We start from the raw sequence: 54,951 nt of genomic DNA, 5'->3' as shown, positions 1-54,951 counted from the left end.
CAGGACGCTGCCGCCCTTCTCCTCGCGGACCGCCGCCATCTTCTTGAGGGCGTCGGTGGGCAGGATGATGTCGTCCGGCAGCAGCACCGCGACGGCCTCGTCGTCGCCGGTCAGGTTGCCTTCAGCGCAGCCGACGGCGTGACCGAGGCCGAGCGCCTGCTCCTGGATGGCGGTCTCGGCCTTGATGAGCTGCGGCGCCCGCCGGATCTTCTCGACCAGGTCGGTCTTGCCCTTGTCGGCCAGCGACTGCTCGAGGTCGGGGTTCGCGTCGAAGTAGTTCGCGACCGAGGCCTTGGTCGGGCTCGTGACGATGACCAGCTTCTTCGCGCCCGCCTCCGCCGCTTCCCTGGCCACGTACTCGATGGCCGGGGTGTCGACCAGCGGCAGCAACTCCTTCGGCACGGCCTTGGTCGTGGGGAGGAAACGGGTGCCCAAGCCGGCCGCGGGCACGATAGCGGTGTGGAAGGCGCTGCTCATGGGCAGCGATGCTAACGACATACCGGGAGTTACCCACCATGACGTCCGATCTTCGTGACCGGAAGGCCACGCTGCGTTCAGAGTTGCTGGCCGCCCGGCGTGCGGTTTCCGCCGCGGACCGCGCTCTCGAGGCTGCCGCGTTGGCCGCCCACGTGGCCGCTCTCGACGTTCGTCCTGATCAGACGGTGTGCGCGTTCCTGCCGGTCGGGTCGGAGCCCGGCGACGCGTCGTGGCTCGACGGCCTGCGCTGCCGGGTGCTGCTACCGATCGTGACGGGCGACGCGCCGCTCGACTGGGCGGTGCACGACGGAGGGGTCGCACCGGCCGGGCTGGGGCTGCTCGAACCCGTCGGGCCGCGGCTCGGCGCCTCGGCCATCGCTGGAGCGTCGCTGGTGCTGGTACCGGCTTTGGCGGTGTCGGTGTCCGGGGTGCGGCTGGGGAAGGGTCGCGGTCATTACGATCGGTCGTTGCCGCTGGTCAAAGCCCCGTTGGTGGCTGTCGTGCGGGATTCCGAGGTGTTGGCTGACGTGCCTGCTGAGCCTCACGACGTGCTGATGAACGGCTTTTTGACCCCCTCGGTGGGCCTTCGGTGGTTGTGACATTGACCTGGGGTGTTTGCGCTCGGGGAAGGATCTGAGCGAAAATCGTGTTGGCACTCACAACGGTCGAGTGCCAGAGCTAGGAGCAGACCCAGTGCCTACGTACCAGTACGCCTGCACCGCGTGTGAGCACCGGTTCGAGGCTGTGCAGTCGTTCAGCGACGCCTCCCTCACCGAGTGCCCCGAGTGCTCGGGCAAGCTGCGCAAGCTCTTCGGCGCCGTCGGTGTCGTCTTCAAGGGCAGCGGTTTCTACCGCACGGACAGCCGGTCGGGCTCGTCCAAGAGCACGTCTTCTTCGACTTCCACCACGACTTCCACCTCCACTTCGGACAAGAAGTCGTCCTCGGACTCGAAGCCTTCGACGAGCGCTCCGGCGGCTGCCGCGTCCTGAAGATCGCGAGTTGTCCACAACTTGCGGCTGAGCCCGTTTTCCATGCCCCTGACGGCCCTACCGTCAGGGGCATGACTCTTTCCATCAGGCCCTTCGACCGGGTCCGCGCTCTTCTTCGCCGCCGTCCTTCTGTTGCGTGGCGCCGGTTTCTGGCTCTGGGCCTGGCCTTGCTAGCCGCTTTTGGAGCCTTCTGGCCTGACGTGGGGCATCCAGCCGTGGTCGCCTCGCGTGACCTTCCCGCCGGAGTGGCCTTGTCCGCCGCCGATGTCCGGCTGGCGTCTTTTCCCGCTCCTGTCACGGGTTCGTTCTCCGGCGTGGACGCGGTGGTGGGCCGATCTTTGAGCGGTGCGGCGCGTGCGGGCGTCCCGCTGACGGACTTCGATCTTTCTTCAGCTTCCCCGGACCTGGTCTCGGTCGCCGTCCGGGTGGCTGACCAGGGCCTGGCCGACGTGGTGCGGATGGGCGACCGGGTCGACGTGGTGTCACCGTCCGCCGAAGTGCTGGCGGAGAACGCATCCGTGCGTGAGACGAGAGGACAAGTCGTTGTCCTCACGTTGCCGAGACTTAATGCAACTCGCGTGGCCGCGATGTCACTGGATCACGCGTTAGCCGTTACTCTCCGCTGATGCTGAAGGGTTTCAAGGACTTTTTGATGCGCGGAAACGTCGTCGACCTGGCTGTGGCCGTGGTCATCGGCACGGCGTTCACCGCGATCGTCACCGCGTTCACCACGAGCATCATCAAGCCGCTGATCAACACCATGGGCGGCGCAGAGACCAAGGGCCTCGGCTTCTCGCTCAGGACCGGCACTCCTGAGCTCACCGAGAAGACGTTCATCGACCTCAGCACGCTGATCAACGCGGTCATCAACTTCGTGATCGTCGCGGCGGTCGTGTACTTCGTGCTGGTCCTGCCGATCAAGAAGATCCAGGAGCGCCGCAAGAAGGGCGAGGAGCCCGGCCCGGCCGAGCCGACCGACGTCGAGCTGCTCATCGAGATCCGCGACCTGCTCGCGGCTCAGCAGGGCGGCCAGCGCGCGTCGTCGACCGACGTGCGCGGCCCGAAGGTCTAGCCAGTCCCCGCCGGACAGAGCGCGCGGCTCGTCACAGCAAGACCCCGCGCGCTTCGTCCCGGCTCAACGGGGCAAGCCTCGGCGCGCCCGCACGCCAGCGCCGTCCCGGGAACCCGACGCGCGCTTCGAACACGAGCGCACACACCGGCTCGGCGGGCACACCTGGCTGCCGCACGCGGTCGCCAAAGGCCGCCCCCAGGTCCCAGCCGAACACCACTCAGCGCGTCCCGGAACCCCACGCGCACCCCACACTTGAGCGCGCACACCGGCCACAGCACAAGCCACCAGGCATCCACACACCCCGAAGACCCAACAGCGGCCACCAAACCCCGCTACAGCACCGCGCCGCGCGCCTTGTCCTGGCTCGGCGGGTACAGCCGCCACTTCGGGTCGATGCTGTTCAGGCAGAGCCCGCCATCCCGAGCCGCCGCCAGCGCGTGGTGCCCGACGCGGTAGCCGGGCGAGACCTGCTCCTGGCCGGTGCCTTCGAGCCACCGCACGAGGTAGTTGCTCGTGTGCGCCACGAACTCCCGCCAGACCGCGCTGATGAACGCGACCATCCGCGGGTCCATGTCGTCCCACACGACGACGCTGATCAGGCCGCTGGCGAGCACGCCGTCCGCGCGGAGGCTGCGCTTCCACACCACCACGCGGCCGGCCTGCGGGGAGCGCGCGGCGTAGCCGGTGAACCGCGGCGCGGGCAGGCGGGGATGGATCTCCGGGTCCCACAGGAAGGCCGTGCGCTCGACTTCGAGCACGGAGGAGCACACCGGCGGGCGGTTGGTGGTCTGCGCGCGCCACGGGGCGTGAGCGTCGATGAGTTGCGCCGAGGGCCAGGCGGCGACGATCGCCGACAGGATGGCGGTCTCGTCCTCCGGCAGCAGCAACACGGGTGCCAGCCGGTCCGACCTCTTCGGCTTGTAGAACCGCCCGTAACTGCGCATCACGAACTCCTACCCGCCGTGGTGCGGCGGCCGGTTCTCGCGGTACCAGGCATCGCGGTCGCCCTCAGGGGCGCCGCCGCGTTCGTCCGACGTGGTCTCGGGGAGCACCTCGCCGAACACCTCAGCCAACCGGCGACGACGCTGGCGAGCAGCGTCGTCGTCGGCCGGCTTGGGCGAATCACTCTTCGTCAAGACCGCTCAACTGCTCGATGACATAGGGCACCAACGCCGACAGCGTCGCCATGCCGTCGCGAACGGCGGACCGGGAGCCCGCGAGGTTCACGACGAGCGTGCTGCCGGAGACGCCCACGAGGCCGCGCGAGATGCCCGCGTCGACCGCGCCCGCGGCGAGACCGGAGGCGCGGAGTGCCTCGGCGATGCCGTGGATCGGACGGTCGAGCACGCCCTGCGTGGCGTCGGGGGTGACGTCGCGCGGGGACACTCCTGTGCCGCCCACGGTGACCACGAGGTCGACGCCACCGATGACGGCCGTGTTGAGCGCGGCCCGGATGTCGACCACCTCACCCTCGACCGCGACGGTGCCGTCGACGATGAAGCCGGCTTCTTCCAGAAGTTCGGTGACGAGAGGCCCGGAGTTGTCGTCCTGCTCGCCGTGCGCCACCCGGTCGTCCACGATCACGACCAAAGCGCGGCCAAGGCGCTGCGCGCTGCGTTCCATACCGATCACCGTAGCGGCAGTCGGACTTCGAAGCGGCAGCCAGGACCGTGGTTCTGGACGCCGATCGTCCCGTTGTGCGCGTCGACCAGCCCGCGCGCGATCGCCAGACCCAGTCCGGCACCCGAGGGATTGCGTGCCGTGGAACCGCGGAAGCCCACGTCGAACACCTGCGGCAGCACGTCATCGGGGATTCCGCCGCACGCGTCGTCCACGCGCACCACGGCTTCCGGTCCGTCCACATCGACCTGGACGGCCACCGCGCCACCCTCCGGTGTGTGTCGAATGGCGTTCGACACAAGGTTGCGCACGACACGCATCAGTTCCGGATCTGACCCGCGCACGACCGGCCACTCGCGAGCGTCCGCGCGCAGCTGCACACCGCGCAGCTGAGCCACCGGACGAGAAGCCGCGACCACGTCGCTCACGACGTCCGCGAGCCGCACGTCGTGCAACGTCAGGTTCAACGCGCCAGCGGTGATCCGGGAGAGCTGGAACAGGTCGTCCACCAGCTTCGACAGGTGGTCGGCCTCCTGCGCGATCTGCTTCGCGTAGACGGCGACCTCACCCGGCTCGGAGACGACCCCGTCCTCCAGCGCCTCGGTCATCGCCCGGATCCCGGCCAGCGGCGTCCGCAGGTCGTGGCTGATCCACGCGACCAACTGCCGCCGCGCCGCCTCCGCCTCGCGCTCCCACATGGTCCGCCGCGCGATCGCCCGGCCCAGCATGATCGAGAATGGCACCGTGATCACGCCGACCACCACGCACGCCATCAGGGCGGCGTTCAGCATCGGCGTGAACATGAACCCGCTGACCGCGAGAATTCCACCGATGGTCGCCACCACCGGCACGATGACCATGACGGTCATCACCGTGGTCAGCGAGAGGCGGCTCAGTCGATCGAACATCGGTCATACCTGTAGCCGACACCCCACACGGTGCTCAACCGCTGTGGTTTCGCCGGATCCTTCTCGATCTTCTCCCGCAACCGTCGCACGTGGACGGTCACGGTCGACTGGTCCCCGAACTGCCAGCCCCACACCCGCTCCAGCAGCTCGGCCCGCCCGAACGCCTTCCCGGCGTTGCCGATGAAGAACGCCAGCAGGTCGAACTCACGAGTCGTCAGCTGCAACGGCATCCCGTCCAACGTCGCGGTGTGCGCGGCGACGTCCAGCTCCAGATCGCCGTCCTTCACCACCCGCGGCTCGAAAGCCCGATTCGCCCGCCGCAGCACCGACGACACCCGCAACGCGAGCTCGCGCGGGCTGAACGGCTTCGTGACGTAGTCGTCCGCCCCGATCTGCAGCCCGGCGATGCGGTCTTCCTCCTCGCCCAGCGCCGTCAGCATCACGACCGGCGTGCTGCCGCGCTGCCGGATCCGGCGGCACACCTCGATGCCGTCGATGCCCGGCAGCATCAGGTCCAACACCACGATGTCCGGCTCGTGCGCGGACATCAGCCCCAACGCCGTCTCCCCGTCGCCGGCGAGCTCGACCTCGTAGCCGGCGTGTTCGAGGTAACGGCGCACCACGTCCCGCACCGTCGTGTCGTCGTCGACGACCAGCACCCGTTCCACCACGTCACCACGCTAAGCCACAACCACGGCCCCGGCTCACATCCGTAAGAAAACGAAAAGACCGGCTCTACGCGCGGGGCAGGTGCGCATAGAGCCGGTCTCCGGGTCACGCACGGCTCTGGCGGGCGGCGGATGCCAGAGCCGTGCCTCCCCCGACCTATCCCACCTCGACACCGTCGAGGGTGGCTTCCACGGTCTTGTTGTCGGACAAAGTGATGGTGACCTTGTCGCCGGGCGCCTTGGACCGCACCGCGGCCACCAGCGTGTCCGACTCGTCGATCCGCCGGTCGCCGAACTTGGTGATCACGTCACCGGCCTTGAGTCCGGCCTTCTCCGCCGCGCCACCAGGCGTGATCTCGGAGATCTTGGCGCCTTCCTCGGTCGACTCGACCTTCACGCCGAGCACGGTCTGCTTGGGCTTGCCGGACTTCACGATCTCGTCGACCGTGCGGCGCGCCTGGTCCATCGGGATCGCGAACCCGATGCCGACCGAGCCCGCCTGGCCGTTGGCCGAGCTCGGGCTGTAGATCGCGGAGTTGATGCCCACGACCTGGCCCTGCATGTTCACCAGCGGGCCGCCCGAGTTGCCGGGGTTGATCGCGGCGTCGGTCTGGATGGCGTTCAGGACGGTGGCCTGCGAGTTCTTGTTCTCGCCGCCGGCCGAGACCGGGCGGTTGAGCGAGGAGACGATGCCGGACGTGACGGTGCCGGACAGCTCGAACGGCGAGCCGATCGCGACGACGCCCTGGCCGATCTTCATGTCACCCGAGTTGCCCAGCGTGACCACGGGCAGGTTCGAGACGCCGTCGGCCTGGATGACCGCGATGTCCGAGCTCGGGTCGCGGCCGAGGATCTTGGCGGTGGCGGTCTTGCCGTCCTGGAAGACGACCTTGATCGAACCGCCGGCGGACGCGCCCTCGATGACGTGGTTGTTCGTCACGATCTGGCCGTTGCTCGAGATGATGAAGCCCGAGCCCTCGCCGGCGCCGGTCCGCGTCACGACCTGGATCTGGACGACGGACGGCAGCAGCTTGTTCGCGACCTCCTCGACCGAGCCCGCCGGGGCGTTGCTGGTCTGCGAGGCCGGACGCGGGGTGTCGAGGGAGCTGACGGAGGACGACTCGTTGGCGAAGGTGTAGCCCAGGTAGCCGCCCAGACCGCCGGAGAGGCCTCCGACGATCAGCACGAGGGCCGCGACGCCCGCCACGACCTTGCCGCGGCCCTTGGGGCGCTGGGGGACGGGCGGAGGCTGGTAGCCGGGCGGGAGGTAGTACTGGCCCGTCTGAGGGCCGGTAGGCGGTTCTGCGCCGAACTGGGCGGTGGTGGACCCCAGGCCGAGGGGGTGGCTCGGGGGAAGTTGGCCGGACCCGGATGGAGGTAGCTGCTGGCCGGGTCCGGACCCGCCGAGCTGCGCCTGGCCCGCGTCAGGTGAAGGCACCTGCGGCTGGGCCGAAGAAAAGGGTGAGGACACCTGCGGCTGTGCTGGGGCGAAGGAAGCGGGCACGTCGCCCAAACCCGCGGGAGCCCCCTGAGCCCCAGCCTGGCCGGATCCCCCCTGCAAAGGATCCGGCTGGCCGGGTTCCGGCAGCGACGGGCCCTGCTCCCGCGCGCCGGAGTCGCTCTGACCGGCGGTCGGCGGCACGGAGTGGGGCTGGTCCGGCTGCTGCGCTGGCTGGTTGCTCTCGGTCATGGGCATAGTCTCTCGGCCCGTCCTGAGAGAACCCTTAGACCAGCCTTGGCGTTCTGTGAGGGTTCCTAGACCGTGCGGAGACGGTCCGCGATCTGCTCCGGCGTGACGTCGTTGATCCACACGGCTTCACCGGACTCGGAGCCCGCGAGGTACTTGAGCTTGTCCGCGGTCCGCAGCACCGAGAACACCTGCAGGTGCAGCCACAGCTCGTCACGGCCGACGTTCACCGGCGCCTGGTGCCACGCCGCGATGTACGGCAACGGCCGGTTGTACAAGGCATCCAGCCGGTGCAACACCTTCAAATAAAGAGACGCGAAGTCGTCACGCTCCACAGAGGACAGACCGGCGAGATCCGCGACCTGACGGCGAGGGGCCAGCACGACCTCGACCGGCCACCGCGCGGCAGCGGGCACGAACGCCACCCAGTGCGGAGACTCCTCCACCACACGCGCGCCCGCGCGTAGCTCGGCCTCCAGCACGTCACCGAACAACGGCCTGCCGTGAGCCGCGTAGTACTCCAGCGCGGCTTCCAGCATCCGTTCGGTACGAGGCGTCACGAACGGGTACGCGTAGATCTGCCCGTGCGGGTGCGACAAAGTCACACCGATCTCTTCACCGCGGTTCTCGAACGGGAAGACCTGCTCGACGCCTGGCAACGATGACAGGAACTCGACGCGATCCGCCCACGCGTCGACGACGGTCCGCACGCGCTCTACGGAGAGCTCGCCGAACGACTTGTTGTGATCGGACGTGAAGCACACGACCTCACAACGCCCACGCCCCGGCGCCCGCACGAACAGCGGCTCGCCATCCACAGTGGACGGAACGTCGAGAACGTTCTGCGCCAGCGAGGGAAACCGGTTCTCGAAGACGACGACGTCGTAGTCGGCCTCGGGAATCTCGGTGGGACGACCCGGCGTGGACGGGCACAGCGGGCACAGGTCCGCCGGCGGTTTGTACGTTCGCGTCTGGCGATGAGCCGCCATTGCGACCCACTCGCGGGTCAACGGGTCCAGCCGGACTTCGGACATCGGCTGCGACTCGGGAAGATCCCGGGTGTCCACCGCGACTCTCGGTGGCGCCTCAGCACTGTCGTCGAAGTAGATGATCTCCCGGCCGTCCGCCAGCTTCCCCGCGGTACGCCTCACGCCAACTCCTCGCCGCTTCCTGGTACATGTGCCAGAACCAACTCACCGACCTGCTCGGTGAGGATCGCGCGTGCGTCGTCCGGCAGACCCTCGTCGGTCACCAGCACGTGCGCCTCGTCGAGGTCGGCGATCGTGGAAATGCCCACGGTGCCCCACTTCGTGTGGTCCGCGACCACGACCACACGCCCGGCGGCGTCGACGAGCGCGCGGTCCGTTTCACTCTCGTTCAGGTTCGGGGTGGTGAAGCCGGAGCGCTCGGCCATGCCGTGCACGCCCAGGAACACCACGTCCAGGTGCAGCGATCGCAACGCCTGCACGGCCACGGGGCCGACCAGCGCGTCGGACGGCGTGCGCACGCCACCGGTCAGCACGACCGTGCGGTCGGTGCGCCCGCTCTGCTGCAGCACGTCCGCGACGCGGATCGAGTTCGTCACCACGGTGAGGTCCGGGATGTCGTCGAGGAACCGCGCGAGCGTCCACGTCGTGGTGCCCGCGGACAGACCGATGGCCGTGCCGGGACGCACGAGTCCCGCAGCCAGAGCCGCGATCGCTTCCTTCTCGGGCAGCTGCCGCACCGACTTGGCCTCGAAACCGGGCTCGTCGGTCGAGCGCCCGACGACGGACGTCGCGCCGCCGTAGACCTTCTCCACCAGGCCGCGCGAGGCGAGCACGTCGAGGTCGCGGCGCACGGTCATGTCGGAGACGCCGAGCCGGACGACCAGGTCGCTCACGCGCACCGCGCCAGTCCGCTTGACCTCTTCCAGGATCACCGCTTGCCGTTGACGTGCCAGCACCTCACACCTCTTCCCTGAGGACGACGACGTCCCCGGCTCGCACGGTGAGGCGTCCGGAGACCTGCGTGCCGGACAACACGTCGACACCGGACGCCTCGATCTGCGCGTCGGTGTCGGTGTGGTTGACGGCGAAGAGCCACGATACGGCGCCCTTCCGCCTCACAAGCTCAACTCCGGGACGTGACACCGCAACGCCCGCACCGGAAAGCGCGTTTTCCACCGTTCGGCGGAGACCGCTCCCATCAAGATCGCACGCCACGTACCACGCGACACCGTTGCCAAATGCGTTGCGTGTCACCGCGGGCACGCCGGGCAACGGCCCGTCGGCATAGGAGGCAACGATGTCAGCGGTCCTGACGTGCAGGTGTTCCGTCCACAAGGAAACTGTTGAACCGTCATCCAGCGACGCGGTTTCGCCTTGCCGCAGCGGGAAGAACTCCTCCGACCACACGCCCAGGACGTCCTTGAACGCACCGGGGTAACCGCCCAGCCGGATGCGGGTGTGTTCGTCGGCAACACCAGACAAGTACGTGACCACGACATGACCGCCGCCTGCCACGTAGTCCGCGACCACGGCGGCGTGCGCGTCGGACACCGCGTAGAACGCCGGCACGACGACCATCGAGTACTTCGAGAGGTTCGTGCCCGGCGCCACGAAGTCGACCGTGACCCCGGCTTCCCACAGTGCCTTGTAGTAGCCGAAAACGTGCCGGAAGTAGTCGAAGTCCTGGGTCGGGTGCGCGGGCTGCTGCAGCGCCCAGTTCGACTGGAAGTCGTAGAGGACCGCCACGGACGCGTCCACAGTGGAGCCGACAACCCCGGTCAACTGCCCGAGCTCGGCACCGACCTGGCACACCTCGCGGTACACCTTCGTGTCCGTTCCGGCGTGCGGCACCATCGCCGAGTGGTAGCGCTCGCTGCCGCCGCGCGACTGCCGCCACTGGAAGAACAGGGCGCCGTCCGCACCGCGGGCGATGTGCTGCAACGAGTGCCGCCGCATCTCCCCCGGCAGCTTCGCGATGTTGCGCTGCTGCCAGTTCACCGCGGACGTCGAGTGCTCCATCAACAGCCACGGCTTGCCGCCCGCCAGCCCGCGCACGAGGTCCGCGGACATCGCGAGCTCGACGTGCCGGTCCGGTGACTGCGACTCGGTGTAGTGGTCGTTGGAGACGAAGTCGACCTCGCGCGCCCACTTCCAGTAGTCCAGCGCGCCGAAAGTCCAGTTGACCATGAAGTTCGTGGTGATCGGCACGTCCGGCGTGATCATCTTCAGCACGTCGCGCTCGGCCTTGTAGAGCTCCAGGATCGTGTCGTCCTGGAACCTGTCGTAGTCGAGCACGTGGCCGGGGTTCTGGAACGTCGGCGTCACGCGCGGCGGCAGGACCTGCGACCAGTCCGTGTAGCCCTGGCTCCAGAACGCCGTCGACCACGCGTCGTTCAGCTGATCGAGCGTGTAGCGCGATGACAGCCAGTCACGGAACGAGGCCGCGCACGTGTCGCAGTAGCAGCGCTTGATGTGGCACGCGTACTCGTTGCCGACGTGCCAGGCGGCCAGCGCGGGGTGGTCGCGGTAGTGCGAGGCCATCTCGGCGGCGAGCGCAGTTGCACGGTCGCGGTAGATGGGCGACGACGGGCAGTACGCCTGCCGTGAGCCGTGTGAGAGCCGCACGCCGTCCGCGCGGACGGGCAGCATCTCGGGGTAGGAGGTGGTGAGCCACGGAGGAGGCGCGGCGGTGGCCGTCGCGAGGTCGACGCGGATGCCGCCGGCGTGGAGCAAGTCGAGCACGCGGTCGAGCCAGTCGAACCGGTACTCACCCTTGCTGACCTCGATCTTCGCCCAGCTGAAGATCCCCACGCTGACCAGGTTCACCCCGGCCCTGCGCATGAGCTCGACGTCCTCCGCCCACACGTGCTCGGGCCACTGCTCGGGGTTGTAGTCAGCCCCCCAGCCGAGGCCCGGCATGTCAGTCGGCCAAGTCGTCACGGCCGCAAGAGTGGCCGACAAACCCCACAACGTCAACACAAGCAAACACAACTTCACGTTTGGGTCTGTTCGGCGGTTGACCGGTACAAGTACCGGGATCGTGCTAGAAACCGGCTGTGCATGGGTTTAACAGCTGAGTAACGGGACTTGACAGGATGTGTGCCTAGGACCACATTGTGCGCAACTTTGTTGGAGTCCTGTTCGGTTCGCACACGAGCGAGTGTCACCTGTAGGAGCGATGATGGTTCGGTACGCGTCTGGTTCCTCTCCGTTACCGCAACTCGACAGGCGGACCCTGTTGCGGATCATGCTGGCCGGTGCCGGCGTGGCCGCGACCGGTGGCCTCGCGGCATGCGGCGGTGGTTCGAGCTCCGGTGGTGACTCGAAGGTCGTCACCTTCGGCAACAACCTGTCCGACCAGGTGCCGAAGGACGCGATCACGGCCGCGGTCAAGGCGTTCGAGAAGAACTCGGGCGGCCTCTCGGTCACGATCAACACCAAGCAGCACGAGCAGTACCAGGAGCAGATCAACAACTACCTGCAGGGCAAGCCGGACGACGTGCTCGCCTGGTTCGCCGGCTACCGCATGCGGTTCTTCGCCGACCAGGGCCTCACGGGCGACCTGAGCGACCTGTGGGGCAAGGTCGGTGGCGGCTACTCCGACGCGCTCAAGCAGGCGTCCACGGGTACGGACGGCAAGCAGTACTTCATCCCGTTCACCCAGTACGCGTGGGGCATGTTCTACCGGAAGAGCGTCTGGCAGGAGAAGGGCTACACGGCCCCGAAGACGCTCGACGAGCTCGTCGCGCTCTGCACCAAGATGAAGACCGACGGCCTGATCCCGATCGCCTTCGCGCAGAAGCAGGGCTGGCCGGGCATGGGCACGTTCGACCAGCTCAACTTCCGCACCAACGGCTACCAGTTCCACGTGGACCTGTTGGCGGGCAAGGAAGACTGGCAGGACAAGCGGGTCAAGGACGTGTTCGACACCTGGAAGCGGCTGCTGCCGTTCCACCAGGAGAACGCCCTGGGCCGCGAGTGGCAGGAAGCCGCGCAGTCGTTGCAGCAGAAGAAGTCCGGCATGTACCTGCTCGGTGCGTTCGTCGGCCAGCAGTTCCCGGACAACGAGAAGGACGACCTCGACTTCTTCCCGTTCCCGGAGATCAACCCGACGCACGGCACCGACACGGTCGAGGCGCCGATCGACGGTTACATGCTGGCGAAGAAGCCGTCCAACCAGGACGGTGCGCTGAAACTGCTCGAGTACCTGTCCTCGGCCGAGCCGCAGCTCGCCTACCTGAAGGCCGACCCGACCGCGGTCGCGACCAACCAGAAGGCGGACCAGTCCGGCTACAGCGCGCTGCAGAAGAAGGTCGCGGACACCATCAAGAACGCGAAGCACATCACGCAGTTCCTCGACCGCGACACCGACCCCGGTTTCGCGAGCGAGGCGGCCACCAACGGCCTCATCGCGTTCATCAAGGACCCCAACAGCGTCGACTCCGTGCTCAAGGGCATGGCCGACCAGGCGAAGAACATCTTCAAGTGACCGCATTGCAGGAGAAGCCGAAGGCGGTGGCCCCCGAGGGGCCGCCGCCTCGTCGGCGTGGAAAGCGTGCCACCGCCCTCGCGGGCACGGACAAACTCGTTCTGGGGCTCATGCTCGGCATCCCCACGGTCGTGCACCTGCTGTTCGTGTGGATCCCGGCACTGGGCTCCGTCGCGCTGTCGTTCAGCAGGTGGAACGGCATCGGCGGGTTCGAGGACATCCAGTGGATCGGTGTCGACAACTACGTCGAGATCTTCACCGAGTACCCGAGGTTCTGGCCTGCCGTCCAGCACAACCTGATCTGGCTGGCGTTCCTGCTGATCGTGCCGACGTGCGCGGGCCTGCTGCTGGCCGTGCTGCTCGACCGGGAGATCAAGGGCAGCCGGATCTACCAGAGCGCGCTGTACATGCCGATGGTGCTGTCGCTCGCGCTGATCGGCTTCATCTGGCAGCTGATCTACACGCCCGACGGCGGTCTGCTGAACGCGGTGCTGGGGCTGAACGACAACCCGGTCGACTGGATCGGCGACTCGGACATCAACCTCTACGCCGTGCTCGTGGCGGCGGCGTGGCGGCACACCGGCTACATCATGCTGCTGTACTTGGCGGGCCTGAAGTCGGTGGACCCGGCATTGAAGGAAGCAGCCGCTCTGGACGGTGCTTCTGCCACGCAGACGTTCTTCCGCGTCACGTTCCCGGTGATGAAGCCGGTGAACATCGTCGTCGCGGTCGTGACGGTGATCGAGGCGCTGCGAGCGTTCGACATCGTCTACGTCATCAACAAGGGACGCAACGGACTCGAGCTGCTGTCGGTGCTGGTGACCGACAACATCATCGGCGAGGCCTCCCGCATCGGCCGCGGTTCGGCCGTCGCGGTGATCCTGCTGACGATCTCGCTCGGCGTCATCATCCCGTACCTGTACCAGACGTTCAGCAAGGAGAACCGGTCGTGACGGCCACGCTCTCACGGCCCTCTGCGCCGACTGTTCCCGTGAAGAAGCGGGTGGTGACCCCGGCTCGGGTCGCGTTGCACGTCTTCCTGATCCTGACTTGCTTCATGACGTTGGCGCCTCTTTTGTGGGCTGTCTACGCGTCGTTGCGGACATACGACGACACCTCGGTCAACGGGTACTTCTCCGTGGCGAAGTCCCTGACGTTCGAGAACTTCGCGAAGGCGTGGGAGATCGGGGATCTGCCGCACTTCTACTGGAACACGTTCCTGATCACCGTGCCGGCCCTCGTGATCACGCTGCTGCTGAGCTCGATGGTGGCGTTCGGGGTGTCGCGGTTCAGCTTCAAGTTCAACCTGCTGCTTCTGATGATCTTCACCGCTGGCAACCTGTTGCCGCAGCAGGTGATCGTGACGCCGTTGTGGCGGTTGTACCGGCTGATCGAGGTTCCCGAGTGGATCAGCGAGAGCGGGTCGCTGATCGACTCGCCGATCGGCGTGGTGCTGATCCACATCGCGTTCCAGTCCGGGTTCTGCACCTTCGTGTTGTCCAACTACATGAAGACGATCCCGTACGAGCTGACCGAGGCCGCTCGGGTGGACGGCGCTTCGGTGTTCCGGCAGTACTGGCAGTTGACGCTGCCGTTGTGCCGGCCGGTGCTGGCCGCGTTGGCGACTCTCGAGTTCACCTGGATCTACAACGACTTCCTGTGGGCGTTGGTGTTGATCCAGGACGGGGACAAGATGCCAGTCACTTCGGCGTTGCAGAACCTGAAGGGCACGTTCTTCACCGACAACAACCTGATCGCGGCTGGGTCGTTGCTGGTGGCTTTGCCCACTTTGGTGGTGTTCTTCGTGTTGCAGCGGCAGTTCGTGGGTGGGCTGACGCTGGGCTCCACGAAGGGCTGAGGTTTTGGGGCGGCGCGGGTCGGCTTGCGTTGGAGCGTTGCGTTCCAGCGGGGCAGTCCCGTGTCGCGCGTCATCTCACCTTGCGTAGGTGGTCGCGCGGGTATGGACGAGCTTGGGTTTCGTCATCGCCGCTTCGCGACGATCGCGATTGGGGCTTGACTTCGGGTCCCTTGCGAGGCGCTGGTTCGGGCGGAAAAGGCCGGATGCTCCGCACCCGCCCGATCCGGCGACGGTAGCACCTCGCACCCGAAGTCAAGCCCCAATCGCTTGCAGCGTGGGCACGTCCCGTTGTTGGGCGGCGGTCATCACCGGTTCCCGCGTTGGCAGTGCTCTCATTCGGCTCGGCTACGCCATCGCCGCTTGCCTTCGGCTTTGCGGGAGCGCCGCGCGTCCGCGCGGGACGTTGCCCGCTCCCGGCTCGGCTGACGATGTTCCCGCTGACGGTGCCCTGCCACCGCTCTCCTTCTTCGTTGTCCTGGCGGGTGCTTGGATCCCGGTTCCTCGTTCTGGAACGGCAAAGGGGCGAGGACCGACGTGGTCCTCGCCCCTTTCGCGTGCCTGCGACTACTTGCCGCCGGTCTGCGGGTTGTAGTCCGAGATCGAACCCCAACGCCCGACCGGAATCACGATCACGCGCGCCTTGCCCACCACGTTGGCGATCGGAATCGCACCGTCAGCCGGAGTCGGGTCGCCGTGCTTGCGCGAGTCGGACGAGTTGTTGCGGTTGTCGCCCATCACCCAGAGCTTGCCGGCGGGGACGGTGACCTTCTCGAACGAGTCCTGCTGCCGAGGCCCGCCACCGAAGTTCAGGTACGGCTCGTCCAGCGGCTTGCCGTCGACCAGGACGCGGCCCTGGTCGTCGCAGCACTCGACGGTCTGGCCGCCGACGGCGATGACGCGCTTGATGAAGTCCGTGCCGCTGGGCTCGGAGAGGTTCACCATCGAGCCGAGGTCCTGCAGGGTGCCGACGAAGAAGTTCGGGGGCTCCTTGCCGCCCGTCCAGTTCGGCGGGCCGCGGAAGACGATCACGTCGCCCGGCTGGGGGTCGCGGAACAGGTACGTGATCTTCTCGACCAGGACCTTGTCGTTCACGCAGCCCGTGCAGCCGTGCAGGGTCGTCTCCATCGAGGCCGACGGGATGACGAACACGCGCGCGACCAGCGTCTGGATGGTCACGGTCAGCAGCAGCGCCACGCCGAAGATGACCAGGACTTCTTTCCAGAACGGCTGCTTCTTCTTCGCCTTCTTCTTGGAGAACCTCGGCGCCGGGTCGTCCTCGTACGAAGACTCGTAGGAAGAGGACGAAGACCGCGAACCGGACGTCGAGAAGCGTGACGTCGGTTCTGCGGGGCCGTCTCCATTGGGAGGCGTTGTCTCCCAGGTCGACGAAGAATCGTCGTTCACGCGATGACTCACACGCCCCACCTTACGGACGTCCGGGTAGGCGCAACGTGAACAGGGCACCGCCCTCGGGCGCTCTGCCCGCGGTGGCCGTGCCGCCGTGCCGTTGTGCCACCTGCTTCACGATGGCGAGTCCCAGGCCGGAACCCGGCAGGGTCCGCGCCTCGGACGATCGGTAGAACCGCTCGAAAACGTGAGGTAGATCGGCATCCGCGATACCGGGGCCCGCGTCCGCCACCTCCACCACGGCGCTGCCGTCGCCCACCTGACGCAGGCTCAGGCGCACCGCTGAGCCCGAGGGACTGAACTTCACCGCGTTGTCGAGGAGGTTCAGCACCGCGCGCTCGAGTGCACTTGAATCACCCAGAAGTGTCCACGGTTGCAGCTGCACGTCGAACGTGACGTTCGAGGCGCGTCGGCGCGCGCGGTCCAGAGACCGTTCTACCACCTCGACGAGGTCCACGGGTTCGTGCACCACCTGAGGTGCGTCCTCGCGGGCGAGTTCGACCAGGTCACCGATCAACGTGGTGAGTTCGTCGATCTGGGCGCGCACGTCCGACTGGATTTCCGTTTTGTCCTCTTGGGACAACGTCGGGGAGTTCGGGCGTTCCGAGGCGAGCAGCAGTTCCAGGTTGGTGCGCATGGAGGTCAGCGGTGTGCGCAGTTCGTGGCCCGCGTCGGCGACGAGCCGGCGTTGGCGTTCCTGCGACTCCGCGACCGCGCCCAGCATCGCGTTGAAGCTGTGTGTCAGCCGTGCGAGCTCGTCGTCGCCGGACACCGGGATCGGTGTCAGGTCACCGGTGTTCGCCACGCGCTCGGTGGCTTCGGTGAGCCGTTGCACCGGACGCAGACCTGTTCGGGCGACCGCTGTGCCCGCGATGGCAGCCAGCAGGACGCCGGCACCGCCGATCAGCAGCAGCACCACGCTGAGTTTCGCCAACGTCGTGCGTTGCGGCAGCATCGACTGCGCGATGACGATCGCCTGCTCCGAGTCCGGAGGCCCGTAGCGGACGGCGATCACCCGCGTCTCGGTCTTGTGGTCGGTCCAGATGTACTCACCGCGCTCGCCCTGCGCGACCTCCCACGCCTCGTCGACGGTGGGCGGGGGCTCGCCGGTCTTCGGGTAGAGGATCTTGCCGCTGTTCGCCTGCAGCAGGCCCATCTTCACGTCGCCGGCCGCGAGGAAGGCCGCCGGGTAGTTCTGGACCTCGTCGGGCGTGGTGACCTTGAAGCCGGTCGACACGGTGTTGGCACGCTGACGCAGACCTTCGTCCAAAGCGTCGTACACGCTCTTGCGGACGATCATGTACGCGCCGAACGACACCAACGCCACGGCCCCGGCGACGCAGAACGCCGCGAGCCAGGTGACCCGAGCCCGCAGCGACGCCTTCTGCAGCCGTCCCTGGGGTTCGAAGATCACGGAGGGGTCTCCCGCAGGACGTAGCCCACCCCGCGCACCGTGTGGATCAGCCGCGGCTCCCCCTCCGCCTCCGTCTTCCTGCGCAGATACCCGACGTAGACCTCGAGTGCGTTGCCCGAGGTCGGGAAGTCGTATCCCCACACGTCCTCCAGGATGCGGCTGCGAGTCAGCACCTGGCGCGGGTGCGCCAGCAGGAGCTCGAGCAGCGCGAACTCGGTGCGGGTGAGGCTGATGGAGCGTTCGCCGCGGCGGACGTCCCTGGTGGACGGGTCCAGCTCCAGGTCGGCGAACTTGAGGACGGCCGCGGTCTGCTGGGACGCGGCGTCGTCCTGGGCGGCACGGCGCAGCAACGCGCGCAGTCGTGCCAGCAGTTCCTCCAGCGCGAACGGCTTGGGCAGGTAGTCGTCGGCCCCGGCGTCGAGCCCGGACACGCGGTCGCTCACGGCGTCCCGCGCGGTCAGCACGAGGATCGGCAGGTCGTCACCGGTGCTGCGAAGGCGCCGGCACACCTCCAGCCCGTCCAGCCGCGGCATCATCACGTCGAGCACCATGGCGTCCGGCCTGGCGGCAGTCACCGACTCCAGGGCCTGCATGCCGTCGCCGGCAGTCTCGACCTGGTAGCCGTTGAACTGGAGCGAGCGGCGGAGTGACTCCCTGACCGCCCGATCGTCATCGACAACGAGGATGCGCATAGGGGCAGTGTTGCTGAGGGATCTGAGAGGCGCCTGAGAAGGTCCCTAACAGCGGGTGTGAGTTGCGTGTTAACCCTCGAGGCCCCGCGCGACGGGTGCGTTCCACTTCCGCCAGAGCGCAATCAGCCTGATGGTGATGATTATTGACGCACCAGTCAGCGCGACCAGGTCTTTCGGCAACCTCGCCCACTCGCCCAGCGCGACGACGACCGCGCCCGCCAAAGCCGCCACCGCGTAGATCTCTCTCCTCAGGACCAGAGGAATCTCACGGAGGAGAAGATCACGCACGGCGCCACCGCCGATGCCCGTCGTCATGCCGATGAGGCACGCGGCATAGGGCGTGGCGCCGAGAGCCAACGCGGTGGTGGTGCCGGACGTGACGAACAGACCGAGTCCCACGGCGTCCAGCAGCAGCACGGACCGCCGAAGCTTCGCGACCTGCGGGTGGAACCAGAAGACGATCAACCCGGTACCGCCCGCGACCAGCAGGTACGGCCAGTTCCGCAGGCTCGTCGGCGGGTGCACGCCCAGCAGCACGTCGCGGATGATGCCGCCGCCCAACGCGGTGGTGAGCGCCAGGACGATCACGCCGAACACGTCGAGCCGCGCCCGCACCGCCGCCACCGCACCGGACGCGGCGAAGACGGCGATCCCGATCAGTTCCAGGACGATGAGCAGCACGAACAGGAAGGATACGGATCTACCGAGGCGTCGCTTCCCGGCGGTAACCGGCCTCCAGCCGCCCACCCGCGGACACCAGCACGTGCTCCACGACCTCGATGAACCAGTCGGCGCCCTCGCCTCGGGCCAACGCGCGGTAGGCGTCGACGAGCTCGTCGGCCTTCGCTTCCTTCAGCCGCCTGAGCAGCCACTTCCCGTGCCCGAGCCACTTGTTCTGCACGACCAGCGCCAACTCCCCCGCGCAGGTCAGCAGCCGTGCCGCGACGAACAGCCGCTCGTCGTCGTCCCGTGCCCCGATGAGGTCTTCCAGCAGGTCGGTGCAGCCGTAGCGGCGGTCTTCCAGCTCAGTGGCCGTGGGAATCGGAGGACCGACGTCGAGCAGAGCGCGCGCCTCGGCTCGCATGCGCTGGCCCGTGCCGTCGGCATCGAGCATGAGGAAACCCTCGGCGCACATGTGCAGCAACGGCGGCCGTCGGTCCTGGGTGTCCCGGGCGACGAAGTCCTGGAACGACTCGATCGTGTGGCAGAACAGCTCGACCGGCCAGCCGCGGTGCTCCAGCGTCTCCCGGAACGCGTTGGGCAGGTCGTCGACGATCACGACGATGTCCAGGTCCGAGTTCGCCGTGTAGTTGCCGGCCGCGACGCTGCCGCCGAGGAACGCCGCCGTGGCGAGCGGGAAGCGTTCGTCGATCAGGTCACGCGCGACCTGGACGGGATCCTTGTCCCAGTCCAGCGGATACCCGGTGACGTAGTAGTCCTGCTCGGAGTCGAGCGGCCCGAGCACCTGCTCGACGCGCGGCCAGATCTCGGGACTCACCTCGTTGAGGCCGACGAGCCACGGGTTGTCCTCCGCGTCGAACAACGGCCGGATCTCCAGGAACTGCTCACGGGAAATCTCGCGCACGCTGACCGGTGACCCGCTGCGTCGTTTGGCATAGCCCTTCAGGCGCCAACCCATGTTGTCGCCGTAGGCGTGCCTGACCTCGTCGTCCCCAGTCACCCGTCCATTCTTACTTGGCCGGCGCGCGCGGACGAATTCAGACTCTCGCGACAGCCAGCAAATATCCGAGCGACGGCTGGATCGCGAGCGGGGAAAGTATCTGGTCGAGATACTTCCGCGCTTCTTCGCCGTGTGCCGCAACGAGAGCGTCGTAGTGCGCACGAGCACCGGCCTGCATGCGCGGCACCGACTTGCGCGTCTCGGCGCTCAGATCGATCAGCTCGACCACCTGCAGGCCCGCGGAGGCCAGCAGCTTCGGATAGCCGGCGAACGTCGGCAGCTCGTCGATGTCGTAGGTGCTCAGGATCGGCTCGATGTCGTCCAGCAACCCCTGCGACACCGGCTTGCGCTGCACGAAGTCGGACACCACGACCACACCGCACGGCTTGACCACCCGTGCCAGCTCGCGCAGCACCCCGACCCGATTTCCCAGATGTGGCAACGTCTCCACGGCCCACGCCGCGTCGAACGTGTTCGTGGGGAACGGCATCGCGTGCGGGTCGCTGTGCACGAACCGCACCTGGTCGTCGATGAACAACGCCTCCGCGCGGGCGGTGGCGCGACGGACGAACTCGGCGCCGGGAGACACCGACACGACGTCGGCGTGCGAGGCCTCGGCCAGCCGGAACGCCGACGTGCCGACCCGGCGGCCCAGGTCCAGCACGCGCCAGCCGTGTCGCGCGCCGAGCTTGTCGATGTGCAGGGCGGTCATGCGTTCGGCGGCGACGCGGTTGGGCGACTCGTCCTCGTCCGACGTCCACAGCCCGAAGTGCAGGTTGTGGTCCCAGATCGTGCGCATGACCTCGTGGTAGACGTCTGTCATCAGAAGAAGTCCGCCAGCCGCGGGATGCCGGACGAGCCGACGAGCTGATCGAGCACGGCCGCGCCGGCCGGGTCGCCTTCGAGCAAACCCGCTCGCCGCAACGCATGCGTGTTCTGGAACCCGGTGAACCACGGACCGAGCGCCCGCGCGTGCATCCGGACCGCGCCGGTGCCGCCGGGCTCGACGCGCACCACGCCGTCCTCGACGACGATGCGCTGCGGACCCGCGTGCCACGGCGCGTGCTCGTCGATGATCTCCAGGTCCACGGCGGTGTTGGCCAGGCGCGTCCAGCCCCGTGCGGCCACGGCGGCGGGCAGGTCGACGACGCGCAGCATCCAGGTCGACGTCCACACCGAGTACCGCATCGGCGTCGCGGCGAGCAGGTTGAGCGTGGCGGGGTCGGTGATGCGCAGTTCGATCGCTTCGAGGGTGCCCGCCCACGACTTCAGCGACGCGAGGAGGTTCAGCTGGGCCTCGACGTCGACGCCGATGAGGTCGTAGACCTTGAGCGTGCCCATGTCGCGGCTGCTGGGCTCGCGCCCGGCCGTCAGATAGCCGCGCAGACCGTCCGGGCCGGGCAACACGCTCACCAGGTCCATCTCGAGCACCTTCTCGAGGTCCATCCTCGGCGGGCGGCGGTCGGCCATGCCGTCGATCGTCCGCGCCACCTGGAGGTAGCAGTCGTGCAGCGCGGTGAGATCGCTCTCATCCATTGGGCGCGAAGGTATCAGCTCGGTGGGGTTCGGAACTGTCAGCAACCTGTCCATCGGCAGCTCGACCCACTCGAAGAGCCCGGCGCGCTCCCAGCCGAACTTCCGGTACAGGGTCGGCACGGTCGCGTAGAGCACCGAGATCGGCTGGCCGTGCTCGCGCATCGCCTCCAGTGACGCGTCGAGCAGCGCGCCCGCCACACCGCGGCCGCGGATGGCGGCGTCCACGGCGACGCCGCCGACTCCGCCCATCGGCACCGCGGCGCCACCGTAGAACTGCGCGTACTCGCCGATGCCGAGCACACCCGCGACCCGGCCGTCGATCTCGGCGAGCAGTCCGTGCGAACCCGGCCTCAGCAACGGGCCGGACGGCTTGCCCCCGTTGAACGCGACCTTGCGCAGCCGGAACACGGCGTCGCGGTCGTCCTCGGTGAACTCTCGGATGTGCACGGACATCTATCTACCAGGAAAAGAAGCCCTGACCCGTCTTCTTTCCCAGCTCATTACGAGCGACTTTGTCCCGCAACAACTGCGGTGGCTCGAACCTGGCCCCCAGCTGGCTCGCCAGGTGTTCGGCGATGGCCAGCCGGACGTCGAGTCCGACCAGGTCAGTGAGCTCCAGCGGGCCCATCGGCCAGCGGTAACCGAGCTTCATCCCGGTGTCGATGTCGGCGGGTGAGGCGACGCCCTCCTCGACCATCCGAATCGCTTCCATGCCAACGGCGACGCCCAGTCGTGAGGTCGCGAAGCCGGGAGAGTCCCGAACTTCGATGACGGTTTTCCCCATTTCTTCGGCCCAAGTTCGTGCTTTGGCCACGTTCGCGGGGTCGACGCCGTCGTGGTGCACGAGCTCGACGAGCTGCTGGACCGGGACGGGGTTGAAGAAGTGCATGCCCAGCACGCGTTCGCCGGGCAGTCCGGCGGCGATGTCGGCGATCGACAACGACGACGTGTTGGAGGCCAGGATCGCGTTCGGACACTTCGCGGCCGCGTCGCCGAGCACCTTCTGCTTCAGCGGAACGTTCTCGGGCACGGCCTCGACGACCAGCTCGGCGTCCTCTGGCAGCTCACCGGTGCTCAGGTTGGCGAAGACCGCCCCGGAGTCGGCGAGCTTGCCCTTCTCCTGCGCCTTGTCCAGCGAGCGCTTGACGGCGAGCCTGCCCTGCTCCACGCGTTCGGCGTCGGCTTCCGACAGCGTGACCTCGTGGCCGCCCGCGAGCAGGACGTGCACGATGCCCGCGCCCATCGTGCCGCCGCCGATGACAACGGCCTTCACGCCACTACCTCGGCGCTGAACATCGCGACGAGCTCCATGCCACCGATCTCGGTCAGGTTCGCACCCGACGAAGCCCACTCGGGCGTCTTGAAGGCGGCCTTCATCGATTCGGCGGACTCGAAGTACAGCTCGGCGATCAGGTACGGCTCGGTGTCGCCGAGGAACCCCGCCAGGAACACCCGCTGCACCTTGGCGACCTCGGCGCGCACGAGGCCCGGCACCGAGTCCGCGATCGGCATGTGCGTGCCGAAGTACTTCTCGTCGAAGTCCTCGGGGTTCGCGGGCTTCTTGTACAGCGCGATGTACTTGATCATGTGACGGTTTCCTCCTCGACTCGCCCAGCACTGTAACGCCCGGGGTACCCGCGCGGCTGAGGCACGATGGAGGAGTGCGGATCATCCTGTTGCGCCACGGGCAGAGCCTCGGCAACGTCGACGAGCTCGCCTACTGCCGCATTCCCGACCACGCCCTGCCGCTCACGGACCTGGGCGAACAGCAGGCCCGCGCGGCCGGAGCCACGATCAAGGAACTGGTCGGCGACGGCCCGGTCGCGGCCTACGTGTCGCCGTACAAGCGCACGCGCAGGACGTTCGACCTGCTGGGCATCGACGCCGAACGGATCGTCACCGAACCTCGTGTGCGCGAGCAGGACTGGGGCAACCTCCAGGACCCCGGCGAGCAGGAGATGCTCAAGCACCAGCGCCACGCGTTCGGGCACTTCTTCTTCCGGCTGCCCAACGGCGAGTCCGGCGCCGACGTCGACGACAGGGTGGCGGCGTTCCTGGACGGTCTGACGGTCAGGATGCACAAGGACGAGACGCACCCGAAGACCGTGCTGATCGTGTCGCACGGGCTGACGATCAGGTTGCTGTGCCGCCGGTTGTTCGACTGGAGCATCGAGCTGTTCGAGTCGCTGTCCAACGTGGACACGTGCGAGAACCGCGTGCTCGACCACGACGGCACGGGGTGGAAGCTGGACCGCCCCTTCGACCAGTGGCGCGACTCACCGGACGGGACGGTCCAGCATTCCTAGAGCAGTCCCCGCTTGTAAGCGGCGACCAGTCGGCGTGGCACGAGAAGCTCCTTGCCGTCCAGCGTCCTGACGCGCACCAGGTCCGGCGCGGTGGCCTTCCACTGGGACCTGCGGTGCCGGGTGTTGGAGCGACTCGTCTTCCGCTTCGGGACGGCCATCAGCGCTCTCGCTTTCCGTAGCGGCGGTTGAACTTCTCGACGCGGCCCGCGGTGTCGACGAGCCGCTGCGTGCCCGTCCAGAACGGGTGCGAGTCGGCGGTGATGTCGACGATCAGCAGCGGGTAGGAGTTGCCGTCCTCCCACTCGATCGTCCTCGTGGACGTTGCCGTCGAGCGGGTCAGGAACGACTTGCCGGTCGACGCGTCCTGGAAGACCACCGGGTGGTAGTCGGGGTGGATGCCTGACTTCATATTTCCAGCTTTCGGATCGAGTCCACGAAGGACAGTTCGTCGTCGGTGAGCAGTGCGCCCTCGAACGCCTGCGTGATGTCGTCGGGCTCGCCGACCGTGATCGCCACGATCTGCGTGGTCCTGCCCTCACGCGGCCCGCCGGCGCCGACGTGCAGCCCGCCGCCCGCGGATTCCAGGTGCAGAGCCAGATCCGGCTCGTCCGCGACCCACAGCCGGCCCCTCGATCGCACCACCGTGCCGTCGAGCAACGAGTCGAGCGCGTCGTTCAGCCGCACCGGGTGGAACGGCCGGTCCGCCGTGAAAACCGCTGTCGAGACACCGCATTCGGGCGTGAGCGGGACCATCCGCGGCCTGGCACAACGCTGGACGACGACGCACTCCGGCGTGCACCGGTGCGCGCCGGGAGCGAGCCGGTCGAGCACGGCCAGCGTCCGTTCGTCCGCATCTCCCTGCAGCACAAGGACATCCGCCGCTTCCGCCTGAGCGACGACGACCTGCGCGACAGTGCGCTGATCGCTGACCATCGAGGCGTCGCCCAACGCGTCGTCCAGCCAGCTCTCCGCGTCGATCACGGTGATCACGCACTCGACGTCGACGCCGAGGTTGCGGCGCACGGCGTCCGGTTCGAGCAACGGGTCCAGGTGCAGCACGACCGTGTGGCCCGCGAAGTCCTTCAACAGGTCCCGCAGGTCCTCGCGCACAGTGCACGACACGCAGTTGTGCAGCAGGTCGACGTCGGTCGCGATGCCGTCGACCCAGCGCCGCACGCACGTCTCGGCCGCAACGTGCCTGATCAGCACCGAACCGGGCCGGTCGCGCCACACCCGCACGGCGACGTCGTGGTCCACCAGCCCCGCCACCATAACGACAACGGTTTCCATGTGAGGTACCGTAGTTGAAAACGAATGTCGTTTCAAACAGGAAGGCCTCACATGCGCTGCCAGCTGACCGGCCGCGAGCCGGGCTTCGGCAACCGCGTCTCGCACTCCCAACGCAAGACGCGCCGCCGGTGGAACCCGAACGTCCAGCGCAAGCGGTACTTCGTGCCGTCGCTGAACCGGTTCGTGACGCTGACGCTGTCCACGAAGGCGATCAAGACCGTCGACAAGCTCGGCATCGAGGCCGTTGTCGCGAGGCTCAGGCGGGATGGGGTGAAGGTCTGATGGCCAAGGGGAACGACGTCCGGCCGATCATCAAGATGAGGTCGACCGCCGGCACCGGCTACACGTACGTGACCAGGAAGAACCGCCGCAACGACCCGGACCGGCTGGTGCTGCGCAAGTACGACCCCGTGGCGCGCAAGCACGTCGACTTCCGCGAGGAGCGCTGATGGCCAAGAAGTCGAAGATCGCCGCGGACAAGCGCCGTCGCGAGGTCGTGGCCAGGTACGCGGAACGGCGTGCGGAGCTCAAGGAGATGCTGCGCCACCCGGAGACGCGCGAGGAGGCGCTGCGCGGCCTGCAGAAGCTGCCGCGGGACGCGTCGCCGACCCGGCTGCGGAACCGGGACGTGGTCGACGGCAGGCCGCGCGCCTACAACCGCAAGTTCGGGCTCAGCCGCGTGCGGCTGCGGGAGATGGCCCACAGGGGCGAACTTCCCGGCGTGTCGAAGGCGAGCTGGTGATGAAGCCACCGAGGCCGTTGAAGCGCAGACAGAACCTGCTCGCGAAGGAAGGCGTGACGGTCGTCGACTGGAAGGACGTCACGCTGCTGCGAAAGTTCATCTCGGACCGGGGCAAGATCCGGTCCCGCCGGGTGACCGGCCTGACGCCGCAGCAGCAGCGTCAGGTCGCCACGGCTGTCAAGAACGCACGGGAGATGGCCCTGCTGCCGTACCCGTCACAAGGGCGATGACGCGGACCGCCGTGCTGGCCAGGAATGCCAGCACGGCGAGCTGCACCAGCAACGCGAGCGCCCAGGTCGTGTGTTCGTCGACCGTCAGATCGCCACGAACACCCACCAAGAAGGTCGCGTAGAGGCCCCAGCACTGCAGTGCGGCCAGCCCTGCGCCGAAGATCGTCGTGCGCAACGACACGACCACCACGACGGCGGCGAGCAGGATGAGGGCGAGCAGCGGCCAGGCACCGGTGAACGTGGTCACGCCGACTCCGCCGCCGAATCCGAGCGCGGAGCCGTAACCACCTTTCATTCTTCGCATCCGATCGGTGTATCGCCTCCGATGAGATCAGCGCCACCTCTCCAGCGTGAAGTTGGTGCTTTCGAGTGAGGCACGATCGCACGAATGAACCTGTACGAAGTAGTGCACCGACGCAGGGACACGCGCGCCGAGTTCACCGGTGAGGAAATCCCGCCGGACGTGCTGCGACGGGTGTTGACCGCAGCTCACGCCGCTCCGAGCGTCGGGCTTTCCCAGCCGTGGGACTTCGTGCTGGTGCGCGATGAATCGATTCGGCGCGCATTCCGCGACCACGTCCAGGCCGAGCGCACGGTCTTCGCGGCTCAGCTCGATCATGAACGAGCGGAGACCTTCGCTCGTATCAAGGTCGAAGGCGTCATGGAGTCGTCACTCGGCATCGTCGTCACCTACGACCCCGACCGGGGCTCGCCGGCGGTGCTGGGCAGGCACGCGATCTCGGACGCGGGTTTGTACTCCGTGTGTCTGGCGATCCAGAACCTGTGGCTCGCGGCGACGGAAGAGGGACTCGGTGTCGGGTGGGTGAGCTTCTACCGAGAAGATGTGCTGCGCCGTCTGCTGGACATCCCCACGAGGGTCCGTCCGGTTGCATGGCTGTGCGTCGGACCGGTTCAATCCCTGCCCGATACGCCCGATCTGGAACGTCACGGTTGGCGCAACCGACTACCCCTTGATGACGTCCTGCACCACGATCGGTACGGGGCGCGACCGTCCCGGTAGCCTGTGCAGGCCGCTCGGCGAGTCGGAACGGAGTCGATGAACGAGTGGAGCAGCGTGATCCGCTGGTAGCGGGCCAGATTCCGCGGCTGGACCGAGAGGTCCGCGCGTTGCTCAACGCTGGCCGTTTGCCGGAGGCGAACAGTCTTTTCGACGAGGTGGTCACCAAGGTGTCACCCGGCGCCGACCGCTGGGTGCGTTCGGCCGTGCTGGTGAACCGCGCCGTCATGGCGTGGCGGCTCGGCCGCATTCCTCTCGCCTTGGAATTGGCCGCCGAAGGGTGGACGGACCTCGACGCCGAGCGCGCGGACAGCCCCGCCGTCGCCCAGACGATGGGCTCGCTCGGCTACCTCATGGAGGGCATCGGCAACCGGCGTGCCGCTCTGGACATGCTGCGGCTGTCGGTGCAGGTGGCTCGCCGTGCGGGCAACACCGACACGTTGGCGCACTGTCTGCAGCGCCTCGGCGGGTCGCTGAACTTCCGCGCCTGCTCAGGGCCTCCCGCGGCCGCTCCGGCGATCTTCGAGGAGGCGCTGGCGTACCTCGACGAAGGCCTGGGCCTGGTCAAGGAGGAGGTCATGCGCCGGGCGCTGATGGGTGCCTACGCGCGGTCCTTGGCCGGCGTCGGTCAGCTGGAGAAGGCAGAGGAGACCGGCGCCGAGACTCTGCGACTGTCGCTGGACGCGAACGACCTCTGGGGCATCTCGGTCGGCAACTGGGTGCTGGCCGTCGTGCGTCGCGAACAGGGCGATTTCGACGAGGCGCGCACACTCGCGTCGCGTGCGGTGTCGAACGCCGAACGCATCAACGACACGTCGCTGCTGCTGCGGTTCTCCACGGAGCTCGCGGACATCTGCCACGCGCTCGGCGACTCGGTCGGTGAGGCCGAGGCGTTGCGGCGCTCGATGCAGGCTTCGCGCACGGCCACGGAGACGTTGCAGGAAGGCCTGGGCCAGGCGCTGGAGCAGCGCCGGGTGGCCGTTCAGGCACAACGGCTCGCGGTCGCGGCACAGGAAGCAGCGGCGCGGGACCCGTTGACGGGCCTGGCGAACCGGCTCGGGCTGGAACGCGCGGCGCAGGCGTTGCTGGAGTCGACGGCGGCGCGTGGGCGGGTGCCGTGGCTGGTCCTGGTGGACGTGGACTGGTTCAAGGGCGTGAACGACGACGCGGGCCACGCGGCGGGCGACGCGGCGTTGCGCGAGATCGCGGCGTTGCTGCGGCGCGAGTGCCGGGCCGACGACCTGGTGGCGCGCTGGGCCGGTGACGAGTTCGTGGTGCTGCTGGGCGACACCGGGCCGAACCTGGACGTGGGCCCGAACGTGGCCGAGCGGATCCGGGCGGCCGTCGACGGGCACGACTGGACGATGGTGCTCGGCTCGGTCCGCCGCCCGACGGTGAGCATCGGGGTCGCGGCGGGGCCGGCCAAGCTGGACCAGCTGTTCGCGGCCGCGGACATGGCGCTCTACCGCGCCAAGCGCCACGGCCGGAACAGGGTCGAGGTCGAGCCTTCGGTGGACGAGGTCCCGGAGATCGTCTCCGGGAACTAGGCGATCAGGCCGCCGCGGTAGGCCACAAGTGCGGCCTGCACGCGGTTGACCGCGCCGATCTTGCCGAGCACGGACGAGACGTAGCCCTTCACCGTCGCCTCCGACAGGTGCAGGGTGCCGCCGATCTCCGCGTTCGACATGCCCTGGCCGATCAGCACGAGCACCTCGCGCTCGCGTTCGGACAAGCTCGCCAGAAGCCTGCGTGCCGGCTCGGCCATCCGCTCGCCGTCCGCCACGGCCGCGAGAACCCTTGCCGCCACACCGGGGTCGAGAACCGCACCACCGCGCGCGAGATCGCGCACGGCCTTGACGAGCTGTTCCGGTTCGGTGTCTTTGAGGAGGAAGCCGGACGCACCGAGTCTCAAGGCTTCCGAAACGTATTCGTCGACGTCGAACGTGGTCAGGATGCAGACCCGTGGCTGGTCGGGCAGAGTCCGCAGCCTCCGCAGTGCCGCGAGCCCGTCCGAGGTGCGCATCCGGATGTCGAGCAGGACCACGTGAGGACGGTGCTGGCGTGCCAGGTCGGCTACCAGGTGCCCGTCATCGCATTCCGCGACGACCTCGATGTCGCCGACGCTGCTCAGGATCATGCGAAGGCCAGAACGGACGAGGTCCTCGTCGTCGGCCAGCAGAACCTTGATCACGACGCCTCCCGCATTGGCGTTCCGTGCTCCCACATGTTCGTGATCTTCGCGTACGCACGCCGAAGGTCACGTTAATTCTCAGTTATCTCATCATGTGGTAACGGTTTTTCGAGATGACGGGCCGCGTTCACAGTTACCGGAATTGAACGCCGACTTCGCTGCGTAGGCATGCCACCAGGCGTTAGCCGGTTCTGTCGAGACCCTGAGTAACCAAACCCGAAAATCTCACTTAGTGGAATGTGCGCCCAGAATCACAGATACGGGCGGACGAATCTGATTGCGGTTTTCGTTTCTGCCCATACGTGGCATTGATGCTGTACTGAACCGATACAGGTGTCATGTTGCGGTCACGAAAACGTGAAGGCCTTTCGCGATGTACCTACTCGAAAGTAACGTACGTCACAGCAGACCCTGTCCCTGCCCTGTTCGGAGAGGAGCTTCGCGCCATGCGGAGAGCCAATCCGGTGACGTCCCTGTTGGCGACCGCCGCCGTCACCGCCTCCTTCTTGATCGTTCCGTCCGCTCAGGCCGAGGAGCGTGCGTCGGCGTTCGCTGCCGACGACTACTGCCTCGGCCAGTGCGGCGACATCGTGCCGCCGGGCAACAACGGCAACGCGACGCTGGCCGAGATCCTGACGCACAAGGCGTTCAAGACGATGCCCGCGCACTCCAACGACCAGCTCGGCAAGTACGACGCGCTGGTCAACGGGTACAGCACGCTGACGAACGCCCAGCTGACGAACTTCTTCAACGACGCGTCGTTCGGGGTGCCGGCCGATCAGGTCGAGAGCACTGTGAAGCCCCGCGCCGACGTGACGATCGTGCGCGACAAGAAGATCGGCATGCCGCACATCACCGGCACCACGCGGTCCGGGACGATGTACGGCGCCGGTTACGCGGCCGCGCAGGACCGGTTGTGGCTGATGGACCTGTTCCGCCACCTCGGCCGCGGCCAGCTGTCGGGCTTCGCCGGTGGCGCCCCTTCGAACCGGGTGCTGGAGCAGAGCTTCTACAACCAGATCCCGTACACCGAGGCGGACCTGCAGAAGCAGATCGACACGGCGGCTGTCCGGGGTGGTGCGCGCGGGCAGCAGGCGGTGGCCGACGTCAACGACTACATCGCCGGGATCAACGCGTACGTGGCCCAGTCCGTTTCCGCGCGGAACTTCCCCGGTGAGTACGTGCTGACCGGGCACGCCGACGCGATCACGAACTGGAACGACATGACGCCGTTCAAGCCGACGGACATGGTGGCGATCGCCTCCGTGGTCGGTGGCCTGTTCGGTGCCGGTGGTGGCGGCGAGGTGCAGTCCGCCCTGGTTCGGCTGGCCGCGCAGAACAAGTACGGTGCTGCCGTCGGTGAGCAGGTCTGGCAGGCGTTCCGGGCGCAGAACGACCCCGAGGCCGTGCTGACCCTCCACAACGGACAGTCGTTCCCGTACTCCGCTTCTCCCGCTTCTCCGCAGGGTGTGGCTCTGCCGGACGCCGGCAGCATCACGCCGGAGCGGATGGTCTACGACGAGGTGGGCGGTACCGGAGCTGCTGTGTCGGTTCCTGCTGCCGAGGACGTGGCTAAGGCTCGGGGCATCTTCGCGGATGGTGTGCTGCCTGCCGATCTGCTGAACAAGAAGCACGGCATGTCCAACGCTCTGGCGGTGTCCGGTGCTCACACGGACTCCGGGAACCCGATCGCCGTGTGGGGTCCGCAGACCGGTTACTTCGCGCCGCAGCTGCTGATGCTGCAGGAGCTCAACGGTCCTGGCGTTCGTTCGCGCGGTGTGTCGTTCGCCGGTGTGTCGATGTACGTGCAGCTCGGCCGTGGTGTCGACTACTCGTGGAGCGCGACTTCTTCCGCGCAGGACATCATCGACACGTACGCCGTGGAGCTGTGCAACGCGGACGGTTCCCCTGCCACGAAGGCTTCGACTTCTTACGTGTTCCACGGTGCCTGCGTGCCGATGGAACGCCTGGAGCGCAAGAACGCCTGGAAGCCGACCGTTGCGGACGGCACGCCGGCGGGTTCGTACACGTTGGTGATGTGGCGGACCAAGTACGGGCTGGTTACGAGTCGTGCCACCGTGGGCGGCAAAGTGGTGGCGTACGCGACGTTGCGTTCGACGTACATGCACGAGGTCGACTCGATCATCGGCTTCCAGGAGCTCAACGATCCTGGCGCTATCCGTTCGGCGTCCGACTTCCAGCAGGCGGCCAACAAGATCGGGTACGCGTTCAACTGGTTCTACGCGGACTCCCGTGACGTGGCGTACTTCAACTCGGGCCTGAACCCGGTTCGTCGCTCCACTGTGGACCCGAATCTGCCTACGTGGGGCCGCGCCGAGTACGAGTGGGTGAACTGGGACGGCACCGAGAACGTGTCCGCGGTGATGCCGTTCGCCGGGCACCCGAACTCGATCAACCAGGACTACTACATCTCGTGGAACAACAAGCAGGCCAAGGACTTCACGTTCGGCGGGTTCGGGCACAGCGCCGTGCACCGCGGAGACCTGCTGGACGTTCGTGTCAAGGCCTTGATCGCATCCGGGCAGAAAGTTACGCGTGCGTCGTTGACTCGCGCGATGGCCGAAGCCGCTGTGGCGGACTTGCGGGCCCAGGAGGTGCTGCCCGAACTGCTGCGCGTGCTGGAGTCGGCGCCGCTGGATGCGACTTTGGCCCCAGTTGTGCAGAAGCTGAAGGACTGGCAGCGCTCCGGCTCGTTGCGCAAGGAGACCGCGAAGGGCAGTAAGACCTACGCACATGCCGATGCGATCAGGGTTCTTGATGCGTGGTGGCCGCTTCTGGTGCAGGCGGAGTTCAAGCCGTCCCTGGGCGACCCGCTGTACGACGCGATCGTCGGTGCTGCGCAGATCGACGAATCACCGTCGGACGCCCACGGTGCCGCACCGCACAAGGGTTCCTCGTTCCAGTACGGCTGGTGGGGCTATGTGGACAAGGACCTGCGCAAGGTCCTGGGCGACCCCGTGCAGGGCGCCTTCCCGCAGACCTACTGCGGCGGCGGCACTTTGTCCGGTTGCCGCACGGCGATGGTCGACTCCCTGAAGGCGGCGGTCGCCAAGCCCGCCAACCAGGTCTACCCCGGTGACGCCGACTGCGCCGCCGGTGACCAGTGGTGCGCCGACACGATCATCCACCGCGCCATGGGCGGCATCACCCAGGAGAAGATCCACTGGCAGAACCGCCCGACGTTCCAACAGGTCGTGCAGTTCCCGTCCCGTCGCGGCCAGAACATCGCGAACGTGGCTTCCACTGGAACCGCTTCCGCGTCGTCCCACGAGACGGGAGCCAACAACCTCCCGCCGCGGCAAGTGCTGGACGGCAACCTGACGTCCCGCTGGGCCAGCGACTGGAGCGACAACCAATGGATCCAGGTGGACCTTGGCTCTGTGCAACAAGTTGGTCGCGCAGTGTTGCACTGGGAGTCGGCCTACGGCAGTGGCTACCGCATCGACGTTTCCAATGACGGCACGACTTGGCGGAACGTTTTCTCCACAAGTAGTGGCGACGGAGGCGAGGATGTCGTAGCGTTTGCAGCACAGGACGCGAGATACCTCCGAATGACGGGTACCCAACGGGCCACGCGTTACGGATACTCCCTGTACGAGCTTGAGGTCTACAGCTTGTAGGCCTTCGAGATGAGGCCGCCGATCCACCCCCAGGGGTCGGCGGCCTCTACTTATTTCAGGCCCTGAACAGGTAGTTCCTCGCCTTGTCACCGATCTTGCCGGTCGGCACCCACCTGTTGGCCTGCCACGTGCTCATCCGGTATCCGCGCTCCGTCAGGAAGTCCGCGACGTCCTGAGCCCGATACCCGAAGCGTTCGACGTGCCGTTCCTCGATCTCCAGCAACAGCGCCGGCTTGAACCGCTCGATCGTCTTCGCGCCACCCTCGAGCACCCGCAGCTCGGCCCCCTCGACATCAGCCTTGACGAAGTCGAGCCTCGTGATCTTCTGCTCCTCGACGAAGTGGTCCAACGTGTCCGTCTTCACCACGACGTCCAGGTGCTCCTCGAACTCCTCGTTGGACCCGAGCCCCTTGGCCCCCACCGTGAGGAACGACCTCCCGGTGACCGGACTCCCGTGCCTCACAGGAACACTCATGACCTCGCGCCCCTGCCCGTTGCCGAGCGCGACCGAGTGGCGCCTGATGTTCCGCCCCTCCCGCGGCCTGAGCACGTAGGACAGCGCCGGATGCGCGAACACCAACGGCTCGACACTGTGCACAGTCCCTTGTGGACCAACCAGTCTCGACAAAGTCACCGTGTAGAGCCCAAGCGCGGCCCCGACGTCCACACAGACGTCGCCAGGCCTGACGACTTTCCGGAGCCCGATCAGCTCCGGTTCGGCATAGGGCGTGAGCCGGGCAAGCGCCCGCAACCCGGCAACCACCGCGGCACTGCGAAGTTCGGTCAGCACCCGAACCACCCTAGACGTGTCCGTTCGTGTGCTGCCCGTTCGCATGCTGTTCGCCCGCAGGCAACCCGATCTGGTCAGCGAACTCAGCAGCCACCCGCGACCCGCCGTACACGCTCAAAGCCTTGACCAGGTGATTCTTGAGGTCCTTCCGATGCGCGTCCTCGAGTTCCGGGAGAGCCCTCTCCACGCTGCTCACCAACGCCTCGGCCCAATGCGTGGCCGGCTGCTGCTGCGCGATCTTGACCAGCTCAGCGAGGTGCGTCGAGAGTTTCACAGCCTCCTCGACCTGGTACCCGTTGCGCTGCAACCACCAGATCGTCGCCGTGCCAACGTCCGTCAGCACCTCGTCCCTCAAATACCGGATCTCAGCGCGCTCGACATCCCGCTCAGCGCGCCGGAGAGTCGAGTTCCTGAGCAGCGCAATGTGCTTGCGAGCCATCTCAAGGTCATCCTCGTCCGCACTGACCTTGACAGCCTCAGCCCGAGCCCAGATGTGCGTCCCAGGCACCTGCCGCTCAACAGCGAGCTCGTCCCCCAACTGATGCTGCAACGCCGCATGGTGCACCAACATGGCCTTGCCGCTGATCTCCTTGGCCCGCTGCAGAACGTGGTGGATGGCAGCACTCCGCGGAGCGTTGTGCCGAAGCCCGGTGGCCAGATCAAGCCGCCACACGATCGTCAACTTCAACTGGAAGTCCAACCCGTACACCGCACTGGGCAACGGAGTCTCGAACTCCTGCTGATGACTGCTGACCGGCGGCGCGAACGTGATGTCCTCAGCACGCCTCGGCACCCGCCGACGCCACCAAGCCTTGAAGGCGCCAAGCGGTCCAGGACGGAAGTCGGGCCAGGGTCTGCTCACGCCCTCTCCCTACCTGACGTTTCTCCCGCTTAGAAGGTGGTCTGCCTCACTTCCCTCCAACGGCCGCAGGCACCTCGACCGCCCCCTCACAGCGCGTGAGCACCCATACGTGGGGGCACTGGTCAACTAGGTGGCGCCACCCCGCTAGACTGCTACCGCCAGCCCTAGTAGCTCAGGGGATAGAGCATCGGTTTCCTAAACCGTGTGTCGCAGGTTCGAATCCTGCCTGGGGCACCACCTTTCGCCGGGTGAAATCAAGCTCTGACCAGCGGCAACGCGGTCGGAGCTTGATCTTTTTCAGCCCTGCGACTCGCGGACGTCCGTGCCCAGCTCCGCGAACGCCTTGAAGTCCTGCATGTGTTGGAGCGACTGCTTGCGGAACGCACCGGGCATCAGGAGCCCCACCAGCCGCATCAGCACGCCGTCGAAGCGGTACTCGTTCTCGCTGACCCAGAGCGTCGTGTCCGGGCCGGCTTCGGTGAACTGCTCGCGTGCGGCGCTCCACATGCCCTTGCCGACGATCTCGCGCTCGAAGTGAACGACGCTCGCCGCTGGGATCTCGTGCAGGTCCGCTGGTTCGCGGCGGGTGATGGTTTCGGTGGCCTCGAACTTCTGCTGGCCCGTCTGCATCACGACGCGCGACTTGGTGCCGAGCTGCCCGTGCACTCCATCCAGTGGCTCGTGCAGCACCAGGCCTCGTAGCCACATCGGCATCTGAGCCGGGTCGGCTAGCAGCTGCACCACCTGCTCCCGTGGCAGAGCGATCTCGATCGACACGGTGTACTTCATGACGCTCCAGAGGTCAGGCGCCTGAGCGGACGAAGGCGATGTAGGGCTCGTAGGCCGAGAGGTCGCGGGAGGGTTCGTAGGTGCTCAGGTAGTAGTAGTCGGCCACGATGTTGGCTTGTTGCTCGGTGTTGAAGTCGGCGAACGACTTGCCGCGCAGGCCTTCGGCGCCGCCGTAGTCGTAGAGGCTCTTGTTGAAGAAGCCGGCGAAAGCGGTTGGCAACAGACTCCACACACTGCGGCCGTGTTGGTACTGGTAGGCGTGGGTCAGTTCGTGGACGAGCCAGCGTTCGTAGCGCGCCTGGTTTTGGGGCGTCGTCAGGACTCCCTTGGGGAAGGTGACCAGGCGCGGGAGGGTTCGGGCCACGCCGAACGCACCTAGCAGGCCGCCTTCAGCCAGGCGTAGCAGCGTGATGTCGAGGGCGTCGCCGAAGACCGAGCGGGCTATGTCGGCTTCGCGGGACTCCAGGTTGCGGCGGAACACCATGGCGGCTCCCTACTCCGGAACCACCTGATGATAGGCGTTGCCCCAACGGTCATTGACTTCAGGGAACAAGGTTTCCTATTTTCCGTTGGTATGGGTGAGACTCCACGTCGGCAGGACGGTCCGCGGCTTCAGGAGTTGTACGAGGATCGGTTCTCGCGGCGCGGCTTTCTCAAGGTCGGGGCTGCTGGAGTGGCTGCGGCCGGCCTGGTCACGGGTACGGCTAACGCCAGCGGCTACGAGGCCCCCGCCATCCACATCCAGGGCGACACCCCTGGTCAGACGCAAAGGCCGTTTGGGCGGCATTTGGCGTTCGGGGCGGATCCCACCACGCAGGTCGTGGTGTCTTGGCAGGTGCCGGCCAACGTCAAAGGGCCGTATATAAGGGTCGGGACGAAAGCTGGGGAGTACGGCCAACGACTCGAGGCTGAGACGCGGGCGCTCACCAGTGACTTGGCGTGGCAGGAGAAGGGCGCGCTCTTCACGCTTTCGCCGCACGTTGGCAGGGCTGTTACGCAGTACTACCAGCACGTGCGGCTCAACGGCCTGGTGCCGAACACGACGTACTACTACGTGGTGGGGCATCAAGGGTTTGAGCCCACGGAGTTCGGCACGTTCAGGACGGCGCCGACGACCAGCCAAGCGTTCAGCTTCACGGCCTTCGGGGACCAAGGGGTCGGGTACAACGCGTTGGCCACCAACAGTCTCATCCAAGATCTCAAGCCGCAGTTCCACCTGGCGATGGGCGATTTGAGCTACGCCAACGACGGGGAGGGCGGGCGGCCGGACGACGCGTTCGACGCGCGGAAGTGGGACTCGTTCTTCGCGCAGAACGACCAAATTGCGGCGACTACGCCGTGGATGGTGGCACTCGGCAACCACGAGATGGAGAGCTGGTACGACAAAAACGGGTACGGCGGGATGAAGCAGCGGTTCACCATGCCCGACAACGCCTGGGACGGGTCGACCTGCATCTACTCGTGGCGGTACCTGAACGTCGGGCTGATCAGCTTGGACGGCAACGACATCTGCTACAACAGCGACGCCAACCTCGACTACACCGAAGGCAAGCAGCAGGTGTGGCTGAAGGCGCAGCTCGAGAAGTTCCGCAACGATCCCAAGATCGACTTCATCGTCGTCTACTGCCACCAGTGCACGTACTCGACGTCCGGCAACAACGGGTCCGAGGTCGGCGCGCAGAAGCGGTGGGCACCGTTGTTCGACCAGTACCAGGTGGACCTGGTTCTCAACGGGCACAACCACGTCTACGAGCGGACGGATCCGATCAAGGCCGGCAAGGGCACGAAGAAGGCGGAGATCAAGAGCACCGTCAACCCGGTCAAGGACGGCACCACGTACATCACCGCGGGTGGCGGCGGCGAGAGCATCAACAGCTGGCAGGACGAGAAGGCCGGCGACTCGTACTTCGGCAACGTCAAGGACGCCACGGCCACCATGCGCGTCGACCAGGAGGACGGCGGGGAGAAGCTCGTCAAGGTCACCTGGTCGCGGGTGCGGTATCGCGGGTACGGCCTGGTTGTCGTGGACGTCAAACCGAAGACCACGACGGCACCCGCCGAGATGAAAGTCAGGGCGCTCACCGAGACGGGCGCGCTGGTCGACGAGCTCACGATCCGGCGCGGCTGAGGAAGGCTGAGATGACTGACACCACGCGGCGGTCGTTGTTCAAGGTGCTCGCTGCGGCAACGGCACCAGCGGAGAAGCCGCAGAAGAACAGGCCCGTCGGGAGGCACCTCGCGTTCGGCGCGGATCCGTCCAAGCAGGTCGTGATCTCCTGGCAGCAACTGGAGAAGGTCAACGGGCCGTACGTGCGGATCGCCACCGACAAAAGCAACTTCGGCCCACCGATCAGCGCCGAGCTTCGCACTCTCAAAAGCGAGATCAAGTGGCAGGAAGGCGACCACAGCTTCCCGCCGCACGGGCCGGACCCTATGTACCAGCACTACCTGCACGTGAAGCTCGACGACCTCACGCCCAACACGACGTACTTCTACGTTGTGGGGCACCAGGACTACGAGCAGACCGACGTCGCGACGTTCCGCACCGCGCCGACGACGAACACCGGCTTCACCTTCACCGCGTTCGGCGACCAGGGGTACGGCTACAACGCGCGCAAGCTCAACAGCCTCGCCAAGGACCAGAACCCCGCCTTCCACCTCGCGCTCGGCAACCTGAGCTACGCGATCCACGGCGGCACGAAGAACGCCGAGGGCGGCCACCCCGACACCGACAAGTACGACGCCGCAAGGTGGAACTCGCTGTTCGCACAGAACGAACCCCTAGCGGCAAACACGCCGTGGATGATCACGCTCGGCAACCGCGAGATGGAGGAGTGGTACTCCCCCAACGGCTACGGCGGCGCGAAAGCACGCTTCACCATGCCGGACAACGCGTGGAGCGGATCGACGGGCATCTACGCGTGGCGGTACCAGAACGTCGGGCTGATCAGCCTGGACGGCAACGACATCTGCAACCGCAACGCCGCGAACCTTGACTACACCAAGGGAAAGCAGCTGACCTGGCTGAACAGGCAGCTGGCCGACTTCCGAGGTGACCCGAAGATCGACTTCATCGTCGTCTACCTGCACCACTCCACGTACTCGACGGGAGAGGGCGGCGCGGAGAGCATCGCGCAGCAGAAGTGGGCGCCGGTGTTCGACAAGTACCAGGTCGACCTCGTCCTCAGCGCGCACAACCGCGTGTACGAACGCACCGACCCGATCAAGGCGGGCAAGCCCGCGACGAAAGGCACCACCTACATCACCGCGGGCGGTGGCGGTCAGGCGCTCGACAAGTTCTACAAGGACGTGCCGACCATGCGGTGCTTCAAGAAGAACAGCGACAAGTCCACCGACACCAAGGTCACCTGGTCACGGATGCGCTACCGCGGCTACGGCATCACCGTCGTCGACGTCGCGGCAAAAACGATGAAGATCCGCGCGCTCGACGAGGACGGCGGGCTGATCGACGAGATCACCCTGCAGCGCTGACGATCAGGCCTTGCCCGGCACGGAACCGGGCAAGGCCTGACGTGTCAGCAGTAGACCTGGAACGGCTCGCCCGACTGCAGCCGGTACTCGTCATAGCCCAGGCCGAACGGCGGCTGCACGTGCCTGACGAACGTGGCACCCGCCGGAGCCTTCTCCGGACACGACGGTCCGACACCGGCCGAAGCGGGCACGGCCGGGAGCAGTACAGCCGCGAGAACAGCCGCCGCCAACATCGTCTTCCTCATGTGTTCCCCCAGGTGTTCGTGTTGCGTACCAGTCATTCCTAACTGGACGAAGACACCTTCGGCGTTGTCCGGCAGGCACGTCGGACAACCGCCGGAAAACCGATCAACACCGCCGTCACGGCCGCCCCGATCAGCGCCGCGCGGACCAGCGGCCACCCGTCGGGCTCCACCGCGACGCGGTCGAGCGCGTGCCACCTGGCCGTCCACTCGCCGACATCGCCGTCGCAGGCGCGCACGAACGCGACCACCACGTCGAGCGACGGTTTGCGGAGGCCGCGAGCCGCGTCGGCGAGCGTGCTGGTCGAGTAGTGGGTGCGCTGAGCCAGTTCCCGGTAGGACGGCGTGCCCGCGGCTGCTCGGAGCCCGCGCAGGTCGAAGGCGAACTGGTGCAGCGGCCCGTCGTGAGGGTCCAGCCGCAGTTCTGGGCTGGCCACGAGAGCTCCTTTCGGGCCATGTCAACCTCACCTTGACAGCGAAATCTGTCAAGGCTAGCTTGACAAAGGTGGATTTGGCCGGGCTGATCAGGCACAACGCCGAGCTCGTCGCGCGGGCGCTGGAGGGCGAAGGCCCCGCGCGGGAGGCGTTGGTGGGCGCTTTGTCCCTGTCGGCGCTGACCGAGGACGCCACGCGGGCACTGGTGGGACTGGCTCGCGACGGGGGTGCGACGTGGGCCGAGATCGGCGATCTGCTGCACGTGAGCAGGCAGGCCGCCCAACAACGCTTCGGGGGTGCGGAGATGACCGAGTCCACTGTGGCCGGTGTGCGGCAGGCCGAGCAGGTGGTGACGCACTTGCGCAACGGCGAGTTCGCCGCCGTGCACGCCATGTTCGACGCGCTGATGAGCTCGAAGCTCGGCGTCGACGAACTCGGGGCGGTGTGGCAGCAGCTCGTGAGCAACCTCGGCGAGGTGCAGAGCACTCGCACAGCCGCGCCCACCAAGAAGGGCGGGTACACGATCGTCGACATCCCGCTGACGTTCGCCGAAGCGGAGATGAAAGCCCGCGTCACCTTCAACACCGACGGCTCGATCGGCGGGCTGTACATCCTCAACCTGGAGTGATCCCATGCAGAACTCCACGACCTACGACGACGGCCTCCTCGCCTGCCAGGACACCGAACTGGTGATCCGGCGCTACTACTTCCCGTTCGGGCTGGCGAAGCGCGTGCGGTACAACCGGATCCGCTCCATCAGGCGGTACGCCCTCACCGGCATGACCGGCAAGTACCGCGCCTGGGGCAGCGGAAACCTCACCCAGTGGTTCAACCTGGACTTCCGCCGGCACCGCAAGTCCGTGGGCCTCGTGCTCGACCTCGGCGGCAAGATGCAACCGGTGATCACGCCGGTCGACGCCGACCGGTTCCTCGCGGTGCTGGCCGAGCACGGGGTGCGCGGCTGAGTCCCACCGCCACGAGCGCGCCGGTCGCGACGAGCGTCACCGCGACCGCGCGCCAGTGGTCGGACGGCACGGAAGTGCCTGCTACCAACGACAACGCCGACCCCGGCAGGTCCGGTGGCAGGTACTTGCCGATCGAGCGCACACCGGTCAGCAACGGCAGCACCACCAGCAACAGCGCGGTCGCCGCGAAGCCGGCGGGCACCGCGGTCCGGGTGAACGAGGCGATCGCCAACGTCAGCGCGACCGCGAAAGCCAGGTACAGCAACGTGAATCCGGCGGTCGCCAGCATCGCGACCACACCGGGCCCACCGAGCAGCACCGCAGTTTCGTACCAGGCGCCCAGCAAACCGGCGAGGTAGCACGCCCACGCGGCCGAAGTGACCACGACCAGGCCCGGCAGGACGTGATCACGCCGGCGCGTGATCCTCGTGCGCAGGAACACCTCCGCCTTGCCGCGAAACGTTGCCGCGGCGACGAAAGCGAGCAGCACCGCACCCAGTTGCTGGACGTTCTTCTGGTACGAGGCGATGCCGTCGGCCGGGGTGGGATCGGGTGCCACGATCTTGATGCCACCGGCGGGTGTGCTCGCTGCCAGCACCTCGGACAGATAGCGCGTCAGCAGCGGCGATCCGAGTCCGAACAACACGAACACCGCGGCCAGCGCGAGCAGCCGTCGCGTGCGGCTCAGGCGCAGCCATTCCAGTCGCCACAAGCTCATTCTTCAGCCACCCACCAGCGAGTCGAAGACATCTTCCAGGCCACGATCGCGCGGCCGCAGCGATACCAGGCCGAACCCGGTGAGCGCCGCCGCGAGCCCGGTGTGACCCGCCGAAGGGGTCACCGCCGTCACGCTCACCCTGGTCTGCCCGACGGCCGAGGCACGCTCCACCCACGGCAGCTCGAGAAGTTCCGAGGCCAGCCGCGAGGCCTCGTCGACCACGTCGATGTCCCACGTGCGTTCGGAAGAGGCCCCGAGAATGCCGGCCGTCTCCCCTTGCGCCACAACAACTCCGTCGCGCAGCACCGCGATCCGGTCGCACACGCGTTCCACGTCGGCGAGGATGTGACTGGAGAACACGGTGGTCATCTCACCGCGCAGGCTCTCCACGAGGTCCAGCATCATGGCCCGGCCGTCCGGGTCGAGACCGGACGTCGGCTCGTCCAGCAGCACGAGCGGACGACCGGCGCTCAACGCGGCGCCGACGCCGAGCCGTTGACGCATGCCTCGCGAGAAACCACCGACCCGCCGGCGAGCGGAACCCGCCAACCCGACCCGCAGAAGCACCGAGTCCCGCACCGACCGAGCGTCCGCCGGCGACAGCTCGGGACGGGTGAGGTGGATGCCCAGGTCGAGCACCTCCTCGGCGGTGAGCCAGGGTTCGAAGTCCGGCACGTCGGTGCACAACGCCACCTCCGCCGACCCGAACCCGATCTCACCGGAGTCCGGTGTGGACAATCCGGACAGCATGGACAGCAACGTCGTCTTGCCCGCGCCGTTCGGACCGACGAGCCCGAACACCGAGCCGACCGGGATCTCCAGGTCGACGCCGAGCACGCCCACACCGCCGAAGTCCTTGCGCAGCCCGGTCGCGGTGTAAGTGTCAACGGTCACGGGAAACCCTGCCCAGCAACAGGTAGAGCACACCGCCCATGGGGATCGAAATCAGGCAGATCACCAACCACGCCCACTTCGGCAGGTGCTTCGTCCGCTCGGCTCTGAGCACGTCGGTCACGCAGTAGATCGCGAAGCCGACGAAGATGACGATCACCGGCACCAACGCCGCGATCAGCGAGTTCTTGTCCACGTACGCCCTTTCGCACTGAGTTCACGCACCGGGACGAGCCGGCCCGTGGCAGCGGGCCGGCTCTGATCCTGTCAGCTCACGAGCGTCGCCAGGTTGAGCGCCGCCTTGTCGCGTTCCAGCCGGGTGTTCTCCGTCATGGCCGCGGCCGGCACCACCCAGAAGATCCAGATCGCACCGGCGGCCGCCACCGCGACCAGGAGGAGCACGCAGTCGGGGCTGATCAACCGCTCAGCGCCCTCACCGTTGCCCGCCAACGACTTCAGCCGCCCGGCTGCGGTGTCCATCGCCGTCGTGACAGCGGCCGGTGACCCCGTCGCGATGGCGTCGTACACGGACTGGAGCGTGCCGGGGTAGGCCGCCTCGACCTTGGTGGTCAGCTCCTCGGCAGCCGCGACCACGTCCGGCGTACTCGACGGCAGCTTGTCGTAGACGACCTTCGCGATCGGACCCTGACCGAACATCGCGCCGAGGAACACCGTCCTGGCGTCCGTGCTCAGCCCGCGCTTGCTCTGCGACACAACGGATGCGTGCCCGGCCGGCGCGGGATCGGCGGCAGCGACACCGCCGAGCACGACGACCGGCGCGATCAACGCCGCGACGAGCGCTGTCCGTTTTGTGATTCGATGGTTCATCTTGCCTCCACAGCAACGAGTTCGTGGTCCCCCAGGACCTCGGAAGCCGACGCGGTGCCGGAACGCCGTCCGAGCAACGGGACACGCGCGTCGTGATAAGCGAGAAGGTCGGCCGCGATCATCGTCAGAGCGAAGCTGACGAGCCCCATCATCAGCGCGATGCCGAGGTGGAACACGACCGACGCGTAGAGGAACGGCTTGCGGTGGCGCCACGGCACGAGCACGCCGAACGCCAGCGCGACCTCGCCGAACAGCACCACCCAGGTGAACAGGGTGACCGTGATGCCGGTCGTGAGAATCGGCCGGAACAGCCATTGCTGCCACTGCGGCGCACCGAAGGTGGGATCGCCCATCCAGTAGTACATCGCGGAGCCGTCGGCCCACTCGCGCGTGCCGAGCTTCGCGATGCCGGCGTCGAAGTAGAGCACCGCGACCTGGAGCTGGACCAGCACGAGGGAGACCTGCGCGACCAGCCGCCTGCCGTAGGCGACGCCCGGCACGTCCTCCTCGTTCCGCCAGTGCGACCGCCTCGTGTCGACCAGGCACAACGGGATCAGCAACAACGTGACGACGGCGGCCAGCTGATCTCCTCCGTCGACGACCGTCGCGTTGACCTGGTAGCTGAACGCCACGTACCAGTGCGGGATGCACGTCCACTGTGGACGGAATCCCGCGATCACGGCGACCAGCACCGCGATCGCCGACCACCGCACGACCTCCAGCGGCACGCCGAGGCAGAAGGCACCCAAGGCCCCCACCCCGTCGCACGTCGGTTGCACGCCACCACCGCTGTGCAGACCGACGAACAGCGAGTCGGTCGAGTCGAACAGCAGCGTGGTCAGCGTGGCCACCGCGAGCAACGCCCTGCCCAGGCCGACCACGTTGGTGAACGGCGTGCGGTCGGTGAGCCTGGTGAGCTGAAGACCCAGACGCGTCAGCACCGGACCTCCAGCCTCAGCACCTTCACCGGCATGCTGTGGGCGTCGTACTGCTTCGCCCACGCCCACGGCAGCGGTTCCTGCTGGCTGATCCCGATGGTTCCGCACAGGGTCCTGGGCACGACCGTGTTGCGGACCTGCAATCTCAACGACGAACTTTCCAGACAACGCGGAACGTCATCGGACGAACAGGTCGTCCATTCCGGGCGCTGACTGGTGGCCTGCTCGTAGAGGAGACCCAGCTCGACGTCCTGGGTGCGCACCCAGCGCGCCGCGCCGAACAGGTTCCGCGCCGACGAGTTGGCGCCCATCTTCGCTTTCTGCCAGGCGCCGTCGGATTCGCGTCGCCATTCCATCTGTCGTGGTTCCCGAGGACTGCGCGTGAAAAAGGCCCAGCCCTCGGGAACCGTTCTGTTGAATTCCACCGCGCCGGGTGGCCTGCCCGCGGCCGATGACGGAACCGAGGCGAACACCGCGTACGCGAGGAAGAGCACGAGCGGGACCGCGGCCACGACGGCCGCCCGTCCACGCGCCCGGTACACCTCGGTGCCGGTCATCCACCGCGTCCCGTCAGGCCGTCTGGAACGCGTGGATCAGGTCCGCGACGAAGCGCTCCTGGTCCACGGTGTCGGCCTTGGCAGCGCTGCTCACCGCGGCTTCCACGGTCCAGACCTCAGCGAGGTAGTAGACGAACCCGAACACCAGCGCGATCAGGAACGCGGCGCAGTCCGGCGTGATCAGCCGCTGTGCGTCGGAGTTGGTCTTCGCCACCTCACCGAGCTCGTGCGCGACGACCTTGATCGCGTCCTTCACCTGGACCGGAGAGCCGGCCTGGAACGCGTCCTTGAGCAGCTGCGTGGTGCCGGGCGCCTTCTTGTCGATCTCGGCGACCAGCTCGTCGATCACCGCACGCTGGTCCGGCGTGATCGCGGGCACGGTGCTGTAGTACTGCTTCGGCAACACCGGGACGACCGGCCCGTCGTAGAAGAAGACGCCCTTCACGATGTCCGCCGACGACCACGGCAGCACCTGCCCCTGCGTCTGCGAGGCGGACAGAGCCGGTACCGGCGCCGCCGCGGCAGCGCTCACGACGGTGCCCGCCACAGCCACGGCGGGCACGAGTGCCCACGCGACCATGCTCTTGCGAAGTTTCATTGCCTGGCCCTTCTCATCGCAATGAACAGCGGAAGGGCCAAAAATGCATGCCAAACAGAAGAAGTCACGCGATAGCCCCCCAGCTATTGCACGTACCCCCAGGTCCGTGCCGCACCAGAAGATCACGCGCCAACGAAACGAGATACCTCCAAAAGGAGGAAAATCTCGTGTTCAACTGTTTCTAGCTGCGACGGTAACGAACTTCTTTAACAATGGCAGACCCGAACTCTTCCGTGCGGGTCATGTCATCCAAAACAAATCCCAAGCGTTCGTAAAAACGGCGAGCACGCGGGTTGTCGTCCAAAACCCACAGAACGACGTCGCCCATTTCGGACAAAGCAGCCTCGGCCAACGGCTCCGCCAGTCCGGATCCCCACGCCGACGGCAGCAGGTAGATCGCGTACAGCTCGGACGAGGCGTCGTCGTCACGCGAAGGGCCCGCGGCAGCGAAGCCGACGACCTCGGTGCCGTCCAGCGCCACCCACACCCCGCCGGACGGGATCAGCCGTTCCCACATCGACGTGCGCTGCTCCACGGACAGGTTGTCGAGCAGGTCGTCCGGCATGTGGCCGCGGTAGACGACCTGCCAGGTGCTCACGTGCACGAACGCAACGTCAGCGGCGTCTGAAAGTTCAGCGAGACGAACGGTCATGGCTTCCCCCGGTGGCATGATCGAGTGCATGCGGATCATCGTCGACGCGGACCCCGGCATCGATGATGCCCTCGCTTTGTACTACCTGCGCGCGCAGCCGAACACCGAAATTGTCGCCATCGGCACGGTGCACGGAAATGTGCCGGTCGAGCAGTCCACCGCCAACGCCTTGAGGCTCACCGAACGCCTCGGGATCAAAGCCCCCGTGGCGAAAGGCGCCGCCCGGCCGCTCGCCCAGCCCCTCATGACCGCGGAGGACGTGCACGGCGAGGACGGACTCGGCGGCCACGCCGGAGAAGACCCGAAAACCATCCACACCGCGGAAAGCGCCGCCGAGCAGCTCGCACGACTCGCCAGGGCGAACCCCGGAGAGCTGAGCCTGCTCGCCATCGGCCCGCTCACCAACATCGCACTGGCGCTGCAGATCGAGCCACAACTCCCCCAGCTCCTCGACAAAGTCGCGATCATGGGCGGCGCGCTCAACGTGCCCGGCAACATCACGAGCTACGCCGAGGCCAACTTCTGGCACGACCCGGAAGCCGCGGATCTCGTGCTGCAGGCGGGTTTCGAGGACCTGACGATCGTCGGCCTCGACGTCACGATGGCGAGCCACGCGCCCGGCGAGTGGTTGGAAGCGCTCCCACATGACAGCTACGCCAAGCGGATCCTCGGCTTCTACGCGGACTTCTACGGCAGCTTCCTCGGCAAGACCGGCTTCGTCCCGCACGACCCGCTCGCCGCGGCGATCCTGCTCGACCCCAGCCTCGCGACGTACGTGGAAGACCGGTTCGCGATCGAGCTCACCGGCCGCTACACCCGCGGCGCGCTCGTGGCGGACCAGCGGTTCCTCGCCGAGGGCAGTCCGTTCGGCCGCGACATCGGCACCGGGCGCACGAAGGCGAAGTACGCCATCACGGCCGAGACCAAGATCTTTCTCGACCAGCTGAAACACGCTGTGACACAACCATGACGAACCACCGACGGGATCCGGACAAACAACCGGGACCGTCGAGAGCATGAACGTCCACTTGAAACGATGGCTCGCGGTCTCGGGGGCCGCCGTGGTCATCACGGCGGGCGTCGTGGTCGGGGGTTCCTACTGGAAGCTTGAGAGCAATCTCAAGACAGTCGATCTCGCCAAGGAGATCACCCACCCCAGGCCTCCGTCGACGCCTGGCCGCCCGCTCAACATCCTCCTCATCGGCAAGGACGACGGGCGGTCCGACACCGCCATGGTCGTGCAGCTCAACGCGGCAGGCGACCAGGCGCGCGTCGTCAGCATCCCGCGCGACACGATGGTGCCGCGGCCGCAGTGCGGGAACCACCCGCCGACGAGCATCGCCATGTTCAACAGCGCCTTCTCCACCGGCGGCGCGGCGTGCACGGTGGCCACGGTCGAGCAGCTGAGCGGCATCCGGATCGACCACTTCGTCCAGATCGACTTCAACGGCTTCCGCGACGTCATCGACGGGCTCGGCGGGATCGACATCACCATCCCGGAGCCGATCAACGACCAGGAGAGCGGCCTGCACGTGCCTGCCGGGCCGACGAAGCTCAACGGGACCCAGGCGCTCGGATTCGTCAGGACGAGGAAGAGCATCGGCGACGGCAGCGACCTCAACCGCATCAAGAACCAGCAGTTGTTCATGCGGGCGCTGAGCGAGAAAATCACCAACGAGAACTGGCTGGCAAGCCCGCAGAAAACATTCCAGCTCGCCGACGTGCTGACGAAGTCGATCGTCACGGACGCGGAAATCGGGTCCATCTCGAAATTGGCGGACCTCGCGGGAAAACTCACCGCGTTGAAACCGGAGAGCATCACCTACGTGACGCTGCCGACGGAGACCTATCCGCCCGACCCGAACAGGGTTCAGCCCAAGCAACCGGATGCAGACGCGCTGTGGAAGGCGGCCTGACCTAGCAGGCGGCGCCCTGCCATTCGCTCGGACCGGGCCACGGCTGAGGAGACCCCCAGAACTCCTCAGCCGTGGAAGCTTTGCCCCAGTTGGTCACAACCACTTTGACGGTCTCCCGTGTCTCGTGAAGGACGTGGGGTCGAGGTTGTCAGACCACCTCGTTAGGGTGGGCGGAAGACAGCCTGTCCGGTGCGTGCGTCGCAGCTCAGACGGGCAGTCCACGTTTTCCGGTCCGGACGAGGTGGAGGCCGCTTGGGACCCCGTGGAGTCTTCGCGGAGCGCTTCGCGCTGCTCTACGCGGAGGCAGGTGACCCTCCCCTGAAGCGGGTCACCGAATCGGTCACGCGTGCCCGCCGAACGGACGAACAGGGCCGACCGGTTCGCGTACCGGCACAGCGCGTCAGCGACTGGCGGCGTGGGCGCAACGTCCCCGCCAGGTTCAGCGGCCTGAGCGCGGTCCTGGAGATCCTCGTCGGCGAGGCGCGCAAGCGGAAGCCCCAGCCGGCGATCGACGGCCTGTACGACCTCGACGCGTGGCGGACCCTCTGGGAAGACGCCCTCGCGAGCCCCGTCACGGAACCGGACACACCCCCGCAAGAAGACAGCGCCGTCTGCCCGTACATGGGTTTGAGCGCATTCGGACCGCAGGATTCGAATTGGTTCTTCGGCCGGGAAAGGGCGACGAACGCCCTTCTCGCCAAAATCAACGAGAACGGCATCACGATGCTCGTCGGCGCGTCCGGTGCCGGCAAGTCGAGTTTGATGAAAGCCGGTGTTCTCCCGCGCCTGCGCAAAGAGGCCGTGGTCATCACTCCCGGCACGGATCCGCTCAAGGAGCTCGCACTCCAGCTGCCGGACCTGATCCTCACGCTGGAGGCGGCGGCCGACGCCGAGGTGCTGATCGAGTTCGCGCACGAGGTGCAGCTCGCGGTCGGCGACCGGGTGCTGGTCGTCGACCAGTTCGAGGAGGCGTTCACCCTCGGCGGCGACGAGAACCGGCTGCGGATCTTCGTGCAGGCCCTGCACGCGGCGGCCGAGAAGACCGCGGTGGTGCTGGGCGTGCGAGCCGACTTCTACGCCCGCTGCCTCGACTTCCCGGAGCTCGCGGAGGCCCTGCAGACCCGGCAGATGGTGCTCGGCGCGATGTCGGCAGCCGAGGTCCGCGACGCCGTGACGAACCCGGCCAAGGCCGCCGGTCTGCAGCTCGAACAGGGCCTGTTCGAGCTCCTGCTGCGCGATCTCGGCGCGCACAACCGCCGGGGCAAGGACGCCTACGACGCGGGCGCGTTGCCGCTGCTCAGCCACGCCCTGCTGGTCACGTGGCAGCGCAGGCAGGCCGGCAAGCTCACGATCAACGGCTACCGGGCGGCGGGCGGCATCCAGGGCGCCGTCGCCACGACGGCCGAACGCGCCTGGTCCGACCTCGACGAACCGGCCAGGGCAGCCGCGAAGCAGTTGCTCCTGCGCCTGGTCAGGGTCGGCGACGACACCCAGGACACGCGCCGCCGCTCCAGCCGCCACAGCCTGCTGGAAGCCAGCACGAACCTCCCCGCCACCGAACGGGCCCTGGAGGTCCTCACCCGCGCCCGGCTGATCACGATGGACGCGGGCAGCGTCGAGATCACGCACGAAGCGTTGCTGCACGCGTGGCCGCGGTTGCGCAGCTGGATCGACGAGGACCGCGCGGGCAACCTGATCCGCCAACGCCTCGAGGAGGACGCGGCGACGTGGTCCTCGAACGAGCGCGACTCGTCACTGCTCTACCGCGGCGCCCGGCTGGAGGGCGCGCGGCAGCAGGTCACCGCGCTGTCGAAGGACTTCGTCAACGCCTCGGAACGCCAGCACCGCAAGAACCTCTGGCTGCGCCGCAGCGCCGTCGCCCTCGTGGTCGTCTTCGCGCTGATCGCGGCCGGCGCGGCGGTGATCGCCGTGCGGCAACGTGACGACGCGCTGTTCTCCCAGATCACCGCCGAGGCGGTCCGGGTGGTCGACAGCGACCCGTCCCTGTCCGCGCAGCTGCTGCTCGCCGCGCACCGCCTGCGCCCGGACGACATGGGAGTGAACTCGCGGCTGCTCGGCATGCAGCAGTCCCCGCTCGCCGTGCCGTTGAACGGGCACACCGGCGCGGTCTACCTGACGACGTTCAACAAGGCCGGCACGGTCCTCGCCACCGCGAGCTACGACCGCACCGCCCGCTTGTGGGACGTCCGCGACAAGGCGAACCCGAAGCCGCTGGCCGTGCTCACCGGGCACACCGACTGGCTCAGCACCGCCGTCTTCAGCCCGGACGGCTCGCTGCTCGCGACGACGGGAGCGGACAAGACGATCAGGCTCTGGGACGTCCACGACCCGGCGAACGCCAAAGAGATCAAGAAGATCGAGACCGGCAACGGCACCAGCTACCTGCTCGACTTCAACCGCGACGGCACGATCCTCGCGGCGGCGAACGACGACAAGTCCGCCCGGCTGTGGGACGTCAGCAACCCCGCCGACGCCAAGCCCCTCGGCGAACCGTTGCGCGACCACACGTCGCCGGTCCGTTCGCTCGCGTTCAGCCCGGACGGCAAGCTGCTCGCGACCACGGGCGACGACCAGACGGTCCGGCTGTGGGACGTCGCGACCAGGACCCGCGTCGGCAAGCCCATGACCGGCCACACCGACGGCATCCACACCGTCGCGTTCAGCCCGGACGGCAAGCTGCTGGCGTCGGGCAGCGACGACAAGACGATCAGGCTCTGGGACCCGGCCACGCAGAACCCGGTCGGCCCCGCGCTCGTCGGCCACACGGGTTCCGTCTGGTCGGTGAAGTTCAGCCCGGACGGCAAGATCCTCGCGTCCGGCGCCGGCGACAGCACCGCTCGCTTGTGGAACCTCAGCAACCCGGCGGCCCCGAGCCAGCTCGGCAAACCGCTCGCGGCACTGAGCGGCGGCCTCTTCGCGGTCGGCTTCTCCCCGGACGGCCGCTCGCTCGCCACCGGTGCGAACGAGAACTCGGTGCGCCTGTGGTCGTTGCCGGACAACGTGTTGCTCGGCCACACCTCGCGGGTGTCGAGGCCGTCGTTCCGCCCGGACGGCAACCTGCTCGCGACCGGATCCGGCGACAGGTCCCTGCGGCTGTGGGACATCTCAGACCGCCACAACCCGAAACCGGTCGGGCCACCGCTGCTCGGACACGAGTGGGGTCTGGGCTCGCCCGACTTCCGGCCGGACGGCAAGGTGCTCGCCACCAACGCGGGCGACAAGACGATCAGGCTGTGGGACGTCAGCGACCCGGAGCACACGGTGCCGCTGGGTGAGCCGATCAAGCTGGACACGAGGTTCAGCTGGCCGTTCGCGTTCAGCCCCGACGGCAACGCGATGGTGACCGGCAGCGATGACAAGTCGTTGCAGCTGTGGGACGCCCACGACCCGGCCAAGCCGCGCAAGGTCAGCGAGCCGCTGCGGGGCCAGGACGGGTGGATCAACGAGGTCGAGTTCAGCCGCGACGGGAGGACGCTCGTCTCGGCGAGCAGCGACGGCACGTTCCGCATGTGGGACGTCACGGACCTGGAGAAGCCGCGGTTGCTCGGCACCCCGATCGGCGACCACCGCGACCCCGTCCTGCAGGCGACGTTCAGCCCGGACGGCAGGACGCTCATCACCTCGGGCGCCGACAAGACGATCAGGCTGTGGGACATCACCGACCGCGAGCACCCGAAACGCCTCGGCGTGCTCACCGGCCACACCGGACTGGTCAGCTCGATCACCCTGACCCCGGACGGGAGGACGCTGGTCAGCGGCAGCACGGACAAGACCATCCGCATGTGGGACGTGAGCGACCCCTCCGCGCCGTCCGCTCTCGGCCAGCCGATCACCACGGACGCGAACAGCGAGACGTCGGTCCAGTTCAGCCCGGACGGACGCGTGCTCGGCACCGGTTCGACCGATGGCGTCGCCCGCCTGTGGGACCTGGACGTGTCGCACGAGGCCGATCGCATCTGCGCGACCTCACGCGGCGCGCTGACCCGTGCGCTGTGGGAGGACCGGCTGCCGCAGTTGACCTACAGCGACCCCTGCGCAGGCCGCTGACCCCGGCGAACACGCCCAGCGGATGGGAGACGACCCGAACCGGCTCACTGCCCGAACCTGATCGGTTACTGTCCGCGCCATGCGTCTACTTGCTCGGGTCGGCAGCTTGCGCGCGGTTGTGGCGGTGACCGTCGGGTTCATCGCTCTCAACATGCTTCTCGTGGTGCTCGGCAACGTCACGGACTACGGCACGAACGAAGCGTTCGTGAAGCACGTCCTCGCGATGGACACCACGTTCGGCAAGGAACTGAAGTGGCGGGCGATCACCAGCCCGGCCGCGGTCACGATCGTCTACGTCGCGATCATCGCCTGGGAGGCGATCTCGGCGGTCCTGCTGACCGCGGGCACCATCGCGTACATCCGCGGCAAGGAGGACAGCGCGCGCAAGTTCGCGTCCGCCGGCCTGCTGATGATCGTGGCCCTGTTCCTCGGCGGCTTCATCACGATCGGCGGCGAGTGGTTCGCCATGTGGCAGTCGAAGGACTGGAACGGCATCGTCGCCGCGCTGCGCATCGTGACCATCGCGGGCTTCGCGCTGATCCTCGTGCACCTCAACCCGCGGCGAGAGCAGGCCACTCAGTAGTCGGCTCCACGCAGAACACCGGCCCGACCCCGGCGTCGGCGCCCAGTTCGTTCCACCAGTCCCGCTGCTCAGCGTCCTCGATCGCGTCGATCACGACCATCCCACCGGCCTCGTGCACGAACCCGACGAGGTCGCTGAGCACGTGGGACACCAGCTCGTCCGGCTTCTGGCACCGCCCCTTGATCCGCACGGCCTTCACGCCGAGCGCCCGCACCAGCTCGATCTCGGCCGTCGACCCCTTGAAGTCGCGCGCGCCGATGTGAATCCCCATGTCCGACAACAGATCCAGGTTGTCGGCAGCCTCGCTGTCCTCCGACGCCAGCACGTGCACCGGGAACCCGAGCAGCAACCGCCCGGCGGGCAACCCGGTGTCGGCCAGCACCCGCCGCACGTCCCGCACGAGGTCCGGACTGTTGGCCATGCTCTCCGTCAGGCACACCGCGAGAATCTCGTCGTGCACGCAGGCGGCCTCCGCGGCCTTGCGCAACATCCACTCGCCCAACGGCAACATCAACCCGGTGTGCTCGGCCATCGCCACGCACTTCTCGTGCGCGATCAGCCCGGCGTCCCGATGCCGCCAGTTCAACTCGGCCTCGACGCACACCCGCGCCGCCCCGTCGAGCTTCATGACGGGGTTGAACACGACCTCGATCTCGCCGCTCTCCCAAGCCCCCGGCATCACTGCGGCAAGAGCGAACTCCTCCTGCTCCCGCTTGTCCTGCGTGGCGTCGTGCAGCCCCCACTGCCTGCGCCCGCTCCGCTTGGCCCGCCTGAGCGTCATGTCCGAAGCCCGCAGCACCTCGGCGGGATGCTCCCCGGGATGCAACCGAGGCAACACACCGATCGTCGCCGACACCGCCACCCCGTGATGGCCGAAGTAGACCGGTTCGGCCAGTTCGTGCTCAATCGTCCGGATCGTCGTGTCGACATCCGGCGTATCGGCCCCGTTCTCCACGAGCACCGCGAACTCGTCACCCTCAAGCCGCGCGACCATGGCCTTCTCAGCGGCGAAGACCGAGCTCAGCCTCTCCGCCACGAGCTTCAGAACCTTGTCGCCGATCTCCCGCCCCAGCCCGTCCGTGATCACCGCGAAGGCGTCCAGATCCAGGTGGTACAGCGTCACTCCGTGCTCAATATCGCTGTGCAGCAACGACTCCAGCCGCGTAGTCAGGTACTGCCGGTTCGGCAACCCCGTCAACGCGTCGTGCAACGACTGGTACTGCAACCGCCCACCCAGCAACGTCAGCTGGGAATCGTCGTCGATCATCACCACGAAGTGCTTCGGGTTGTCCTCAGCGTCCTTCTGCACAGTCGCCGCCAGCAGCACCCGGAAGTGCTCCCCGTCCCGGTCGATCAACCGGGGCCGCTCCTCGACCCGCCGCATCCGCCCGAACTTCAAGCTGGCCAACGCATCGTTGATCAACGGCAGATCAGCAGGCGCGATCAGGTCCGTCAGCGTCATCCCGGCAACGTCCTCGCGCCTCAAGATGTTGCACAGCGCCTCGTTGGCCCGCTCCAACGCCCCGTCGAGACCGACCATCGCAATCCCGGTAGACGAGTGCGCGAAAATGTCCTCGAACCGCTCCTCGCTGGCCTGCAAATCCAACTGCACGGCCCGATTCGCCCGGAGCAACGCCTGGCTGACACTCTCCTGCTGCTCCAACACAAAAGCCTGAATGGCCCCCGTATACGCAGCAGACACAGCCCCGATCACCAACGCGGCAGTCTCAGCATCGGCACCTTCCTGCGCCACGAACGCAGCCAGCACCTCAACCGACTTCCGCAGACTCTCGGCCCCAACGCAGTGGATCTCCACCAGCCGAGTCCCCACCAGCGAGGCCACCGCAGGATCCTGAGCCAACGCCTCGGCCACGACGTTCAACAGCTCGTGCAACTCTTCAGTGAGCTTCGCCGCCGACAACGGTATGTAGGCCGTCCGACTAACCTTGATCGCCCAGTCGCGCGCCAACTCGTCACGTCCAACCGGACGTGACGATCTCGCGTCGTCCTGGCTCGGCAAATCATCCACCTGACCTGCTCGGCGAGCAACGGTGCGGAAGCCTACAGCCAGCAAACCACACAGACGCGCCCCTCGACCCCCTTCGCCCCAACGGGCGTACAGAAGTCTCGCAACGCTACGACCTTTACTCGCTCAATCGGAGCAATTTTCCCACGCACCCGCCCGCACCCACGCCCCTCGATCGGGTCAAAGGCGCCAACCGGACCCCCAGCTGCGCCCAACGGAAGGCGCGGTGGCGGGTGCTCAGCCCAGGCCGAAGCAGGAGGAGGGCAAAGGCGGAGGGCTGAGGCGAAGGGTCGGGAAGGCGGGAGCGCGGAGGACGGGAGCGCGGAGAGGAGAGGCGGGAGAGGGGAGGCGGGAGAGGGGAGACGGGAGGACGGGAGACGGGAGAGGGGAGGCGGGAGGACGGGAGACGGGAGACGGGAAGGCGCAGGAGCGGAGGGGCGGAAGCGGGCGGGGCAAGGCCGAGGGCGAACAAGGCGATGGCGAAGCCGAGCCGGGGCGATGCCGAAGCCGAGCTGCTTGGGGCGATGCCGAAGGCGAGCTGCTTGGGGCGATGCCGAAGCCGAGTTGTCTGGGGCGATGGCGAAGCCGAGCTGCTTGAAACGTGCGCTCCGGCGGGCCCCGTCACGAGTCGTGCCTGATCGTTGGCCGCAGCCGAGGGGTTGGGTCAAGTCGACACGCTTTTCGTCGACTTGACC

62 protein-coding genes and 1 tRNA gene (1 of these 63 only partly in view) are annotated in these 54,951 nt (G+C 67.3%); 24 read left to right on the top strand and 39 right to left on the bottom strand.

Features of this window, described 5'->3' with window-relative positions:
* Positions 1-477: the 5' portion of a UTP--glucose-1-phosphate uridylyltransferase gene (locus AB0M24_RS41315; RefSeq protein WP_363779420.1), read on the bottom strand. Its footprint begins 408 nt before the window's first position; 477 of the gene's 885 nt are visible here — the first part of the coding sequence; its start codon is at positions 475-477; its stop codon lies beyond the left edge, outside the window.
* Positions 478-515: 38 nt separating this feature from the next.
* Here AB0M24_RS41315 and AB0M24_RS41310 point away from each other — a divergent pair, with 38 nt between their 5' ends.
* The 4 genes from AB0M24_RS41310 to mscL all read left to right on the top strand — a co-directional run bounded on the left by AB0M24_RS41310 (position 516) and on the right by mscL (position 2,539).
* Positions 516-1,076 carry a 5-formyltetrahydrofolate cyclo-ligase gene (locus AB0M24_RS41310; protein ID WP_363779418.1) on the top strand — a complete coding sequence of 187 codons (561 nt, stop codon included), beginning with the start codon at positions 516-518 and terminating at the stop codon, positions 1,074-1,076.
* Positions 1,077-1,170: 94 nt separating this feature from the next.
* Positions 1,171-1,467, top strand: coding sequence for an FmdB family zinc ribbon protein (locus AB0M24_RS41305; RefSeq protein ID WP_363779416.1), 297 nt, complete (start codon positions 1,171-1,173; stop codon positions 1,465-1,467).
* 71 nt (positions 1,468-1,538) lie between these two features.
* The gene (locus AB0M24_RS41300; protein ID WP_363779414.1) at positions 1,539-2,093 is read left to right on the top strand and encodes an SAF domain-containing protein; all 555 of its coding nucleotides are present in this window, start codon (positions 1,539-1,541) and stop codon (positions 2,091-2,093) included.
* Positions 2,093-2,539, top strand: a complete 447-nt coding sequence (gene mscL / locus AB0M24_RS41295; protein WP_363779412.1) for a large-conductance mechanosensitive channel protein MscL — start codon at positions 2,093-2,095, stop codon at positions 2,537-2,539. Before AB0M24_RS41300 ends, mscL begins: the two co-directional genes overlap by 1 nt.
* Before the next feature lie 332 nt (positions 2,540-2,871).
* Here mscL and AB0M24_RS41290 read toward each other — a convergent pair whose 3' ends face one another.
* The 9 genes from AB0M24_RS41290 to AB0M24_RS41250 all read right to left on the bottom strand — a co-directional run bounded on the left by AB0M24_RS41290 (position 2,872) and on the right by AB0M24_RS41250 (position 11,351).
* Complete coding sequence (locus tag AB0M24_RS41290; protein ID WP_363779410.1) at positions 2,872-3,483, bottom strand: hypothetical protein; 612 nt, start codon at positions 3,481-3,483, stop codon at positions 2,872-2,874.
* Between the two features lie 9 nt (positions 3,484-3,492).
* Positions 3,493-3,675, bottom strand: a complete 183-nt coding sequence (locus tag AB0M24_RS41285; RefSeq protein WP_363779408.1) for a hypothetical protein — start codon at positions 3,673-3,675, stop codon at positions 3,493-3,495.
* Complete coding sequence (locus tag AB0M24_RS41280; protein ID WP_045311897.1) at positions 3,662-4,162, bottom strand: molybdenum cofactor biosynthesis protein B; 501 nt, start codon at positions 4,160-4,162, stop codon at positions 3,662-3,664. Before AB0M24_RS41280 ends, AB0M24_RS41285 begins: the two co-directional genes overlap by 14 nt.
* Before the next feature lie 5 nt (positions 4,163-4,167).
* Positions 4,168-5,067: a HAMP domain-containing sensor histidine kinase gene (locus AB0M24_RS41275; protein WP_363779405.1), complete on the bottom strand. Its 900-nt coding sequence runs from the start codon at positions 5,065-5,067 to the stop codon at positions 4,168-4,170.
* Complete coding sequence (locus AB0M24_RS41270) at positions 5,052-5,738, bottom strand: response regulator transcription factor (protein WP_363779403.1); 687 nt, start codon at positions 5,736-5,738, stop codon at positions 5,052-5,054. Before AB0M24_RS41270 ends, AB0M24_RS41275 begins: the two co-directional genes overlap by 16 nt.
* 154 nt (positions 5,739-5,892) lie before the next feature.
* Complete coding sequence (locus AB0M24_RS41265) at positions 5,893-7,425, bottom strand: trypsin-like peptidase domain-containing protein (RefSeq protein ID WP_363779401.1); 1,533 nt, start codon at positions 7,423-7,425, stop codon at positions 5,893-5,895.
* A 65-nt stretch (positions 7,426-7,490) separates the two neighbouring features.
* A complete protein-coding gene (gene galT / locus AB0M24_RS41260) occupies positions 7,491-8,573 on the bottom strand; it encodes a galactose-1-phosphate uridylyltransferase (RefSeq protein ID WP_363779399.1) in 1,083 nt (360 codons plus the stop codon).
* On the bottom strand, positions 8,570-9,367 hold the full coding sequence (locus AB0M24_RS41255; RefSeq protein WP_112270477.1) for a DeoR/GlpR family DNA-binding transcription regulator: 798 nt from the start codon (positions 9,365-9,367) through the stop codon (positions 8,570-8,572). Before AB0M24_RS41255 ends, galT begins: the two co-directional genes overlap by 4 nt.
* Before the next feature lies 1 nt (position 9,368).
* Entirely contained in the window at positions 9,369-11,351 is a 1,983-nt protein-coding gene (locus AB0M24_RS41250; protein WP_363779396.1) for a beta-galactosidase, read from the bottom strand.
* 307 nt (positions 11,352-11,658) lie between these two features.
* On the opposite strand from AB0M24_RS41250, the gene AB0M24_RS41245 reads away from it, so the two are divergent.
* The 3 genes from AB0M24_RS41245 to AB0M24_RS41235 are packed head-to-tail and all read left to right on the top strand — an operon-like array spanning position 11,659 to position 14,758.
* The gene (locus tag AB0M24_RS41245; protein ID WP_363779498.1) at positions 11,659-12,900 is read left to right on the top strand and encodes an ABC transporter substrate-binding protein; all 1,242 of its coding nucleotides are present in this window, start codon (positions 11,659-11,661) and stop codon (positions 12,898-12,900) included.
* Positions 12,897-13,853: a sugar ABC transporter permease gene (locus AB0M24_RS41240; RefSeq protein WP_363779394.1), complete on the top strand. Its 957-nt coding sequence runs from the start codon at positions 12,897-12,899 to the stop codon at positions 13,851-13,853. Before AB0M24_RS41245 ends, AB0M24_RS41240 begins: the two co-directional genes overlap by 4 nt.
* A 38-nt stretch (positions 13,854-13,891) precedes the next feature.
* Positions 13,892-14,758, top strand: a complete 867-nt coding sequence (locus tag AB0M24_RS41235; protein ID WP_363779392.1) for a carbohydrate ABC transporter permease — start codon at positions 13,892-13,894, stop codon at positions 14,756-14,758.
* Positions 14,759-15,322: 564 nt separating this feature from the next.
* Here the strand turns inward: AB0M24_RS41235 and lepB are convergent.
* The 9 genes from lepB to AB0M24_RS41190 form a co-directional block, all read right to left on the bottom strand.
* Positions 15,323-16,174 (bottom strand): signal peptidase I, encoded by an 852-nt coding sequence (lepB, locus tag AB0M24_RS41230; protein ID WP_363779390.1) that lies wholly within the window; start codon positions 16,172-16,174, stop codon positions 15,323-15,325.
* A gap of 10 nt (positions 16,175-16,184) precedes the next feature.
* On the bottom strand, positions 16,185-17,576 hold the full coding sequence (locus AB0M24_RS41225) for a HAMP domain-containing sensor histidine kinase (RefSeq protein WP_363779496.1): 1,392 nt from the start codon (positions 17,574-17,576) through the stop codon (positions 16,185-16,187).
* On the bottom strand, positions 17,576-18,271 hold the full coding sequence (locus AB0M24_RS41220; protein WP_045311879.1) for a response regulator transcription factor: 696 nt from the start codon (positions 18,269-18,271) through the stop codon (positions 17,576-17,578). Before AB0M24_RS41220 ends, AB0M24_RS41225 begins: the two co-directional genes overlap by 1 nt.
* 69 nt (positions 18,272-18,340) lie before the next feature.
* Positions 18,341-18,952 (bottom strand): trimeric intracellular cation channel family protein, encoded by a 612-nt coding sequence (locus AB0M24_RS41215; RefSeq protein WP_363779388.1) that lies wholly within the window; start codon positions 18,950-18,952, stop codon positions 18,341-18,343.
* A gap of 19 nt (positions 18,953-18,971) precedes the next feature.
* The gene (locus AB0M24_RS41210) at positions 18,972-19,952 is read right to left on the bottom strand and encodes a nucleotidyltransferase domain-containing protein (RefSeq protein WP_363779386.1); all 981 of its coding nucleotides are present in this window, start codon (positions 19,950-19,952) and stop codon (positions 18,972-18,974) included.
* Between the two features lie 37 nt (positions 19,953-19,989).
* Entirely contained in the window at positions 19,990-20,775 is a 786-nt protein-coding gene (locus AB0M24_RS41205; protein ID WP_363779384.1) for a methyltransferase domain-containing protein, read from the bottom strand.
* Positions 20,775-21,941: a GNAT family N-acetyltransferase gene (locus AB0M24_RS41200; RefSeq protein WP_363779382.1), complete on the bottom strand. Its 1,167-nt coding sequence runs from the start codon at positions 21,939-21,941 to the stop codon at positions 20,775-20,777. Before AB0M24_RS41200 ends, AB0M24_RS41205 begins: the two co-directional genes overlap by 1 nt.
* Positions 21,942-21,945: 4 nt before the next feature.
* Positions 21,946-22,761 (bottom strand): 3-hydroxyacyl-CoA dehydrogenase family protein, encoded by an 816-nt coding sequence (locus AB0M24_RS41195; RefSeq protein ID WP_363779380.1) that lies wholly within the window; start codon positions 22,759-22,761, stop codon positions 21,946-21,948.
* Positions 22,758-23,075 (bottom strand): EthD family reductase, encoded by a 318-nt coding sequence (locus AB0M24_RS41190; protein ID WP_363779378.1) that lies wholly within the window; start codon positions 23,073-23,075, stop codon positions 22,758-22,760. The genes AB0M24_RS41195 and AB0M24_RS41190 overlap by 4 nt, the downstream gene beginning before the upstream one ends.
* A gap of 74 nt (positions 23,076-23,149) precedes the next feature.
* Here AB0M24_RS41190 and AB0M24_RS41185 point away from each other — a divergent pair, with 74 nt between their 5' ends.
* On the top strand, positions 23,150-23,794 hold the full coding sequence (locus AB0M24_RS41185) for a histidine phosphatase family protein (RefSeq protein ID WP_363779376.1): 645 nt from the start codon (positions 23,150-23,152) through the stop codon (positions 23,792-23,794).
* Here the strand turns inward: AB0M24_RS41185 and rpmF are convergent.
* The 3 genes from rpmF to AB0M24_RS41170 are packed head-to-tail and all read right to left on the bottom strand — an operon-like array spanning position 23,791 to position 25,084.
* Positions 23,791-23,952, bottom strand: a complete 162-nt coding sequence (rpmF, locus tag AB0M24_RS41180; RefSeq protein WP_071812574.1) for a 50S ribosomal protein L32 — start codon at positions 23,950-23,952, stop codon at positions 23,791-23,793. The genes AB0M24_RS41185 and rpmF overlap by 4 nt on opposite strands.
* A complete protein-coding gene (locus tag AB0M24_RS41175) occupies positions 23,952-24,203 on the bottom strand; it encodes a type B 50S ribosomal protein L31 (protein WP_363779374.1) in 252 nt (83 codons plus the stop codon). The genes rpmF and AB0M24_RS41175 overlap by 1 nt, the downstream gene beginning before the upstream one ends.
* Complete coding sequence (locus AB0M24_RS41170; RefSeq protein ID WP_363779372.1) at positions 24,200-25,084, bottom strand: GTP-binding protein; 885 nt, start codon at positions 25,082-25,084, stop codon at positions 24,200-24,202. The genes AB0M24_RS41175 and AB0M24_RS41170 overlap by 4 nt, the downstream gene beginning before the upstream one ends.
* A gap of 51 nt (positions 25,085-25,135) precedes the next feature.
* On the opposite strand from AB0M24_RS41170, the gene rpmB reads away from it, so the two are divergent.
* From rpmB to rpsR, 4 genes are read left to right on the top strand one after another with little or no spacing between them, the layout of a single operon-like run.
* Entirely contained in the window at positions 25,136-25,366 is a 231-nt protein-coding gene (gene rpmB / locus AB0M24_RS41165; protein WP_363779370.1) for a 50S ribosomal protein L28, read from the top strand.
* On the top strand, positions 25,366-25,533 hold the full coding sequence (gene rpmG / locus AB0M24_RS41160; RefSeq protein ID WP_189255682.1) for a 50S ribosomal protein L33: 168 nt from the start codon (positions 25,366-25,368) through the stop codon (positions 25,531-25,533). The genes rpmB and rpmG overlap by 1 nt, the downstream gene beginning before the upstream one ends.
* Positions 25,533-25,826 (top strand): 30S ribosomal protein S14, encoded by a 294-nt coding sequence (rpsN, locus tag AB0M24_RS41155; protein ID WP_363779368.1) that lies wholly within the window; start codon positions 25,533-25,535, stop codon positions 25,824-25,826. Before rpmG ends, rpsN begins: the two co-directional genes overlap by 1 nt.
* Positions 25,826-26,056: a 30S ribosomal protein S18 gene (gene rpsR / locus AB0M24_RS41150; protein WP_363779366.1), complete on the top strand. Its 231-nt coding sequence runs from the start codon at positions 25,826-25,828 to the stop codon at positions 26,054-26,056. The genes rpsN and rpsR overlap by 1 nt, the downstream gene beginning before the upstream one ends.
* Here rpsR and AB0M24_RS41145 read toward each other — a convergent pair.
* The gene (locus tag AB0M24_RS41145; protein ID WP_363779364.1) at positions 26,004-26,360 is read right to left on the bottom strand and encodes a hypothetical protein; all 357 of its coding nucleotides are present in this window, start codon (positions 26,358-26,360) and stop codon (positions 26,004-26,006) included. The genes rpsR and AB0M24_RS41145 overlap by 53 nt on opposite strands.
* Positions 26,361-26,444: 84 nt before the next feature.
* On the opposite strand from AB0M24_RS41145, the gene bluB reads away from it, so the two are divergent.
* Both bluB and AB0M24_RS41135 read left to right on the top strand, forming a co-directional pair.
* On the top strand, positions 26,445-27,077 hold the full coding sequence (gene bluB / locus AB0M24_RS41140) for a 5,6-dimethylbenzimidazole synthase (RefSeq protein WP_363779362.1): 633 nt from the start codon (positions 26,445-26,447) through the stop codon (positions 27,075-27,077).
* 44 nt (positions 27,078-27,121) lie between these two features.
* The gene (locus AB0M24_RS41135; protein ID WP_363779360.1) at positions 27,122-28,621 is read left to right on the top strand and encodes a diguanylate cyclase; all 1,500 of its coding nucleotides are present in this window, start codon (positions 27,122-27,124) and stop codon (positions 28,619-28,621) included.
* Here the strand turns inward: AB0M24_RS41135 and AB0M24_RS41130 are convergent.
* Positions 28,618-29,265 (bottom strand): response regulator transcription factor, encoded by a 648-nt coding sequence (locus tag AB0M24_RS41130; protein ID WP_045311865.1) that lies wholly within the window; start codon positions 29,263-29,265, stop codon positions 28,618-28,620. The genes AB0M24_RS41135 and AB0M24_RS41130 overlap by 4 nt on opposite strands.
* A gap of 446 nt (positions 29,266-29,711) precedes the next feature.
* Here AB0M24_RS41130 and AB0M24_RS41125 point away from each other — a divergent pair, with 446 nt between their 5' ends.
* Entirely contained in the window at positions 29,712-32,906 is a 3,195-nt protein-coding gene (locus AB0M24_RS41125) for a penicillin acylase family protein (RefSeq protein WP_363779357.1), read from the top strand.
* Positions 32,907-32,961: 55 nt separating this feature from the next.
* Here AB0M24_RS41125 and AB0M24_RS41120 read toward each other — a convergent pair whose 3' ends face one another.
* Both AB0M24_RS41120 and AB0M24_RS41115 read right to left on the bottom strand, forming a co-directional pair.
* Positions 32,962-33,696, bottom strand: a complete 735-nt coding sequence (locus AB0M24_RS41120) for an FkbM family methyltransferase (RefSeq protein ID WP_363779355.1) — start codon at positions 33,694-33,696, stop codon at positions 32,962-32,964.
* Positions 33,697-33,706: 10 nt separating this feature from the next.
* Positions 33,707-34,558: a hypothetical protein gene (locus AB0M24_RS41115; RefSeq protein ID WP_363779353.1), complete on the bottom strand. Its 852-nt coding sequence runs from the start codon at positions 34,556-34,558 to the stop codon at positions 33,707-33,709.
* A 161-nt stretch (positions 34,559-34,719) separates the two neighbouring features.
* Here AB0M24_RS41115 and AB0M24_RS41110 point away from each other — a divergent pair.
* Positions 34,720-34,795 (top strand) — tRNA-Arg (locus AB0M24_RS41110).
* A gap of 60 nt (positions 34,796-34,855) precedes the next feature.
* On the opposite strand, the gene AB0M24_RS41105 is transcribed toward AB0M24_RS41110, so the two are convergent.
* Together AB0M24_RS41105 and AB0M24_RS41100 are read right to left on the bottom strand one after the other, a co-directional pair.
* Positions 34,856-35,347, bottom strand: coding sequence for an SRPBCC family protein (locus AB0M24_RS41105; protein ID WP_363779351.1), 492 nt, complete (start codon positions 35,345-35,347; stop codon positions 34,856-34,858).
* A 13-nt stretch (positions 35,348-35,360) separates the two neighbouring features.
* Positions 35,361-35,831, bottom strand: a complete 471-nt coding sequence (locus AB0M24_RS41100) for a hypothetical protein (protein ID WP_363779349.1) — start codon at positions 35,829-35,831, stop codon at positions 35,361-35,363.
* 90 nt (positions 35,832-35,921) lie between these two features.
* Here AB0M24_RS41100 and AB0M24_RS41095 point away from each other — a divergent pair, with 90 nt between their 5' ends.
* On the top strand, positions 35,922-37,475 hold the full coding sequence (locus AB0M24_RS41095) for a metallophosphoesterase family protein (RefSeq protein WP_363779347.1): 1,554 nt from the start codon (positions 35,922-35,924) through the stop codon (positions 37,473-37,475).
* 11 nt (positions 37,476-37,486) lie between these two features.
* The gene (locus AB0M24_RS41090) at positions 37,487-38,839 is read left to right on the top strand and encodes a metallophosphoesterase family protein (RefSeq protein ID WP_363779345.1); all 1,353 of its coding nucleotides are present in this window, start codon (positions 37,487-37,489) and stop codon (positions 38,837-38,839) included.
* 44 nt (positions 38,840-38,883) lie between these two features.
* Here AB0M24_RS41090 and AB0M24_RS41085 read toward each other — a convergent pair whose 3' ends face one another.
* Both AB0M24_RS41085 and AB0M24_RS41080 read right to left on the bottom strand, forming a co-directional pair.
* Positions 38,884-39,084 carry a hypothetical protein gene (locus AB0M24_RS41085; RefSeq protein ID WP_363779343.1) on the bottom strand — a complete coding sequence of 67 codons (201 nt, stop codon included), beginning with the start codon at positions 39,082-39,084 and terminating at the stop codon, positions 38,884-38,886.
* A 38-nt stretch (positions 39,085-39,122) separates the two neighbouring features.
* The gene (locus AB0M24_RS41080) at positions 39,123-39,518 is read right to left on the bottom strand and encodes a helix-turn-helix transcriptional regulator (RefSeq protein ID WP_363779341.1); all 396 of its coding nucleotides are present in this window, start codon (positions 39,516-39,518) and stop codon (positions 39,123-39,125) included.
* Positions 39,519-39,586: 68 nt separating this feature from the next.
* On the opposite strand from AB0M24_RS41080, the gene AB0M24_RS41075 reads away from it, so the two are divergent.
* Positions 39,587-40,144: a DUF3887 domain-containing protein gene (locus AB0M24_RS41075; RefSeq protein WP_363779339.1), complete on the top strand. Its 558-nt coding sequence runs from the start codon at positions 39,587-39,589 to the stop codon at positions 40,142-40,144.
* A gap of 4 nt (positions 40,145-40,148) precedes the next feature.
* On the top strand, positions 40,149-40,481 hold the full coding sequence (locus AB0M24_RS41070; protein ID WP_363779337.1) for a hypothetical protein: 333 nt from the start codon (positions 40,149-40,151) through the stop codon (positions 40,479-40,481).
* On the opposite strand, the gene AB0M24_RS41065 is transcribed toward AB0M24_RS41070, so the two are convergent.
* From AB0M24_RS41065 to AB0M24_RS41030, 8 genes are all read right to left on the bottom strand, one after another.
* Positions 40,420-41,199 carry a hypothetical protein gene (locus tag AB0M24_RS41065; RefSeq protein WP_363779335.1) on the bottom strand — a complete coding sequence of 260 codons (780 nt, stop codon included), beginning with the start codon at positions 41,197-41,199 and terminating at the stop codon, positions 40,420-40,422. The genes AB0M24_RS41070 and AB0M24_RS41065 overlap by 62 nt on opposite strands.
* Before the next feature lie 3 nt (positions 41,200-41,202).
* Positions 41,203-42,093: an ABC transporter ATP-binding protein gene (locus AB0M24_RS41060; protein ID WP_363779333.1), complete on the bottom strand. Its 891-nt coding sequence runs from the start codon at positions 42,091-42,093 to the stop codon at positions 41,203-41,205.
* Positions 42,083-42,286: a PLDc N-terminal domain-containing protein gene (locus AB0M24_RS41055; protein WP_363779331.1), complete on the bottom strand. Its 204-nt coding sequence runs from the start codon at positions 42,284-42,286 to the stop codon at positions 42,083-42,085. The genes AB0M24_RS41060 and AB0M24_RS41055 overlap by 11 nt, the downstream gene beginning before the upstream one ends.
* A gap of 71 nt (positions 42,287-42,357) precedes the next feature.
* Positions 42,358-42,918 (bottom strand): hypothetical protein, encoded by a 561-nt coding sequence (locus tag AB0M24_RS41050; RefSeq protein WP_363779329.1) that lies wholly within the window; start codon positions 42,916-42,918, stop codon positions 42,358-42,360.
* Positions 42,915-43,859: a sporulation-delaying protein SdpB family protein gene (locus AB0M24_RS41045; RefSeq protein ID WP_363779327.1), complete on the bottom strand. Its 945-nt coding sequence runs from the start codon at positions 43,857-43,859 to the stop codon at positions 42,915-42,917. The genes AB0M24_RS41050 and AB0M24_RS41045 overlap by 4 nt, the downstream gene beginning before the upstream one ends.
* The gene (locus AB0M24_RS41040) at positions 43,853-44,413 is read right to left on the bottom strand and encodes an SdpA family antimicrobial peptide system protein (protein WP_363779325.1); all 561 of its coding nucleotides are present in this window, start codon (positions 44,411-44,413) and stop codon (positions 43,853-43,855) included. The genes AB0M24_RS41045 and AB0M24_RS41040 overlap by 7 nt, the downstream gene beginning before the upstream one ends.
* A gap of 13 nt (positions 44,414-44,426) precedes the next feature.
* Positions 44,427-45,011, bottom strand: coding sequence for a hypothetical protein (locus tag AB0M24_RS41035; protein ID WP_363779323.1), 585 nt, complete (start codon positions 45,009-45,011; stop codon positions 44,427-44,429).
* A 181-nt stretch (positions 45,012-45,192) separates the two neighbouring features.
* Positions 45,193-45,693: a GNAT family N-acetyltransferase gene (locus tag AB0M24_RS41030; protein ID WP_363779321.1), complete on the bottom strand. Its 501-nt coding sequence runs from the start codon at positions 45,691-45,693 to the stop codon at positions 45,193-45,195.
* Here AB0M24_RS41030 and AB0M24_RS41025 point away from each other — a divergent pair.
* The 4 genes from AB0M24_RS41025 to AB0M24_RS41010 all read left to right on the top strand — a co-directional run bounded on the left by AB0M24_RS41025 (position 45,692) and on the right by AB0M24_RS41010 (position 52,230).
* Positions 45,692-46,633: a nucleoside hydrolase gene (locus AB0M24_RS41025; RefSeq protein WP_363779319.1), complete on the top strand. Its 942-nt coding sequence runs from the start codon at positions 45,692-45,694 to the stop codon at positions 46,631-46,633. The two genes, AB0M24_RS41030 and AB0M24_RS41025, sit on opposite strands and share 2 nt — an antisense overlap.
* A 46-nt stretch (positions 46,634-46,679) precedes the next feature.
* Positions 46,680-47,579, top strand: coding sequence for an LCP family protein (locus AB0M24_RS41020; RefSeq protein WP_363779317.1), 900 nt, complete (start codon positions 46,680-46,682; stop codon positions 47,577-47,579).
* A 252-nt stretch (positions 47,580-47,831) separates the two neighbouring features.
* Positions 47,832-51,647 (top strand): hypothetical protein, encoded by a 3,816-nt coding sequence (locus tag AB0M24_RS41015; RefSeq protein WP_363779315.1) that lies wholly within the window; start codon positions 47,832-47,834, stop codon positions 51,645-51,647.
* Between the two features lie 79 nt (positions 51,648-51,726).
* Positions 51,727-52,230, top strand: a complete 504-nt coding sequence (locus AB0M24_RS41010; protein ID WP_363779313.1) for a DUF2165 domain-containing protein — start codon at positions 51,727-51,729, stop codon at positions 52,228-52,230.
* Here AB0M24_RS41010 and AB0M24_RS41005 read toward each other — a convergent pair.
* A complete protein-coding gene (locus tag AB0M24_RS41005; protein WP_363779311.1) occupies positions 52,199-54,124 on the bottom strand; it encodes a diguanylate cyclase in 1,926 nt (641 codons plus the stop codon). The genes AB0M24_RS41010 and AB0M24_RS41005 overlap by 32 nt on opposite strands.
* Positions 54,125-54,951: the final 827 nt, after the last annotated feature.

The organism is Lentzea sp. NPDC051838, from assembly GCF_040681245.1.
Taxonomy (GTDB): domain Bacteria; phylum Actinomycetota; class Actinomycetes; order Mycobacteriales; family Pseudonocardiaceae; genus Lentzea.
The sequence above is the reverse complement of the archived record's forward strand: the minus strand, read 5'-3'. Positions and strand labels throughout refer to the sequence as shown.

What these genes read in the sequence shown, in the direction of transcription:
- AB0M24_RS41310 (WP_363779418.1), top strand. Translation starts at nt 516, where the DNA reads ATGACGTCCGATCTTCGTGACCGGAAGGCCACGCTGCGTTCAGAGTTG.
- AB0M24_RS41300 (WP_363779414.1), top strand. Translation starts at nt 1,539, where the DNA reads ATGACTCTTTCCATCAGGCCCTTCGACCGGGTCCGCGCTCTTCTTCGC.
- mscL (WP_363779412.1), top strand. Translation starts at nt 2,093, where the DNA reads ATGCTGAAGGGTTTCAAGGACTTTTTGATGCGCGGAAACGTCGTCGAC.
- AB0M24_RS41290 (WP_363779410.1), bottom strand. Translation starts at nt 3,483, where the DNA reads ATGCGCAGTTACGGGCGGTTCTACAAGCCGAAGAGGTCGGACCGGCTG.
- AB0M24_RS41280 (WP_045311897.1), bottom strand. Translation starts at nt 4,162, where the DNA reads ATGGAACGCAGCGCGCAGCGCCTTGGCCGCGCTTTGGTCGTGATCGTG.
- AB0M24_RS41275 (WP_363779405.1), bottom strand. Translation starts at nt 5,067, where the DNA reads ATGTTCGATCGACTGAGCCGCCTCTCGCTGACCACGGTGATGACCGTC.
- AB0M24_RS41265 (WP_363779401.1), bottom strand. Translation starts at nt 7,425, where the DNA reads ATGACCGAGAGCAACCAGCCAGCGCAGCAGCCGGACCAGCCCCACTCC.
- AB0M24_RS41245 (WP_363779498.1), top strand. Translation starts at nt 11,659, where the DNA reads ATGCTGGCCGGTGCCGGCGTGGCCGCGACCGGTGGCCTCGCGGCATGC.
- AB0M24_RS41220 (WP_045311879.1), bottom strand. Translation starts at nt 18,271, where the DNA reads ATGCGCATCCTCGTTGTCGATGACGATCGGGCGGTCAGGGAGTCACTC.
- AB0M24_RS41205 (WP_363779384.1), bottom strand. Translation starts at nt 20,775, where the DNA reads ATGACAGACGTCTACCACGAGGTCATGCGCACGATCTGGGACCACAAC.
- AB0M24_RS41200 (WP_363779382.1), bottom strand. Translation starts at nt 21,941, where the DNA reads ATGTCCGTGCACATCCGAGAGTTCACCGAGGACGACCGCGACGCCGTG.
- AB0M24_RS41190 (WP_363779378.1), bottom strand. Translation starts at nt 23,075, where the DNA reads ATGATCAAGTACATCGCGCTGTACAAGAAGCCCGCGAACCCCGAGGAC.
- rpmF (WP_071812574.1), bottom strand. Translation starts at nt 23,952, where the DNA reads ATGGCCGTCCCGAAGCGGAAGACGAGTCGCTCCAACACCCGGCACCGC.
- AB0M24_RS41175 (WP_363779374.1), bottom strand. Translation starts at nt 24,203, where the DNA reads ATGAAGTCAGGCATCCACCCCGACTACCACCCGGTGGTCTTCCAGGAC.
- AB0M24_RS41170 (WP_363779372.1), bottom strand. Translation starts at nt 25,084, where the DNA reads ATGGAAACCGTTGTCGTTATGGTGGCGGGGCTGGTGGACCACGACGTC.
- rpmB (WP_363779370.1), top strand. Translation starts at nt 25,136, where the DNA reads ATGCGCTGCCAGCTGACCGGCCGCGAGCCGGGCTTCGGCAACCGCGTC.
- rpmG (WP_189255682.1), top strand. Translation starts at nt 25,366, where the DNA reads ATGGCCAAGGGGAACGACGTCCGGCCGATCATCAAGATGAGGTCGACC.
- rpsN (WP_363779368.1), top strand. Translation starts at nt 25,533, where the DNA reads ATGGCCAAGAAGTCGAAGATCGCCGCGGACAAGCGCCGTCGCGAGGTC.
- rpsR (WP_363779366.1), top strand. Translation starts at nt 25,826, where the DNA reads ATGAAGCCACCGAGGCCGTTGAAGCGCAGACAGAACCTGCTCGCGAAG.
- AB0M24_RS41145 (WP_363779364.1), bottom strand. Translation starts at nt 26,360, where the DNA reads ATGCGAAGAATGAAAGGTGGTTACGGCTCCGCGCTCGGATTCGGCGGC.
- bluB (WP_363779362.1), top strand. Translation starts at nt 26,445, where the DNA reads ATGAACCTGTACGAAGTAGTGCACCGACGCAGGGACACGCGCGCCGAG.
- AB0M24_RS41125 (WP_363779357.1), top strand. Translation starts at nt 29,712, where the DNA reads ATGCGGAGAGCCAATCCGGTGACGTCCCTGTTGGCGACCGCCGCCGTC.
- AB0M24_RS41105 (WP_363779351.1), bottom strand. Translation starts at nt 35,347, where the DNA reads ATGAAGTACACCGTGTCGATCGAGATCGCTCTGCCACGGGAGCAGGTG.
- AB0M24_RS41100 (WP_363779349.1), bottom strand. Translation starts at nt 35,831, where the DNA reads ATGGTGTTCCGCCGCAACCTGGAGTCCCGCGAAGCCGACATAGCCCGC.
- AB0M24_RS41095 (WP_363779347.1), top strand. Translation starts at nt 35,922, where the DNA reads ATGGGTGAGACTCCACGTCGGCAGGACGGTCCGCGGCTTCAGGAGTTG.
- AB0M24_RS41090 (WP_363779345.1), top strand. Translation starts at nt 37,487, where the DNA reads ATGACTGACACCACGCGGCGGTCGTTGTTCAAGGTGCTCGCTGCGGCA.
- AB0M24_RS41085 (WP_363779343.1), bottom strand. Translation starts at nt 39,084, where the DNA reads ATGAGGAAGACGATGTTGGCGGCGGCTGTTCTCGCGGCTGTACTGCTC.
- AB0M24_RS41070 (WP_363779337.1), top strand. Translation starts at nt 40,149, where the DNA reads ATGCAGAACTCCACGACCTACGACGACGGCCTCCTCGCCTGCCAGGAC.
- AB0M24_RS41065 (WP_363779335.1), bottom strand. Translation starts at nt 41,199, where the DNA reads ATGAGCTTGTGGCGACTGGAATGGCTGCGCCTGAGCCGCACGCGACGG.
- AB0M24_RS41050 (WP_363779329.1), bottom strand. Translation starts at nt 42,918, where the DNA reads ATGAACCATCGAATCACAAAACGGACAGCGCTCGTCGCGGCGTTGATC.
- AB0M24_RS41040 (WP_363779325.1), bottom strand. Translation starts at nt 44,413, where the DNA reads ATGACCGGCACCGAGGTGTACCGGGCGCGTGGACGGGCGGCCGTCGTG.
- AB0M24_RS41035 (WP_363779323.1), bottom strand. Translation starts at nt 45,011, where the DNA reads ATGAAACTTCGCAAGAGCATGGTCGCGTGGGCACTCGTGCCCGCCGTG.
- AB0M24_RS41025 (WP_363779319.1), top strand. Translation starts at nt 45,692, where the DNA reads ATGCGGATCATCGTCGACGCGGACCCCGGCATCGATGATGCCCTCGCT.
- AB0M24_RS41030 (WP_363779321.1), bottom strand. Translation starts at nt 45,693, where the DNA reads ATGCACTCGATCATGCCACCGGGGGAAGCCATGACCGTTCGTCTCGCT.
- AB0M24_RS41020 (WP_363779317.1), top strand. Translation starts at nt 46,680, where the DNA reads ATGAACGTCCACTTGAAACGATGGCTCGCGGTCTCGGGGGCCGCCGTG.
- AB0M24_RS41010 (WP_363779313.1), top strand. Translation starts at nt 51,727, where the DNA reads ATGCGTCTACTTGCTCGGGTCGGCAGCTTGCGCGCGGTTGTGGCGGTG.